Genomic DNA, 57671 nt, shown 5'->3' with positions numbered 1-57671 from the left:
TGTTGAGCGACATCACGGTCAAGCCATCGCAAAGTCTGGGGGATGCGGCTGAAACAACCCGTATTCTGTCCAATGAGCGCAATATCATTGGGCTTGCGGCGCGCTCCATTGCGCAAGCCACAGATCTGCGTCCGCAAGGATATGGAACGGCGACTGTCACAACGGTGTCGTCTGGCAATGATGATACCATTGCTGCCATGCTGACCTCGACCATGGCGGCCCCGGACCCTTATGGAAAATTGCGCGACGCACTGGATGCGCCCGCGGCCGATGCTTCGGGAAAGAGCGCCTCTGATAGCAAAAATCTGGCACAGGTTGATGCAATCCTGCCGCTTTTGGATAATTTGCACGACCAACTGTCCCGCTCGGCGACCTCATCGGCCGAGGTTGCCAAAGTGTTTGATGTTGATAGCCAGTTGACCAAATCCAATCAGGATCTGTTGCAAGAGGCGCGTCGCCTGCCTGCACCGCTGGATGGCTGGATGGCCGGGCTTGCCGCTGACATTGGCTCGCTTGCGGTCAAATCTGCCCGCAGCCGTATTTCCGATCTCTGGGCGGCGGAAGGCGCAAGCCTTTGCTCGACGGCCATTACGGGCCGCTATCCGTTTGATCGCAACGCCAAGCGCGATGTGACGATGGGTGATTTTGTCCGTCTGTTTGGGCCTAAGGGCCTGTTCCAGACATTCTTCAAGCAAAGGCTGGAGCCTTTTGTCGATCAAACCAGCTCGCCATGGGGTTGGAAAGGCACGTTTGGCGCGGCCGGAATCCCAAGTGGGGCCATTGCCCAGTTTGAGAATGCCGACAAAATCTATCGGTCCTTCTTCCCCAATGGCAGCGAGACACCTGAGGTGACCATCAATGTGAAACCTGTATCGCTCACCGATGCCTCCAACGCCGTGATGCTGGAAATCGAGGGCGAGCGCGTGGTCTATTTCCACGGACCCATTCAGGCGAAATCCATCACATGGCCATCGAAACAGCCCGCCAACATGTCGCGCATTGCGTTTCAGCCGGGCGGGTGGCAGCAGGCCAAAACCGAAAATGGCGATTGGTCGCCCTTCCGCCTGTTTGATGATGCCAAAATCGAAAGTGATCGGGACGGTTTGTTTCGGGTCAGATTCGACAATGCGGGGCAGAATGCCGAGTTTGATGTGCAGTTCGGCTCGGTGCTCAATCCCTTCCGGCTCAAGGCCATGTCGGACTTTGCCTGCCCGGCACAGTTTTGATGGGGGCCAGTTTTGAAACAAGTGAGGACAAGCCATGGCGTTGCGCTCGGCACCCAAACCTAAGCCATCTGGCCAGGATCGGATTGGCTTTTTCGGGAAATTGCCAAGTCATGGTGATTTCATCTCGGAAGGGTTGGAGCGTGACACCATCACGGTGCTGGACGCATGGATAAGGGGTGGCCTGCATGCCTGCGAACAGGAGTTTGGTGCCCATTGGCCCAAAATCTTTGCAGCATCACCGCCTTGGCGTTTCATTGTTGAAAAAGGTGTGTGGGGGGATGCAACCTACGCCGGTGTGATGCTGCCCAGCAAGGACCGAGTCGGGCGCAGCTTTCCGCTGTTGATTGTCGCGCAATTGCATGAGTTTGCCTATCATCCACGCACGCTTTATCTGGATCATACGTGGTTTATGGCAGCAGAAGGGCTGGCAGAAACCTCTCTGACCCGCGATTTTGATATTGGTCATTTTACCGCAAGTTTGAAGCGGATGCGCTTGCCCCGGCCAGAAGATGAAGAGGGCGGTCGCGTGGCCCAGACGGATCCCTCGGCACTCTGGTGGTATATTGATACCGAAACCGGACGCTCGCGTGGGGTGAGACTTCAGGGAACCTTGGCTCCACAGAGCTTTGTGCAGTTGTTTCGTGAAAGCAATCGCTCCAAACCGCAGGATAGCCCGGCACCCGTGAGCGAAAAAGTTGAGCGTGAGCCTGCGCGTTCTCATCAGGCTGAACATCAAGCGTCAATGCCTCGAAAGATTGCTTACGGCTACGCCACCCATGCAGGTACCCGGTTTTCGCTCAACGCGGATTCCCTGTTTTTGTGCGACAAGCCAGCCTTGTTTGCCATTGCCGATGGTGTTGGCGACCAGCCCATTGCTGCCGAGGCCGCAAAACTGGCGACCCATAGCTTAACCGATATTGGCGAGGCGGTGAGTGTTGAAGCGATGATTCAGGAGATTAAGGGCAAGCTTGGCCGTGCCAATAGCCTGCTGCTGGCCCGGCAAAATCGCGGTGATCATGGCCCCTTGCATGCCAGCATTATCACAGCTGCCCTTATGGATGGCCAAGCGCTGCTGCTATGGGCGGGCGATGCGCGGGGTTATCTGTTGCGCGATGGCATTATGCGCCCGCTGACCCGCGATCATGTCAGTGTCGGATTGCAAAAGCGCTTGCGCCGTGGTGTCGGCCTTGAACAGCAATTTTTACCCGAGGCTCTGATCGAGCCGCTCAATGCGGGTGATCGGCTGTTGCTGTGCAGCTATCCGCTGGTTCACGCCTTGAAAGAGCGGACGATTGCCGAAATCCTGCTGGAAAGTCCGGGCGTCGAAGGCGCAGAAAGTCTGGTGCAGGAAGCGCTGATTGCCAATGTGCGCGAAAACATCAGCGCCATCGTTATCGGCTATGGTCAAGATGATGGTGCGTGATGAAGGTGATGAGCTGACCGCGCGCTTTGCGGCACTGATGGCGTGTGTTCGCCACCAAAACGGTGACATGCGCCCATTGGGGCAACAGAAAATCTTGATTGATCAATTGCGCAACACCCTTGATCGCGCAGCCAGCGGCATGGAACCCATGCTGCAGAGCGCTGAGCCCGGCTTTATTGCGGGGACATTTGCGGTTGAAACCCGCCTATATCGCGGTGCGCATCACGATATACTCAAGCTGCGTCACCGCGATCTGGCAAGCCTGCATGTGCTGAAAACCTTGCGCCAGGATCAGCCAATTGCTCCCAGCCGCGCCGCTCTTTTGCGACGAGAAGCCGAGATTGGCCTTTGCTTTCGCGATCCGCATCTTGTTGAAACCACAGCTTTGCTGCGCCTTGCCGATGGCCGACCGGCAATTCTTCAGCCATGGGGCGGTGAGCCTTTGTCATCGCGGCTTACACAATCAACATCAGATCAGTCACGGGATGTGGCGTCAATAACCGCGATCATGGGGGGCTTGCTGCAGGCTCTTCACCGTCTGCATGAGCATGGCTATGTTCACTGCGACGTAAAGCCGTCCAATATATTTTTGTTGCCCGGTGCCGCCCCTCACCTCTCCCTTGGCGATTTCGGCATCGCGTTGAAGATCGGCGAAACCCACGCGGCACTGGATCTCAAGGCGGCTTATTCGGAAAACTATTGCGCGCCGGAGCAAGCACCCGATAGGCCCGCGCACCCCACTATGGATATCTACAGTGCAGGGCGGATTTTGCATCAATTGCTCACGGTGACCCACGATCAGCGCGTTGGTGAACTGGCGCATTTTGCAAAGGATCTTTGCGCCCGAAATCCAGAAGATCGCCCACAAAGTGCCGACATCGCTTTGGCTGAGTTGAAACGGAGTAAAGGCCTTTTGGGCTGACAGGCTGGAAAATCCCTTACACCGGAGTGGATTGAAGGGGAAAATTATGCCGCCGATGTAGAGCGCTACAGCATCCTTTGCGCGCCGTATAGGGTAAGTGGCGCAAAGGTTTTCCCTGTGGCTTACCCCCCTCTGTCCTGCCGGACATCTCCCCCTCAAGGGGGGAGATCGATATGTGGAATCCGTTTTTCCAAAAAGACAAAGTCAAACAAAGTATTCAGGCTCTGCTCCGTGCCGATCTCCCCCCTTGAGGGGGAGATGCCTGGCAAGGCAGAAGGGGTAAGCCACGCATGCAGATGTTTGCGGCGTGTACTCCGAACCCGACAAACTCAAGATTATTTCGAGCCGGGGGCTGGGGCGACGGAGCCGATAGAGGGTTTGTCATAGATGGTGAAAAGCTTGGCGGCATCAACCGTGCTTGCGGTTGTTGCGTAAATCACGTCGCCCTTTTGCATCTGGAACATTTGCATCAACATGATGCTGGCGGCATCTTTCATGTTGATATGATAGATGACCGGCTTGGTGGTGATGGATGGGGTGCCAGACGTGGTGGCCGGGGCCTGAACAATCTGGTTGCGGAAGATATACACATTGCGTGCATCGGCGCGGTCATCGGCCAAGCCGCCGGAACGACCCAGCGCCTGCGCCAGAGTGAGCTTGCCCGGTTCAAATTGAAACTCGCCGGTGCTCTTGAAGGCACCCAATGCCGTAAAGCTCACAGTGTCATCATCCACCATCACCTGATCGCCAGGCGCAAGGCGGATATTTTGCTTCTCGTCATTCATGATGCGGCTGAGCATGGCGCTGGCGCGCTGATTTCCGCGCACAACAGTGACCATCGCAGCCGGTGCTGCCGCAGACGCACCGCCTGCTTCCGAAATAATATCCAGAACGCGTTCGCGCCGGGCGGTAATCGGGAATTTGCCGGGGTTCTTCACCCCACCAGACACCACAACAGCACTTGTTGGCTTATCAACAACCGTGACAACGGCCTGAGGATTGACAGATGATCCTTTCAAGCCTGCCACGATGCGCGATTGCAGACCTTCGGGGGTGGAATCGGTCACCCGCTGCTTGCCCACAAAGGGCATCGTTACATTGCCGCTTTGATCAACCGTGAAACGGCCCAGATTCAAGGTTTTGCTCTGCGTTGAGGAAAACAGACCATCCTCGCCCGTATCAAGAACCGTGACATCAATGACATCACCAGGGCGCAGCCTTTGCTGATTGAACGATCCACCGCGAAGGCCTGCCAGCCCCTTGTCGGAGGAATTTGTCAACACCGTTGAATTGGCCGCCGTTGCTGCCGGTGCATTGGCAAGCTCAATAACAGGAATCCTGTCAGCGCTGTGTGGAAATGTTGCTGAACGGATGCTGCCTGCACTCGGACCATCGGATGGTTTTGCGCAACCGCTCAACAGCGCTATCATCAGCACTGGCACAATCTTCTTCATGCAAAATCCCCGAAAAAAGAATCGTATATATATATTTTGATATTGATAGCAGCGGACAGAATTCTGACAATTGTAAAAACGCAAAAACGCCCACAGAATGTGTTTGAATTGCGACATGTTGCGATATTACAACCCACGACGCTCAATTGTGGCTGTGGATTGCAAATGAGCCGACCCTGTTGAGCGGCAATGAGGCGATGCAAGGCCCAAAACTCATGGCACAAGACCCGCGTGTGCCATGGTTGGTCGGTAGATTTCAGCCTTTGGGCAAGCCATCGGGGCGTGAAAGGCGCCGTTGTGCCGCGATGCGAAACGGCGCATTGGGGGCACCATAGCCGGCATATTGGCCACGGCGCTCGACAATTTCAAAGAAAAGCCCCTCGCCATAGGTTCGGCTATAGATCTGGAAATACTCACCCTTGTCATCGCGATCATAGAGAATGCCGTTGTCGCGCAGCGTATCGGCAAAATCAGGATCGAGGCCAAATCGTGCTTCAAGGTCATCGTAATAATTGCGGGAAATCGGTAGAGCCTGAAAGCCCCGCTCTTTCAGGGCATTCGCGGTCGCAAAAATATCGTCGGTGGTGAAAGCCAGATGCTGAATGCCGGACCCAAAGCCTTCGGCTAGAAACTTACCCGCGAACGTCTTGCGGTTTTCGGCGCCATTCATGGTCAGTCGGAAACGGCCTTGCTCCACGCTTTCAATGGCCTGGCTGCGCACCAATCCGCCGGGGTCTACCACATCGACCATGGGTGTGCGGTTAACGTTGAAAATCGCGCTGTAGAACAACAGCCATGTTGGCATTTCATCATAGCGGGTGGTTTGCGCCAGATGGTCAAAGCGTTTGAGGCCGACACCGACAGGTGTTGGGTCTGATGATAAAGGTTCAAATTCGCTTTGCCACACCGACGCCAGCTCTGGCGTCTCATCCAGAAAATAGATGACGCCGCTGCCCACGCCTTCAATCGCCGGAATGAGCACTTCATCGGGGTATCGTGGCTCTGCAAAGGTTGCCGCCCCCAGCGCATGGGCACGCGCTATCGCCGCTTTTGCATCATCCACCTGGATACCAAAGGCATAGGCATTGGTGCCGTGGACAGAATAGGAGGAATTGGCAAAGCCCTCCTCTTCCGTGTTGATGATCAGGCGGATATCGCCTTGCTGATAGAGATCAACATTGCGCAATGTATGCCGGGCCGTATGCTCAAAGCCCAGCGTGTGCAAGAGGGCGGCAAGATCGGCCTGCTCATCCGGACTTGCGGTAAATTCGACAAAGCTGACATCTTTGGCTTTGATCCGCTCCGGCATGGTGGGGACGGGAATTTTAATATCCGGCTCCTGCCGCACCACCTGATCCATCAGGTAAATCAACGAGCGATGACCATCCTCGGCAATGGCGCGGGCCGAGCCGCCGCGAAACTGATCGTTGAAAATCTCAAGTGACAGCGGACCATTATAGCCGGTGGCGGCAACGGCGCGCATGAACTCGACCACCGGAAGCTCCCCCTCCCCCGGCATATTGCGAAAATGGCGGCTCCAGTAGAGCAGATCCATATCGATCAAGGGCGCGTCGGCCAGTTGCACAATGAAAATCTTGTCGCCGGGAATGGAGCGGATGGAATTGGGATCGATCTTGCGTGACAGGGTGTGAAAGGAATCCAGAATGAGGCCGATATTGGCATGATTGGCGCGGCGCACCACTTCCCAGGCATCGCGATGATCGTGCACATGCCGACCCCAGGCCAGCGCTTCATAGCCAACGCGCAAACCACGCTTGGCGGCGCGCTCGCCAAGTTCGGCAAAATCAGCGGCGGCGCGATCAATGCCGCCGAGTGCAATGGGCGAGATGCTCGAGCAGATCAGCATGAGATCGGTTCCAAGCTCGCCCATCAGGTCAAATTTGCGCTCGACCCGATCAAACACGCGGGCGCGATGCGGCTCCGGCATGCCTTCAAAATCGCGAAACGGCTGGAAAAGCGTAATGTCCAGCCCGTGATCGCGCACCATGCGCCCAACATCGGCAGGCGATGCATCATAGGCCAGAAAGTCGTTTTCAAAGATCTCAACGCCGGAAAACCCCGCCTTGGCAATGGCGCTGAGTTTTTCCGGAAATTCTCCGCTGATGGACACTGTGGCGATGGACGTGCGCATGGCTTAGGCCCTCTCTCACGGGTTGGATAATTCCTGACGCAGACGTGTTTGATCGACATCTTGGCCGGTGAAGATCCGAAAGGCATCAACACCCTGGTGGAAAAACAGCTCATAGCCGCTCAAAATGGCAAGGCCCGCTTTTGTGCAGCCTTGCAAAAACTGCGTGTTCACCGGCGTGTAGACCGCATCAAACGCCCATTTTTTGCCAAGCATCAACGGCTCCGGCACGCTTGAGCCGGGATAGCCTTCCATGCCAAGCGGTGTGCAATTGACCAGGCCGTCTGCGCCGCTTGTGGCCTCTTCAACGGTGGATGCCACATCCACACGCATGGTGGCGGCACCTGCCAACAGCGCTTTCGCCAAGCCTTCGGCCTTTGCTGTGTCACGATCAAACAGGCGAAGATGCGAGCAGCCGAGTTGTGCCAAACCAAAGCCAACCGCCTTGCCAACACCGCCCGCACCCACCATGGCAACAACACCGGGCTTGGTATCGGTGCCAAAGCTTTGCTGGAAAGCCCCAACAAAGCCGGTGAAATCGGTATTAGAGCCGCTGGGTGGGTTGGTTTTAAACACCACCGTGTTGCAGGCACCCACCGCTTTAATGGCAGCATCCGGCACCTGCAACAGCGGCACGACCCGTTCCTTGTAAGGGTAAGTAATGTTCAGACCCGTGAAACCCTGATCGCGGCACCACTGAAACGTGGTTTCAAAATCTTCGCCGCGCTGTGGCGGCACCACCCGCTCATAGCTGACGTCCAGACCGCAGAGGCGGCCTGCCAGCTCATGCAGGCGTGGCGATTGTGATGCGGCGATATTGTCGCCGATCAGGCCAAGTCTGATTGTCGTTCCAGACATGGATTACCCTTCTTTCTGCACAGCTTTTGCCGCGCTGTCTTTTTTGTCAAAGGCGGCCTTCCACCAGGGGGTCTGGGTGCCAACAATGAAGATGATCATCAACAACAGCACCAGCGAGAGTGGGCTGGTGACAATGCCGTGCACCAGTCCGGACACACTGCCCTGCTCGGAAATGATCGAGCGGCGCCAGTTATCATCCATCAAACGGCTCAGAATAACGCCGAGAATGACCGGGCCAACCTGATAGCCATAGAGCTTCATGAAATAGCCGAAAATACCAAAGCCCAGCATCCACCACACATCGGAGATGGAATTGTTGATCGAATAGGAGCCAACAACGCTCAAAAGCAGGATGAGCGGAAACAACAGCGCCTTCGGGCATTCAACAATTTTGGTGAACAGGCGAATGCCGGTCAGACCAAAGATCAGCATGAAGAAATTGGCCAAAGTCAGATTGCCAACGGTAAACCAGAACATGTCCGGCTTTTCGATCAGCAGCAGCGGGCCGGGATTGAGACCATGGATAAACAGCGCACCAATGATGATCGCCGTCACCGCATCGCCCGGAATACCCAACGTCAGCATGGGAATATAGGCACCACCCACAGCGGCATTGTTGGCGCTTTCCGGCGCAATCAGGCCTTCTTTTGCGCCTTCGCCAAACGGCACTTCCGGGTTTTTGGTCACGCGCTTGGCGTGGTCATAGGCCATCAGAGCGGCAATATCGCCACCGGTGCCCGGCAAGGCACCGATGATCACGCCAATCGCCGAGGTTTGCATGCTCAGTGGCAGGTATTTTTTCACATCACTCCACATGGGAATAATGCGGTCGATTTTCTGCTTCACAGCCTCGGTTTTCAAATGATGAAGCTGCAACAGCGCTTCCGAGACACCGAACATGCCAATCATCAGGGCGATGGGCGAAATGCCGTTCATCAGGGAGACGGAATCAAAGGTGAAGCGCTGCTCGGCGGTCATGGGGTCAAGGCCAACCGTGCCCAGCAACATGCCCAAAGCACCGGCAAAAATGCCCTTGGCGAGGCTTTCGCCCGAGAGCGCGCTGACCAGCAAAATGCCCATCATGGCAATCAGCATATAGTCGCGCGGCTGAAATTTAATGGCGAATTCGCTGATGGCCGGGGCGGCAATGGCCAAAACCACAATGCCAACAAAACCGCCGATAAAGGACATGACGGTGGAGAGGCCAATGGCGCTGCCCGCCTCGCCTTTTTTGGCCATGGGATAGCCATCAAGGGCTGTGGCAATGGCGGCAGGTGCGCCGGGAATGTTGAGCAAGATGGCGGTGCGCGACCCTCCATAAACGCCGCCCATGAAAATGCCGTTCATCAGCGCAAGCGCGTGGTTCACATCCCAGCTGAAGGTAAACGAAATCAGGATCGAGACGGCCATGGTGACCGACAGGCCGGGAATGGCACCAATGTAAATGCCGGCAAACGTGCCAATGGCGGTCAATGCCAGAAGTTCAGGCTGCACCCAGGTGCTGAAAAGATAGGTCAGTGCGTCCATGGCGATCAATGTCTCCCGGCCAGAAGGTCTTGAATAGCTGCGATAATTTCCCGCTCAGGAATAAGCCCTTCGGGCAGCACGACCTGAAAGATCAAGCGGAAGACAATGTAGACGCAGACGATCGACACAACCGAAAACAACAGGGCGCGTTTAAAGCGCCCGCCTTCCAGAAACCAGATCGAGACCAGCAGGAAAACAAAGGACGCGATCACAAACCCCAGCGTTTCCAACACCAGCGAATAGGCCACAATGATAACGCTGAACACCACGACCGTGCGCGGCATGATTTCTGTTTTCAAGCGCAACACCAGATGGGCGGGTGCCGCCCGCCGAAAAAGCTTGGCCAGCACATAGGCAATCGAGCCGACCATGATGGCCGTCATGGCCATGGGAAAAGCACCGGCCGAGCTTAACGATTCAAAACCGGAAATGGCATAGGCCTGCCAGAGCATGAAGGTGCTGGCTGCCAACAGCAAGATGGTAAACACCAGTTCGCCGGGGCGCCTTGTGGTTTGGGGTGTGGACATGTGAGAATGCTCCCTTACTGCATCATTCCTCACATCGGCGTGGATTGAAGATGATGCAGCAGATTAAAAGTGTCAGAGCGTCCTTTGTGCGCCATATGGGCGAACAGTGCTGTAGACCGAAGGCAAGGTGCCGCACAATGGGTGCGCCCGATCATGTCTGGTCTTCAACCTGGAGAAAGACGTTATCATTGATCGTGTGACGTGCAAATTGGCAAGCAAAGCCGGTTTGCACCGGCTTTGCTTCTCTGCGCATCAAGGCTTGGGAATACCAAACTCTTCTGGCGACTTTTTACCCATGCCATTGTCGTAAACAACCCAGGCTGTGGTCGATTGCCATTTCTTGAGGAAGCTGGTGGCTTCATCGCCGGAAATATTCATCGAAACATAGCCGCGGTCTTTCAACAGCTTTTGAAAATCGGCATGTTCTGCGCCCTTTTTGAAGGCGTCAACCAGCTTGGTCTTGATGGCGTCTGGCGTGTCTTTTTTCACAAAGACGCCAAAGAAAGGCCCCCAAGGCAGCATTTCGGCAAATTCAGGATAGTCGGCAACGATTGGCTTGGCATCGGGCAAAACCGCGTTGGCTTCCTTGTCGAAAATGCCGAGAATCTTGATGCGACCGGCTTTGACCTGCTCAACAGCAGCGCCGAGAACGGCGGGCATGAAGTCCACCGCACCACCTTGCATGGCCGTCAGCGCGGGGCCGTCACCGTCAAACGGCACGGACGTGACCTTGAAATTCTTGATCTTGCTGGACAGCATGGCACCAACAACCGATGGCAGACCGCCGGGGCCGGTAGAGCCCATCTTGACGGTGCCGGGATGAGCCTGCACATATTCAACCAATTCCTTGATTGTGTTGTAAGGTGCATCCTTGTTGGCCACCAGCACGGGAATACCACGGGCCAGAATGTCTACCGGATAGAAATCGTTGTAATCCAGCTTTGACAGGCCCATGACCTTGTAAAGCTCCGGGTTTTCAGCACCCATCAGCAGGGTATAGCCATCCGCAGGCTGGGTTGCGACGAACTGGGTGGCAATCACGCCAACGCCGCCGGTCTTGTTGGTCATGACAATGCTGCGGCCGAGGATTTTCTCGACATGCGGCGATACCGAGCGCATCACCAGATCGGTGCTGCCGCCTGCGCCCCACTGGATCACGCCTTGAAGATCTTGCTGCGGATAATCTGCGGCTTGCGCAAATGTGGATACCAGCGTGAGGGCCGCAGCCCCCAGGATTGTTTTGAACATAAGTTTCCTCCCCATTCATTCGACTGTCCATGCCCACGCATTCCGAAAGATCAATGGCGGGCAATCATTCACATCATTAAATTGTCCATAGCGTCCGTGATCAGCATCACAAGATGCTCATCAGGCTATGCTCCTATACCCGTGCGAAACCTCCTTCGCACCCATTTTTGCTGCAGTTTGCAGCTCGGTTTGAAGTTTTGCAGTTTTATGTCCATACCGCAAATACCAATTTATCAGTGGATCATAACATCATGTTATGTTTTACCTCAGCGCTTGGCCATCGCCGTCTCCATTTCCTTTTGCAGGATTTTGACAAAACGTTCCGCGTAGCTCGAAAGTGCGCCATCGGCGCGATAGGCAATATAGGTCTGAAACGAGGTCTCTTCTTCAATCGGGATAATGGCGATGGAATCCGGAGGCATATCGGCCACCGTGAAGGCATCCAGCACGGCAATGCCGAGATTGCGCTTCACGAGGGTACAGACTGTCGTGCCAAACCGCGCTTTGATGGCAATCTGATACTCCAGCTTTTCGCGGGCAAAAATGCTGGCCATGATGGCCCCATAGGGATCATTCGGATCAATACCGATCAAGGGATAGCGGATAATGTCGCGCGCCGAGATGGTTTTTCGCTCGGCAATGGGATGGTCGCGCGCTGCAATGCACACCAGATGGCCACGGGCCAGTGGCTGAAAGATGATGGAGGGGTGATCCAGCCGATAGCTCATGGCAACCACTTCGCCACGGCCCAACAGCAGATAATCAATCGCCTCTTCGATTTTGAGGATTTCAAAATTGATGTTCAGTTCAGGATAGATGCGCAACAGGCCATCAATGGCCTGCGGCACCATCACATTGGCAATGCTGGGCACTGAGCCCAAGGCAAGCTCCATCCCCCTGCCCCGCTCCAGATGGGCGATGGAATATTGCAGGTGATCGATCTTGCGATGCACTTCCTCGATTTGCAAAAACACATCGCGTGCTTCTGTGGTGGGCACATAGCGCCCGGCTTTGCGCACAAACAGCTTCAGCCCAATAGAGCTTTCAATGTGCTTGATGGTGCGGCTCACCCCCGGCTGGGCCACATTCATCAGGCGGGCAGCACCGGCAATGGTGCCCGCCACCATCACGGCGCGGATAACTTCAATCTGTCTCAGTGTGATCGACATATGGTGCGACAGCCCGTTCTACTGCGTAATTCCTGAAATCAGAATCGATTGAAGGAATGATGCAGTAATGCGCGCAAATCTGCGATTGAAAAGCCTATTTCACGCCATAATAGGCCAAAAGACGTCTGCCCTCGGGCGTGAGCCAATCAACGGCACCCGAGATGTAGCCGGCAATCTGGCCATCCGTGGTAATCAGATAGGTTGTCGGCATTTTATCGGCGCGCAAAGGTGCCTTGCTGTTGGGGGCTGAGCTTGCTGCCTTGCCATCCGGATCGAGGAAGACCGGCAGGGAGCTGATGGCGTTGGTTTTCAGCCAGTCATTCACCCGTTCTTGCGAGATCCGGTCGGTGGAAACGGCCGCAATCGTGATCTTGTCGCCCAATTCCTTGTGCAGTTTTTCCAGCAATGGCATTTCGGTGATGCAGGCGGCGCACCACGTTGCCCAGATATTCACCAGCATCACCCGTCCGGGCACTGGGGCCAGGATCTTCGGTTTGCCAGTGCGATCTGCAAGTATGACGGGAGCCAGCGGCAAGACGGGTTCCAGCAGGGTGTATTGCGAACGCACCGTCTCAAAAACCGGAGGATAATCCTGCGTGCTTGCCGCAAGCGCCCGATCAGACAAAAGGCCAAAGCCCGCAAGGCCACCCAGAAAATCTCGACGTAATAGTGTCATTGGTTCTCTTTATACTGAAAATTCATGTTTGAACGCGCGTGCGCAGAAACGCCATCCCTTTTTCTCACACAGGAGAGAGCTACAGCGAATTTTTGTGCGCCAAATATGGCGCACGGCGCTGTAACGCGGGACTTTCTTGATTTTTAACCCTGAATGAGGGTCCATCCCTGCTCTTGCAGCTCGACAACCCGGCTGATGCCGAAAGGAACAAGTCTGGCCCCATCCATCACCGGAATGGATTTGTTTTCGCGCTGTTCGGCCAGGGCGTGTGACGATCCACACATGCTGTAGGTCACATCGGCATAGGCCCCCCGCAAAGCAGTCAGCTCTTTCAAAAAGGGTGAAGTATCGGCCCGAAACAGTTTGATGCCGGAGCCGTTGGCAACCACTTCAATGGAAAGCGGTTCGTCTTTTTCAGAATAAGCGCGTGACAGATTGACGATATAGGCAATGGCGTGGCGCATGACCTTCTCCTCATCGCTATCAATCAAAAGCACCACATGATGCGATTTTTTGGTCGCAACTTCAGCGGCCACAGCCTGCGGAGCATAGGTCCACGCACCAAAGTTCAATACCGTCGCAAACAGGGCAAAGGCTGCAAAGACAGAGCGCCAACGGCGACGTGATGCAGGCTGAGGAAGAGGCAATTGAATGTCATTCATGGTGAAAAATTCCCGTCAATCAGATGTTGGATCAGGCTCTAAGTTTTTGTTTTCGCGTCGGATTTATCCGAAAACCGGTTCCCACTTTTCTCGGATAAGCTCTGGCGTCAGATAGGTACTGTGTCGACCGTTTGCCACCGGCTACTGGATTTGCCCGCTGTTGTTTTCCTCGGATGGCGCATCGTCGCGGTTTAAGGCGTCCTTGGCGCGGCCAAGCAATTTTGCAAGCTCGTCCTCATCAGCAGCCTTCAGCACTTCAACGCCAATGATGTCGCGCATAATGGCAAAGCCGAACAAGAGAGAGGTCGATAATGCAATTTTTACGGGTGATCCATGGGGCGAGGCTTTGACCAGCGGATCGATGACCAGTTCCATGGCAACCTCGCGCAAAACACGGGCGGCATCTTCGCTGGAAAAGGAATGAACCACGATGTCAATCGGTTGCCATTCCCCCTCCTCGCGTGGCTTGATGGCGTCGGCAAAAAATTCATCCAGCGCGCCCGGGCCTGTCTTGGTCAGGCCCCCCAGGGCGATGGATGCACGCACACATTCGGCAAACAGTTTTTCTTTCGATCCGAAGCTTCTATGCACCAAGGCGACATCAACGCCCGCATCGGTTGCAATTTCGCGCAAGCCCGTCCGATCATAGGACTGGTTGGAAAACCGCATGAGCGCGTGATGCAGGATGCGGTCACGCGTCGGCTCCTGCGGTTTTTCGGAAGTGTGTGGCAATACCATGATGATTGTCCCGCCTTGTTGGAGAGGCCCTTACCATAGGCCTGCTTGGGAGGCAATCAACACCTGTTGACTTTTGATGTCAACAGGTGTTGATTGTCGCTTGGACTTTTACAGACCACGGGCACCGACGGGTGTGACCGTGGAAAACGGCGTTCTTCATCAAACCGAAATATAACCTATGCCAAGCTTCTTGATCAGAATTCGCGACAGAGGGATGTGCTTCAATCCACCCTCGTTGCGTCAAATTGTTGCAAAAGATATCAACCACGACTCCAGCGGGACACCCATACGATGATGTGCTTTCTATCCCGATCAATGAGGCTGAAAACAGCCCAAGGACGAGGGTGCCAACGGCGGCCCCATGGGCCACCGGCCACCCGCGCCGTCGCCGCATTGATGGTCATTGGTCTTGCTTTGGCAGGATGCGGCGAGCCGAAGACGCAAGCGGCTTCCTCGGGCCAGCCGGTTCGGGTGGAGGCCGCCACTCTTGGCGAGTACCAACCCGTTGCCGATATATCCGGCGAAGTGGACGCCCGTATTCAAACCGATCTCGGCTTCCGCGTTGGCGGCAAGATCATTTCCCGCAATGTGGATGTCGGCAGCCATGTGCACAAGGGCGATGTGCTGATGCAGCTGGACAACAGCGAGCAGCTGTCGGATGTTGCCATTGCCGAAGCCTCGTTGCGGTCGGCGCAGGCCGATCTGAAACAGAAAAATCTGGCGTTTGACCGCTATCAGGCTTTGATCTCAGCCCATGCCATTGCGCAACAGGTGCTGGATCAGGCTCAACAGGATCTGGCCACTGCGCAAGGCTCGCTGCAATCTGCCGAGGCGCAATTGGCGACGGCGCGCGACGCATTGTCCTACACCAGCCTCAAGGCCGATTCTGATGGCATCATCACGGCGCGCAATGTGGAAATTGGTGCCGTGGTAACGGCCGCCCAAGCCGCCTTGACCATTGCCCATGATGGACCAAGAGACGCTGTTTTCGATGTCTATGAGGCTTTCTTCCTCGAAGGTGAGCCTTCGAAAGACGTGGTGGTGTCCTCCATCAGCAATCCGAACCGCAAGGTCACGGCGAGTATTCGCGAAACCGCGCCGGTGATTGATGCAAAGACCGGCACGATCCATGTCAAACTGAAACTGCCGGACGACACAGATTGGGCGCTTGGTACCCCCGTGATTGGTGCTTTTCGTGCTCCGGCAAAAACCGGGATCACGCTGCCATGGAGTGCGATCTCATCAGACAACGGCGCGCCTGCCGTGTGGGTGGTGGATCCAAACAGCAAAAAAGCAACATTGCGGCCGGTTAAAATTGCCCTGTACCGCCTGGGTGACTTTATTGTCAGCGATGGTTTGAAGACCGGCGATCTCGTGGTGACGGACGGCGTAAAGCTGGTGCGCCCGGATCAAGTTCTCGATTGGAAAGGGCGCTGATATGACGCTATTTCGCACAGGACTATCACGCGGCCTTGTGGCTGGCCTGATGGTGTTCTCGTCCCTTACTCCGGCATTTGCGGAAGGCGGCGCTGCAGCAGCAGAGGTCCGCCCGGTGTTGTGGGTGGAAGCCAAGGCGGAGCATGCCGGGCTTTTAAATTTTGCAGGGACCGTGGAACCACGGATCAAGACCGATCTGGCCTTTCGCACGCTGGGGCGCGTGACGGCGCGAAACGTGCAGGTTGGCGATGTCGTCAAGCAAGGTGCCGTGCTGATGGAAATTGATCCGCTGGCGCTGCAATTGGCGGTGCGCAGTGCGCAGGCTGATTTGAACTCGGCTCAGGCCCAGTTGGAAAATGCCCGCATAACCGAAAAGCGCAAAGAGACGCTGGCGGCCAGCAACAGTGTCAGCCAGGCCGATCTGGAACTGGCCCAGCAAGGGCTGATCTCGGCGCAGGCTTCGGTGGATAAATCCCAATCCAGTCTCGACAAAGCGCGCGAACAGCTTGGCTATGCCTTGCTGAAAGCCGATTTTGATGGAGCTATCACTTCAACACTTGGAAACGTTGGCCAGACGGTGGCATCCGGGCAGACCATGCTGACCCTTGCCCGTCTGGATCAGCGCGATGCGGTGGTGGATGTGCCGGAAGCACTGCTGCCTGCCGTTCGCGCCACGCCGGAAATTAATGTGGAGTTGCAGCTGGATCCGCATGTGACAGCACGCGGAATATTGCGCGAAGTGGCCCCTGAGGCGGATGCCACCACCCGCACCCACCGGCTTAAAATCGCAATCGATACGGCACCTGCCGCCTTCCGGCTTGGCTCTGTGGTCACGGTGCGCTTTTCCACCGATGACGGCCTTGAAGTGATTATGCTGCCCACTTCTGCCCTTTTGCACCGGGATGGCAAAGACTTCGTCTGGCGCATCGATCCCGACGGAAAACAGGTGCATTTGACTGCAGTCAAAACCGATCCGAAATTTGCCAATTCCTCGCACATGCGCATCCTCTCAGGTGTTTCGCGCGGGGATAAAATTGTCGCCGCTGGCGTGGACGAACTTCAGGATGGACAGAACATTCGGCTTGGACAGGAGCGCCGCACGTGAAGAAATTCAATCTCTCAGATTGGGCGCTCGAGCACCGCTCTCTCGTCCTCTATTTCATGATCGCCTTTTCGGTGGCGGGCCTGTTTGCCTATACCCAGTTGGGGCGCGAAGAAGACCCCTCTTTCACCATCAAAACCATGGTTATTCAAGCGCAGTGGCCCGGTGCCTCTGCCGAGGAGGTGACCCAGCAGGTTGCCGACCGCATCGAGAAAAAGCTGCAGGAACTGCCATCGCTTGATTATACGCGAAGCGTGACCCAGGCTGGCAAAACCACGGTCTTTGTCAATCTGCTGCCAACGACCAAGGCCAAGGATGTCACTCCGGCATGGCTGCGCGTGCGCAACATGATCCGCGATATCAGCAGTGATTTCCCCTCTGGTGTTCAAGGTCCGTTTTTCAACGATCAGTTCGGCGATGTGTACGGCAACATCTTTGCCTTCACCTCGGATGGTCTGACCCAGCGGGAATTGCGCGACATTGTCGAAAACGCCAGAACCAAAGTGTTGGGCATTCCTAATGTCGGCAAGGTCGATGTGATTGGTGCTCAGGATGAAGTGATCTATCTGGAGTTCTCGACCCAGAAACTGGCAGCCCTTGGGCTGGATCAATCCGCCGTGGTGTCTACCTTGCAGGCGCAAAATGCTGTGACGCAATCCGGTATCATGCAGGCCGGGCCTGAGGCCATTGCCTTGCGCGTTGGCGGCAATTTCAAATCTGAGCAAAGCCTGCGGGATGTGAACCTGCGGGTCAATGATCGCTTCTTCCGCTTGAGCGATGTTGCCGATATCCGCCGTGGCTATGTTGATCCGCCAACGGCCTTGTTTCGCTATAATGGCAAACCGGCCATTGGTCTTGAAATCGGCATGAAGCCGGGTGCCAATCTGCTGGTCTTTGGCAAGGCGCTTGAAGAGGAAATCAGCAAGATCTCGACCGAATTGCCGGTTGGCGTTTCAGTTGCCCATGTTGCTGATCAGCCGGTCGTGGTGGAAGAAGCCGTGTCTGGTTTCACCCGTGCACTGTTTGAAGCCATCGCCATTGTTCTTGTGATCAGCTTTGTCAGCCTTGGCTTTCGTGCCGGCCTTGTTGTGGCGATTTCCATTCCGCTGGTGTTGGCCATTACATTTATGGTGATGCAATATTCCGGCATTTCGCTGCAGCGTATTTCGCTGGGCGCGCTGATTATTGCACTGGGCCTGCTGGTGGATGATGCGATGATTGCTGTGGAAATGATGGTGGCGCGGCTGGAGGCAGGCGATACCCTGCGCAAGGCGGCAACCCACGTGTATACCTCCACTGCCTTTCCGATGCTGACCGGCACCATGGTCACTGTTGCCAGCTTCCTGCCCATTGCCTTTAACGACAGCAGCGCCGGTGAATTTACCTTCACGCTGTTTGTGGTGCTGGCCGTGTCGCTGGTGACATCCTGGGTGGTTGCCGTGGTGTTCACGCCGCTGATTGGCGTGGCACTTCTGCCCAAAACCATTGCCAAGCACCACGAGCATCAAGGCTGGGTTGCCCGGAGCTTCTCAAGCATGTTGGTGGCTTGCATGCGGTTTCGCTGGGTGACCATTGCCGTGACGATTGGTATTTTTGCTCTCTCCATTGCCGGGCTGTCGCTGGTTCAGCAGCAGTTCTTCCCCAGTTCCGACCGTCCCGAATTGATCGTCGACTGGAACCTGCCACAAAACAGCTCGATTGCTGAAACCAGCAAACAGATGTCAAAATTCGAGCAAGAGCAACTGGCCGGCAATGCCGATATTGATCATTGGTCGACCTATGTTGGGCAAGGTGCTCCGCGCTTCATTCTCTCCTATGATGTGCAAGACCCCTCCCCTTCTTTCGGCCAGACCGTGATCCTGTCGAAAGATCTCGAAGCCCGCGACCGCTTGCGGCCCAAGCTTCAGGCCTATCTGAAGGAGACTTTCCCCGGTACGGATGCCTATGTGAAATTGCTCGATATTGGCCCGCCCGTCGGCAAGCCGGTGCAATATCGCCTGTCCGGCCCGGATGCCACCATTGTACGCGATCAGGCTTTGAAGCTGGCCACCGTGATGGGGAGCGATCCATCGCTCACCAGCATTGTTCTGGATTGGAATGAGCCTGCACGCGTGGTCAAGCTGGATGTGTTGCAAGACAAGGCACGTGAACTGGGTGTGTCCACCCAGGACATTGCCAATCTTCTCAACAGTGTGGTGCAGGGCACAACGGTGACCCAGGTGCGCGATGGCATTTATCTGGTCAATGTCGTGGGCCGTGCCGACAATGCGGATCGCTCATCCATTGACAAGCTGCTGACCTTGCAGATCCCCAATGGATCGGGAAAATCCATTCCGCTGTCTTCCGTGGCGACATTCCACTACCAGCTCGAACAGCCAAGCATTTCAACGCGCAACCGCATTCCAACTATTACCGTCAAGGCGGGCGTGGTGGGCGACAAGCAGCCAGCCACTGTTGTCAACGAGCTGAAAGACAAGGTCGACACGTTCACCAAATCGTTGCCGCTCGGCTATGATGTCAAGGTGGGCGGTGCGGTTGAGCAAAGCGAGGAATCGCAAGCGCCGATCATCAAGGTCGTGCCTGTGATGCTGTTTGTGATGGCAACCCTGCTGATGATCCAGCTGCAGAGCTTCCATCGTTTGTTTCTGGTGTTCTCTGTTGCGCCTTTGGCATTGGTTGGGGTTGTGGCGGCACTGGTGCTCAGCCGCGCGCCCATGGGTTTTGTTGCCATTCTCGGCGTGCTGGCGCTGATTGGTATCTTGATCCGAAACTCGGTGATCCTGATCATCCAGATCGAGCAATTGCGCAGTGAAGGTGTTCCGGCTTACAAGGCGGTGATCGAGGCGACAGAGCACCGCATGCGGCCCATTATGCTGACGGCGGCGGCTGCTACGCTTGGGCTTATTCCCATTGCCCGTGAAGTGTTCTGGGGACCAATGGCCTATGCCATGATGGGTGGCATTGTGGTGGGCACCATTCTGACCCTGCTGTTTTTGCCAGCTCTTTATGTGGCCTGGTTCCGCATTCCGCGTGAGGCGCAATAGGCTTGTTAGAAAGGCCGCCGGGCAGCACTCGTCCGGCTTCACCAAACAACAAGGCCGCGCATCCCATGCGCGGCCTTGTTTGTATCTGGAGACTGTCAGGTTCATATGGAACCAGTCAGCTTCCTTGAGTGAGTTTACCTTTTGGAAAAAGCCGGGTTTTGCGTACCCCGTGCTTCCCCCCTTCCCCATAAAGACTTAACGCTTGCGAACGAATTCGGTGCGCAGCACCAATCCCTTGATGGCGTCGTGGCGGCAATCAATCTCTTCCGGGTTTTCGGTCAGGCGGATCGATTTAATGACCGTGCCCTGTTTCAGGGTTTGGCCGGCACCCTTCACTTTCAAATCCTTGATCAGGGTTACAGAATCGCCGTCGACCAGCAAATTGCCGGAGGCATCGCGCACTTCTGACGCCTTTGCCTTTGCGCTCGCAACCTCGGATGCAGGCAGCCATTCGCCGCTTGCTTCATCATATACGTAATCATCATTCTGGTCTGTCATGCCAGCCCCCATCGTTAATGCGTTTTCTCACCGGCTTGTGCGGTTTTGAAGCCGCGCAAGCCAATGCGACAAAGTTGAAATCTGCTGCATAATTGTCTCTCTCAATCGGGTGCGATTGAGGAAATTGTGCAGTAGCGCCCCTTAGAGTCTGTCAGGTTCAGATTGAACCAGACAGACTCATCGTTCTTTTGATTTCGTTTGTCTATTCGGGAAAACCGGATTCCACTTTTCCCTGACAAACTCTAAGCCCCGCCGTGATCAATGGCGCAAACGGGTCATCTGCGGCACAATTCTCGCTTTCAATCGAGCGAGATTGAAGGAATTATGCTGTCAGCACTGCAGCGCCTGCTATCTATATCACGCGCTGCCCGATAGCCAATAGACCTGTCGCCCTGCCCGTGTCCATGGCACAGACCTGCTTTAGCGGAATTTCTTTTGGGGATGAGCGTCCTTGAAACGAAAGCGCCGTGCGTCTCAAAGAACGCACGGCGCAGCATCCGTTGATATTGTTGTCAAAGGATGCGATCGATCGACTTATGCGGTGGGTTTGCCTTTGAACTCGGCATAGAGATCAGCCAGCCGTTGATGGACAAAGTCGTCAAACCCTGGCTCGGCTTTGCTATCAAAAACAAAGGTGCTGCGGGTTGCTGTTTTTTTGATGGTCACGGGCAGGGCACTGGTTTGAATGTCTGGTGTTGTGGCACGCGGCTTTTGCTTTTGCGTTGTGACCAAATCAAGGGCGCGCTGAAACCGGTCATTGCTGGACAGGGTTTGATAGTCGTCCGCGGACGACAGCGCGCCAATGAGTGCCTCAACATCGGCATTTTCCACATGGCTTGCAAGCTCCATCCAGCGACGGCGACCCACATCGGGGGCAGGGCCAATCAATTGCACCAGCGCCAGTGACATCTGACGCATGATGATCAGCATTTTCGACAGCGCCTGCTTATCGACATTGAGGGCAGCCATAATGGTGGCGCGGCTGAAGTCGCGCTCTTCCAGACGGCGGGCAAACAGGCAACGCTCAATATAGGAGAGATTGGCGCGGGCGTTGTTTTCCTGACCTTGGCTGACCACCAATTGCTCATCACTGAGTTCGCGCACCACGGCACGGATCTTGATGCCGAGTTGTTTGACGGCGGCCAGACGCCGATGGCCGTAGGCCACCTGATAGCGCCCCTTGGCTGTTGCGTGAGGGCGCACAAGGATAGGCACCTGCTGCCCATGCTCGGCAATCTGCGAGGCCAGCGCTGCCAGCTCAACGCCATCCATTTCCATGCGGTCGGAGATGAAAGATGCGTCGATCAAGGCCGGATCGATCTCGATCACCATTTTGCCTTCGGCAAGCTGGCGTTCAAGATCGCCAGCACGTTCCATTTTTTGGGTAATGCTGCCAAGCGTTTTGGTAATGCCGCCCACGGGTGAAGAGCTGCGCGTTTGCGGCACAAGGCCCGCAATGGGGCGCTCGTTCAGAGCAGGGGTTTCATGTCGGGGCATGGATGAGTCTGAAATGCCGATCAGGTTTTTACGGGCCATTTATTTATCTCCTCCCCCAGGTGTTGCGGATCAATGTATCGACCTCGCCATTGACCAGCGCGAGGGATTCCATGGCGCGGTCATAGGTGCCACGGGTAAACTGGGCGCGATCGACCTCGTAAAGTGTCTGTTTGGTCACGCCCGCATCGGCAACAGCGGTGGATTTGACCATGGCATTGTTGAGCATGCGGTTGCCAAAAATGGCCCGCATGAAGCCGGTCATCTGGCTCTGCGGTCCGTCATTGGGTTCAAACCGGGTGACCAGATAGCGCATCCAATCATAGCTTGTTCGGCCGCCGGCCTTTTCCACCACCGACATCAGCTCGCTGGTCATGGTCAAAAACTGCGACATCGACATCACGTCGAGCATTTGCGGATGCACGGTGATCAGCACCGAGGTGGCCGCACACAAGGCTGACATGGTCAAAAAGCCAAGCTGCGGTGGGCAATCCACCACCACCACATCGTAGAAACTTTCAATCTCGGTCAAGGCTTCGCCAATGCGAGCAAAGAACATCGATTCCGCCTTGCCAGCCATCATCGCTTTTGGTGTTTCATGCTCAAATTCCATCAGCTCGAGATTGCCGGGAATGAGATGAAGATTGGGCGTGTAGGTGGCGCGGACAATTTCAGCAATCGGGCGAGGGGCGTCATAGCGGATCGCCCCATACAGGGTTTCACCCTCACCCACATCAATTTCAGGCTGGTGACCAAACAGCGCCGAGAGCGACGCCTGCGGATCGAGATCGATGGCAAGGACGCGATAACCCTTGAGCGCGAGATATTGGGCTAGGTGGGCAGACGTTGTGGTTTTGCCGGAACCGCCCTTGAAGTTCATGACAGAGATGACTTGCAGCTTTTCGCCGTCGCGGCGGTGCGGCACGTATTTTGGCGCGCCGTTGCGCTCGTCCAGCACCCGACGGATATGGTCCATATCCTGTGCGGTGTAGAGCCTGCGGCCATTGGCCAAGGGCTCTGGCCCGTGGCCATCGGCTGCCACTTGGCGCAAATAACCCTCGCCAATGCCGATAAAGGCCGCAGCTTCCGCCGGTGAAAAGGCGCGTAGCGACTTTCTCGCTTGCGGTGGGAAAATTTTCGCCTGATGCTGCTGGAGCTGATAGGACAGCTCCTGCGCATCCGTGGAGAGCACGGTTGGCAGATGCTCTTGTGGATCGTGGATGATTGGGCTCGGCTGCATTTGAAAACCTCGGGGTAACTGCGCATTTTTTGGAAAAAACGCCCTAACTGCGCAATTACACTATGCGCAGATTCGTTACCAATTTACAAACATTTAACTATGAATTTTGCGGGCCTATGAAACGTGAGCCTTGGCGATATCAAGCTGTCGTCCGCGGACGACGCCTGTTATTTATAAAAACAGCGGATTTTTTCCGCAGTGATTCTTGACTATGATTCGCGAAAATGCGATTCGTTGGGTGCTTAAGGTTATGAGAAGGGCTTCCACAACGGAAACGTTTGGAGGCCCTTTTTTTTTATGAAAACCGCCGCCAATTTCCGGGAAATTGGCGGCGGTGCAGTCTTCTTGCGGATATGGCTTAGTGTGTGAGGCTTACGCTGTAGCCCGGCTTATAATCGATCGGCAGAAACAGGCGGTGATATTCGCGAAAGGTTTCATCGGGATCGAGATTGGCAAACAGGTCTGGATGAAGCCACTTGGCGATCTGCTGGATGGCGATAAATTCATACGGGCTATTGTAGAACTGGTGCCAAATGCCATGAAAGCTGCGGGTTTTGAGCGCCTTGGTGCCACTGTAGGCTTTTCGTGTGGTGAACCATTCCAGCTTTTTTTCCGCCTCTTTCATATCGGCTCCCGGCCCGAGGGGAATCCAGTGGCCGCCCGGCACGTAAGCCTGCCAATTGGCGCTGGTGACAATCACCTGATCTGGATCCGTGGCAATCACCTGTTCAGGGTTCAACTGGCCAAAGGTTCCGGGCAGAAAATCACCGCCGATATTGTGTCCACCGGCGATTTCAACATAGCGGCCAAAATTTTCATTGCCAAAGGTGAGGCAGCAATCATCGGTATAACCACCAATGCGTTCAACAAACACGTTGGGGCGGGCGGGTTTTTTCTGGGCAATAACATCCGTCACCTGCGCCAGTGCTTTTTTGCGAAAGGCGATAATCTCGTCAGCGCGGCTTTCCCGGCCCATGATTTCGCCCAGCAGGCGGATGGTTGGCTCGGTGTTTTTCAAGGGCTGGTGGCGAAAATCGATATACAGAACCGGAATGCCAAGGGAGGCGAGCTTTTCAATATAGGCGGTCTCGGCCGTGGCGCGTTGGGTTTCTAAGTTGAGCAGCACCACATCGGGCTTTTGCACAATGGCGGATTCAAGATCGATCAGGCCGCTTTCCTTGCCGCCAAAGGTAGGCAGATCGGCAAGTTTTGGAAATTTTGCCAGATATTGCGCATAGGTGGCAGGATCGGCTTCGATCAGATCATTTTTCCATCCAGCCAGAAAGGAGAGCGGATCTTTGGATTCCAACGATGCCACCAGATACAGTTGGCGTCCTTCGCCCAGCAACATGCGATGGACGGGAACATTCAGTGAGACCTGCCGTCCCGAAATGTCGGTGACAGTGATGCGATGCTGCGCGGGCGCAGAAGTCTGCGGCGGCACCTGATCCGTGGCGTAGGAGGGTGATACAGGCGCGACAAGACACGACAGCAGGGTTGCCAAGAGCAGGGGGGCAAAGAGTGTGATGGCTGGTTTGATCACCGTTTTATCCTATGCGGTTGGGGAGAAGGCTTGTTTTGAACTTGATCGACAAGCCAACGAAGAAAGACAGAAGATAGCAGGCAGCCACCACGGAAAACGCGGCATCAACACCCAAAAGCTGCATGCAGGCGACACCGGAGGCAATGCCGAGGATAGAGGCGATTTGCTGAAAGCTCTGGGCGCGACCCAGAATTTCGCCTTGCCGGTGGAGCGCTGTGGCTTGCGATAGACGCGCCGTCAGCACCGGCGTTGTGCCGCCCAAAAGCACGCCCCAGACGAAATAGAGGGCCGCAAAGACGGGCACGGACGTGCTAAACCCGGCAAGCAGGGTCACAGCCGCACAGGCCAGCGCAATGGCGCTGCTGGCCCCCAGCACAAAGCCGAGGCTGCGCATTTTGAAAAACCGCGCCCAAAGCGGGGCACCTATCACAAAGCCGCAGGCCATCAGCCCATAGCTCAGGCCAATAATCCAGTGATCCGCGCCGAAAACGCGCACCATATACAGCGAAAAGGGAACCTGCAGCACCATACGGCTGGCCAGCAAGGCGCAGATCAGCACCAGCAGGCCCAACACCGGGGCTGGTTTCTCCTGAAGGGGAGGGGAGGCGATTTTGGCGGGCGCTGGCGGCACGTCCCTCTCGGTCAAGGTTGCCTTGCTTTTGGCACTCTTCACGGTTGGGATCGGAAGGGTGATCCAGGCCGCAAGGGCGCAGAGCGCGCAGATGGCACCTGCCGTGATGTTGACGGCGGAAAAGGGCATGGCATCCAGAATAAGCCCGCCGGCAAAGGCACCGCCCAGCGAGCCGAGATTGGTGGCCACTTGTAGCCAGGCAAACAGGCTTGCCCGGTCACGCCCGCTGTTGACCTGCACAGCATAGGCTTGCGCAGGCGCAATATAGCCAGCACAGGCACCTTGCAAAAATCGCAACACCAGAATGATCCAGACATCCTGGGCAAAGGCGATCAGCAATTGCGTCACAGCCAGCCCGATCAACGCCCGCACCATCATCAGGCGATTGCCATAGCGATCACCCATCCGGCCCCAGAAAGCGCTGGTCAGGGAGATGCCCAGCATCGGGCAGATGTAGACCCCGATGCTGGCCAGCCCGAACACCGCATCTGACGGGCTGAGCGCCTTGATTTGCAAGGCCCAAAAGGGGCCGCTCATTTCCATGGCACCCATGGAAATGAACTGCAGCCCAAACAGCAGAAGAAAAACAGGCGTGTAGGCCCGAAGCAGAGCTGCGGCTTTGAGCATCACCGGCCCACCAACGGATTGGGAAGCAGATGTTCAACCCGATAATCCTTGTAGCGCTGAAGATGCATGGTCAAAACCGAGCGGGTTGGCCATGGTTTTTCCAGCAAAGCCTGCCGTTCTTCCTGCCAGAACGCATCCGAGGTGACGCGAGGGCGCACTGTGTCGAAGGCCTGTTCCGTGACCTCTTTGATGACCATCCAAAGGTCGTCGTTGTCGATGCCATAGTGCTGCGTCAGGCACAGAGCAATTTCATGCAAATGGCAAATGAAGCAGGCGTCGATGAGGAAGGACCGCACCAGGGATATGTCGCCGTCAAAGGTGGTGGGCAAAATGCCGGCACGCTGAAAGGGCTTGAGATGGTAGCCGCGTGCTTCCAGCAACGGCGCATAGCTGCGGCCATCGCCAAAGTCGCGGATGATCAGCTTGTCGGGTGCCCCGGAGGGATCAAACAAAATGGTGGCATTTTGCTGGTGAGCCTCAAAGGCAATGCCGTAAAGCAAGTACATGGCAAGGGCAGGGCGCACCACGATCTCGGTATAGCGCTTGAAGAAACTGCGAACATTTTCAATGAGTTCACGGTCTTTATGTTGCTGGCAATACCGTGCAATCAGCTCGCACAGGATGGGTTTTCCATTGCTGGGGCTTGCGCTCAAAAGGGCGGCGACCGTGATGGCGTATTTGCCATCCGCACGGCGCAAAGGCTCGGCATTGCGATAGACCACCGACAAAAACCGGCCGCGATGCTCATCGTCGGTCGCGGGGTCATGTAAAATGGCGCCCAATTCCTCGGTGAAGATTTCCAGCTGTGCGCCAATCTCCTTCTCGTTTTGCAAAATTGTGCTGATCAAGGTGGAAAGACGCGGCCCCATATGAATGGATTTTGCTTGCAAGGTGCGTTGCTCGCTGGTCAGCCAGATGGCAACCGGCAGTTTGATAAACGGCCTTAAAATCTCATCATCCGGCAGCATGGTGCGAAATGACATGGATGGTGATGTGACAATCTGAGGCCCATCGAGCAGCAAAATGCCATCCGCAATTTCCGGCGCAAATTCCTGGGTGACAAAATGCTCAAGATGCCAGCCGTGAATGGGTAAAGGAAGCCAGTCGTCTGGAGCTTTTCCCATTTCTATCAAATGGTTAGACCATGATTCATACAATTCCGGAAAGGCCGCTTCGAACCAGGAATTGTAATCGCTCACATGCGGCATTTTTTCCACATAGGCCCAATCCTTGCGAAGCGCAGCAATGCGAAGCGGTACTTTCGCGCCAAATTCCGGCGAAAGAGCCACAACGTCATCGGGCTGCAAATTGGGCTTGGCCTTCCAGGTTGGATAAAAGGGATGGCCCTCCAGCGCGCCCCATTGATCCAGCAGCATGGCCGCCTGATGGGCGGGCAGATGGCTGTAAAGATAATCGATGAAATCTTTCGCACCCGCCTTTGCGATTTTGCTGGAAAGGTCCTGCGTCCAGACGTGCCGATGCTTGCGGGCCAGAATGTCGTTGTTAATACTGTCGTTGATGTCGCGGCTTAAAACCTCCAGCCCATCGGGGGCAGGGGTGATGGCAAGCGCGCCCGCCACTTCGGCAAGCAAGGCATCGGGGTGATCAATCGGCACAATTGCGCCCTTGGCATCGAGAACCTCGATCTCGCCACGGTTTTGCAATGTGCCTGCCGGGGCGGCATGCAGATGTTTGAAATGCAAAACCCGGCGTGTGTGCCACAGCGGCAGCCACGCCTGCTGACCATCGCGTGACCACAGCAAGGCTTCGGGTGCCAGCAGACGTTCGGCAAACAGGCAGCGCACCAGGCGATTGATGGCATTGGCAATGGCCGCTTTGTGCAAAGCTGGGTGTATGGTGCGGGTATCGGTGTCAAATTCGGGCGAAAGCGAATGGGTCATCAGGCAGCCTCCAGCCAATCATGAGGAACGGGGCTTAATGCGTCGGGCAATGCACCGTGATAGCGGCGCGCCCATGCATAGGTCTTGGAAATGGCGGGCGTGGGCACGCCCAGCCGCTCACTGAGCTTGACAAGCAAGGCCTGCCCGCAGGCAACATCCTCGTGAAACGCCCGGCTGTCGCGATCAATCAGCCAGCCTGTCCCCTTGGGATTGGAAATCAGGGGCAATTGAATGCCCGCATAGGCACGATTGGTTCTGAGCAGCGAAAACATGGTTTGAGGATCAGCAATCTGATCGCCATAGGCCTCAATCAACTCCTCCCGTAAGGGTTTGACGGAGCTGAGATCAATGCCGGTGCGCGCTTCAATGGCCTGACATAAGGCCTGATTTTCGGCGTCAAATTGTTCCAGAAGTTGCGCGCCTTCCTCGGGGCAATCACTCCACCAGCAAAGCGGCTCGGCAAACGGTGTGTGTTCCCACGCAGCCCCCGGTCCCAGCAGGCCATAGAGCATGGCCGGATGCATCAATGCATTGCCGGGTGTCAGGGTGATTTCCAGATAATCGCGCAAAAGCGTGACGGGCGCATTGTAAAGCGCAATCAGCATCGCTCGCAGGGCTTTTGCGCTGTCGCTGGTTTCGCGCCGGTGAAGACCAACAAACAAATGGGCCTTTGCGCCGCCCATGCGAACGCTGTGTCCGGCCACCAGTTCAAAGGCAATATGCGGCACATCTTTCAAACCCCAGATGATCACATTGTCCTTTGCACCCAAATGCTCCGCCGCCAGCCAGTCAAAGCCGCAAAAGCCCGGAATCGCTCCCAGATACACCGGTTTGGTGGTGGATATGCTGTCTTTGATGCGCTTCAGCAGATGGCTGCGGACATGGGCTGGCTGGGTGATGACGATGAGATCGGCATCGCCTAAGGCTGTGTTCGCATCGCTGCCGACGTAATCGGGGCGGCCCGTCAAGGCCTGTCCATCGGGCAAAAAGGCCTGCCATGGGGTTGAGGTTTTGGCCCATTGCTGGGCCAAAAGATGGTTTTCGGTGAAAACCGAGAGATGAACCTCTGGGTTTTGCTTGAACAGCACGGCGTTCAGGTGCCCGGTGCGGCCCGCGCCGCAGATGGCGACCTTCATGCCGCACCTGCCATGCCAAAGAACCAACCATCCAGCTGGGCGGCAATGGCCGGGTTCAAAAGCCCGCGTTTTGCCATCCACTCGTCATCAAACACCGAGCCGAGATATTTCTCGCCGCCATCGGCAACGGCGGTGACAATGGTGCCGCTCAATTTGCCGGATGCAATGAACTCCAGCGCCTTGTAAATGGTGCCGCCGGTTGATCCGCCCACCAGAATGCCTTTTCGTTTGGCAATATAGCGTGCCGTTTCAAAGGCTTGAGTGTCGGTCACCTGCACGCCTTCGTCAATGCAGCTGTAATCCAGCACTTTGCCAACTTCATCGCCAGCCGGTGTGCCGGTGCCTGACTGATAGTAAGGATGGCCGGGCTTGCCAAACACGATCGAGCCTGCTGGCTCGACGGCAATGGTCTTGATGGCGGGATTGATGCGCTTGAGGCGCTGCGAAATGCCGGTCATGGAACCGCCCGTGCCGACGCAGCCGATAAAGGCATCCAGTCCATCAGGCAATTGTTCGACCAGCTCATCCACAAAGCCAGCATAACCATCCGGGTTGGCCGGATTGTCGGACTGGTTCATAAAAAGCGCGCCGGGCAGCTGTGCACCAAGCTGGGCTGCCAGCCTTTGGCGCTCCACCACGGCCACTTCATCCTCGCGAAAATTGCCTTCCACATAGCGGATTTCGGCCCCCAAGGCCCGCATTGTGCGAATTTTATCCGGGGCGGCATGGTGATCGACAACCGCGATAAAGCGCAGGCCAAATTCCAGCGCCGCCAAGGCCAATCCGGTGCCGGTGTTGCCGGAAGAGGATTCAACAATCGTTCCGCCCTTGGGCAGGCGGCCATCCTCAAGGGCTGCCACCACCATGCTGCGGGCCATGCGGTCCTTCATCGAGCCGCCGGGGTTGTTCTTCTCCATTTTCAGCAACAGTCTTGCATTGCTGGTTGCGAGATCAAGCTGAATAAGTGGTGTCTGGCCAATCAATTGTGTTACAGATGTATAGAGCATTGTGTCTCCTCACATTGATCCGGAATAAGTTCGGACAGTCCATCTGCGGTCCTCCTGACACATAAGCGGGTTGGCATGGGATGGCGGTGAAACTGGTTTTCCATCAGATCCATCTGATAGCCGCCGGTGTTGACATAGGCGAGAAAATCACCGGCTTGCGGCGCTGATGGAAAATCAAGCCATCTGTTTGAAATCACATCATCATCAAGGCAGCTATGGCCTGCGAGATAGGCCCGCAACGGTGCCGCTGCCAACGCTTTTGGCTGGTTGGACAGCAAGATCGGGTCCACCAGAAATTCAGAGGCAAACCAGGTTTCGCAGGCGCTGAAACTGCTGCCCTCGACGAAAATAACCGCCGAGCGCGCATCCAGCGCCTTCACGCGGGTGATCCTCAGCACCGTCACGGCGCATTGATCGGCAAGGGCGCGGCCTGGCTCCATGGCAAGCGTGAGGTTTTCGCCCGCAAAATAGCTGGCGACGTCACGGCCATCGCGCATGGTGGCGCTGAGCAGACGGCGCAGCCATTCCACAGCATCGATAGGCCCACCATAGGGGTAAAAGGACTGCGGCAGACGATGGGTGCGATAATCCTCCGCTGTCTGTGCCTCCTGAAAGGCAACATAAGCGGCGTGATCGACATATCGCGCTGGCAAGCCACCGCCAATGTCGATGAGCCGTGGCGACAATCCCAAGCCACGGGCGATGGCAATCAGATCCGCTGCTTCCTGAAGGGCCTCAACCCGTGTTTCAACGCTATAGCCACCGAGATGGAAATGCACGCCTTCAAACCGCAGCGCTGGCATGTCGACCAGCCGCTTGAGGCAGTGGATGGCATCATCCAGCCCCATGCCAAACCGGCTTTGTCCCTGATTGCCGGGCCGGAGGCGCAACAGTACAGGATGCGGCCCGCCTTCAGTTGGCAATTGACGGAGCAGATCATCAAATTCCTCAACGGAATCGATGGAAATCAAAGCGTTGCAGGCCAGAAGAGCCTGATGAAATGCCGGTGTTTTGGCAGGGCCAGTTGCCACAATATCACGACCCTCTGCCCCAAGGTGCAGGGCATCCTGAAGCTCATAAAGGCTGGACACATCCAGCCCGCCGCTCGCGCCCAAGGCGGCACCCATCAGGCCCAGGGATTTATTGACCTTCACGCCGTAGTAAATTTTTGAAGCGACGTTTTGCGCGTTCAGCACAGTGCGCAAGGAGCGAAGATTGTCTTTCAGCGCCTCGGGCCACAGCAGATGAAGCGGAGAGCCGAAGCGTTCAAAACCCTCGCGCAAAATGGGCTGCTGATTTTCAAGGAAATCGGCAATGTCCTTGCGCATCAGGGGTGAGAGCGGGTGCGATTGCTTGGAGGCCAACATCATGCACCCACCGCTCTGTTGTGATGGCGCATCTCTCTTTGGGTTTCAGGAGGCGCGATCAAGGTGGAAAGCGGCACGTTGCAGCCGGGATAGGTGTCTGGAAAAATGTGGCGGGTGGTCTTGATCGGAAATTTTCGGCCGGAACGGGCCATGGCGAAAATATGCTCCGGGGTAATGTGGTCTTCCGCCCGCCAACTGGTGACCGAAACCGTCTGATAATCCAGCAGCACCACAGGCACGACGGAAAGTTGCAATCTCTTTGCCACCTCAAGCCGATGGTGGCCATCCATCACCAGCATATGGTTGCGTTCAACCGCAATCGGCCGGGTCCAGATCTTTGCCTGGACAATGCGTTTGTACAGATTTTCGACCGCGAGGTCGTCAACGTCTTCTGTGGCAACAAGGCATTCCGTTGGGGCAAATTTATAGGACATGAAAGACAGCCTTTCGATCTAAATCACGGGCAAAATCACGGCTTCATAAAGATGACTATATTTATCATATTTTATGATGGAGGCAGTTTTTGGAAATGTCAATTTGGTATTTTAAAAAAAGAATGTTTATAAACAATAAGATAATTCGATTTTGCTAATTTATTTGGCTTTGTAAATTAAATGTTGACTCATTCAATCATGTTCAATACCGAGGGCGCAACGAGGGTTTTTGCGCGTGGCTTACCGTTCGGGTCAGCTCTGTTGAGGGGATTGTTGAGATGATGGGTTTTAAAGCGGGCGTTGCCTTGGGTGCAATTGTAGCAGCGCTGGGAACGGGCGCGCAGGCCGAAGAGAACACGGTTCTCAAGCCCATTGTTGTCGAGGGGCAGGCCGGTAAGGCGAATGCGACCATTGGTACGCAAAATGCCCCTTATGCGGGCGGCATGGTCACGCGTGGTGCGCGGTTGGGCAGTCTGGGCAACCGCAGCTTTATGGATACGCCTTTCAATACCAGCGGCTACACGGCCAAAACCATTGAGGATAAGGGTGCCTCGACCGTGGGCGACGTGATGGAAGAGGACGCATCTGTGCGCAACACCCATCCCGCGGGTGGCATTGTCGATTCCTTTTACATCCGCGGTTTTCCCATTGGGGATGGCAATTTTGGTGAAGTTGCCTATGATGGCGTGTTTGGCGTGGCGCCCAATTATCGGGTCTTTACCGATTACGCTGAATCCGTTGAGGTTCTCAAAGGGCCAACGTCATTTCTCTACGGTATTTCGCCCAATGGCGGCGTTGGCGGCACAATCAATATTGTGCCCAAGCGCGCCCTTGATCAGGATTTGACCCGCGTTACCACCACTTATGAGTCCGATTTGCAGGGCGGCACCCATGTGGATATCAGCCGTCGCTATGGCAGCGAGCGCCAGTTTGGTGTGCGCTTAAACGGCAGCGTGCAGGGCGGCAACGGCAATATTGATGATCTGACCCATCTCTCATCGGTCGGTGCCGTGGCGCTGGATTATCAGGGCGAGAATTTGCGCGCCACGCTGGATGTGATCAATCAATATGAGCATTATGATGCGCCGCAGCGTCCGTTTTTCCCAACGGCGGGCATTGCTCTGCCGCGCGCGCCCGACAACCGGCTGAATGTGCAGGAGCCTTGGGAATGGTCGCGAACACGCGAGTTTTCGACCCTTGGACGGGTTGAATATGACCTGAGCGACAATTTGACGGTGTTTGGTGCTGCAGGTGGCGGACAATCCAATGTCGAGCGCCTGTTTGGCACGCCCACCATTACCAGCTCAAGCGGCAATGTCAGCATTCTGCCCCAGCATTACGTGTTTGACGTGGAGCGGCGCACGGCCGAAATCGGCGCACGCGGAACATTTGACACCGGCATTATTGAGCATTCCGTGACCTTGCAGGCAAATGTGATGCGCCAGACCCTGTCGCGCGGCTTTAATTCCGGCACCACGCAGCGCACCAATCTTTACAATCCGGTTGATCGTATTGAGCAGTTTGTGGCCAAGCCTTCGAATGTGCCAAAAGCCACCGAGAGCAAATTCTATGGGCTGTCCCTGTCCGATACCATGTCGATGTGGGATGAGCGGGCACAGCTCACCCTTGGTGCGCGCTTCCAGCATATTGATTCTGAAAACTACAGTGCCACAAATGGTTCTGTGACATCGTCTTCGGATGCCAGCGCCACAACGCCTATGGTCGGCGTGGTGGTCAAGCCGTGGGAGAATGTTTCGCTCTATGCCAATTATGCTGAAGGCCTCAGCATTGGCGAGACAGCACCGACCAATGCCATCAACGCAGGCGAAACGCTGAGCCCATACAAGTCCAAACAGTATGAAGTGGGCACCAAGGTTGATCTCGGCCAGGTGGCGCTGACGGCCAGCTTGTTCCAGATCGAAAAGCCTTTTGGCGTGCTGGAAACGCGCGGCAGCAATCTGGTGTTTGTGCGCGGCGGCGAGCAGCGCAATCGCGGCCTTGAGCTGAGTGCCTTTGGCGAGTTGACCGACACCGTTCGGCTGCTGACAGGCATTACCTTCATGCAGGGTGAATTGACCAAGACCAACAACGCATCAACCCAGGGCAATGACCCGATTGGCGTGCCAAAAGTGCTGGTCAATATGGGGGCTGAATGGGACACGCCCTTCCTGGCCGGCCTGACCCTGACCGGCAACGTGATCCACACCGGCAAACAATATGCCGATACGGCCAATATCCAGAAGCTGCCCGCCTGGACACGGCTTGACCTTGGCGCACGCTATAAGACCACCATCAAGGAACGGCCTGTGACCTTCCGCGCTGAAGTCGAAAATGTCTTCAACAAAAACTATTGGTCGGGCGTCGCAAGCTTTGGCACGCTGTCACAAGGCGCGCCTTTGACCGTCAAACTGTCGATGTCGACTGATTTCTAGCTTTATCGGTCTGATAATGCCGTGCAGAGCCTTATGGCCTGCACGGCTTTTCATTTTATTTGGGCGAAACCGGCACAAGCGAAATCTGATCGTCTACCTGCTCGGCCCGGCTTAAAAAATGGCGAAGGGCCTTGAAGAAGGCGTGCAAAAACAGCGTGATGGATGTGTCATTCTTTGAGGGTTCGGCGTAAAGATCGGCCAGCCAGCGCAACAGCGCAATCCGCTTTTCTCCCAAAATCGGCACTGCCCGCGCCCCGCCATGCCACAGGCAATACCAGTCCGAGACGATCTCGATGACGGAAAGGGATGCGAGGTCTTGTCCATCCTCAAGCCCCATATCATCGAGTTTGGCGGGGCGTGTGCGCGGGTCAAGACAGAGTTGTTGCACGGACATGGGGGCAAGACAGCTCACCACGTCGCGGGGCCATTCGCGCACAAAAAAGCGTTGTTCGACAAGGGCCGTGAGATGCAGGCGCAAGAACGCACCGTAGGTTTTTGCAAAAAGGGCGGCATCTGGCGCGTATCCCGCCGCTACAGTTTCTTGCTGATAGGCCGCGATAATGTCCGGATCGACCGGCAGTGCTGAAAGATCAACCGTGTCAATGGCAACCGTATTGCTGTGCACGTTCAGATGCTTGAAGGCGGGCGGAAAGGCGACCAGCGAGGGCACCGCCACGTTGGTCAACTGACCATGAGGATTGGCAAAGCGGGTGACGCCTTCAACATGCAGATGCCCGCTGAAATGAAGGGGAATGCCAGCAGTTATCAGGGCTTCAGCCACCGCATCCGAGGGTTTGCGCTTGGCCATATTGCTTTTGGGAAACAGGGTTTTGCCGGTATCTAACGGGTCATCAAACGGATCAATGACTGGGTAGTGGGAAAAGGCGAGAAGCGTTTTGCCGAGCTGTCTGGCACGCTTTGCGACATCGGCAATCCATTCGAACATAAAGGGCTTGAGGCGCAACATGGCATTCCAGCCAGCGGCGGTGCTGTCGATAAAGGCCTGCTCTGAGCCCGCATCAAAAGTGCCGTTTCTAGGCTCAAACACATTGGCATCCAGCATCAACAACCAAAGGTCTTGTTGTGGCTCGATCAGATAGGAAGCATCCATCAGGCGATAGTGGTTTTGCCCGTCGGGTGAGAATACCGAATACATCCGCTGTGCGGGATCATCGCTCACGCCAAAGGGCGTTTCCCAATGCAGATCGCCCGCGCGGCGAAAATAGCCGAAGGCGGCCATGGGGTTCAGCCCAAGCGGATAGCCCTCGCAATACATTTGTGCGTTCAAGACATTGTCTGGTGCATCTTCTGCCGGATTGCTGGTTACCAGACGGCTGGTTCCATCGGCCTGCAAAAACCGCTTGGCCTGATGGCGACCGTTGGGGCCGAAAATATCATGATTGCCGAGCAGGGCGTAAAAGCGGGTGCCAAAGCGATTTTCATGATCGGCAAGCAGTTTTGCGACGCTCAATGTGGTTTGTCTCTGGCCATCATCGGTATAATCACCCAGCAGCACCACATGGCCGATGTTGCGGGCCGCGACCTCATCCAGCGCAGCGTTGAGCGCCAATACGCTCTCATTGAACACACGGGTTGAGGTGCGGGTGTCATCCCAGGTGCGCAATGTGAGGCTGCGATGGCCTGAGGCCAAGCCTTTGATGCCATAATCGCCCTCGATATCGTGAAAATGCGCGTCAGCAATGACGGCGATGGAGAAATCAGTGTTGTTTGTCATGGTGATACTATCATCAGGCTGATTTCATTGTGTCAATCGGCAGGCTTCTGGCTTTGGGGCTTTGGCATTGCATCGGCCTATTTGCTTGCTGTTCTATTGCTTTGGGGTGATGTATGACGACAGGATGACAGTGTAACCGGCCGATGGAATTGAGACTGTGGCGCGACGACTTGTACGGCATCAAACGGTTCGGCCGTTGGCGGATAGCGCCGCGCAAGGCCTTAGCCCCGAAGATATCGCAGACCACAATGGCCGCACCATCTCGGCGCTTTTGCTGCGTGAAGGGCCAATGACCCGTCAGGAGCTTGCTGCACGGTTAAAGCTGACAGAACCCGCCATCACCGGCATTCTGCAACGGCTGCTTGGGGCCGGGCTGGTGCGCCAAGGAAAGCGCCAGACAAAGACGCGCTATCAAGCCGCCGAGTTTTCGCTGGTGCCGTCTGGTGCTTATGGATTGGGCATAGAGCGGACCCCCCAGGGCGGTGCCATTGCGCTGTGTGATCTCGCAGGTGCTATGGTGCTGTGTGAAGCGTTTGAGCGGGATGAGGCATTTTTTGATGCCATTTTGCGCATCCGTCAGGCGAAAGCCGGATTTCCAGCCCCGCTTGGCGTTGGGGTGATTATCTCTTCCGGTGCCGATGATGAATTCTCGGCGCTGTTTGACGATCTGCCCTGTTTTTCGCTGTCAAAGCCTGAGGCCGTGTTGGCTGGCGAAAAGCTGTTTGGCGTTGGCGAGCCGGAAGGCGGACTGGTTGTGATTTTGATTGAAGATCGGGTACAGGCCGGGTTTATGATCAATGGCCGATTTTATCGCGGCAGCCATGGCAGGGCAGGGGCCATTGGTGCCATGCGGCCCGGCCTTGGCGAAGGCACACTGGACATGGCCGCAAGTGCAGCCTCCTTTCGCGCTTTTTTGGCTGAGGGTGGGGCGGATGATATCGAGGGCTGGATAAAACAGGCCGCGCGCCGCCTGCTGGATGGCGTTGTGACCATTGCGGGTTTCTTCTCGCCGGGGGTCGTGCTGCTGGGTGGAGATCTGCCTGACGATGTTATCAAACGGCTGATCGATGAAATTGCCAAAGCCCGCCTTGAAAAAGAACGCTATTTTGTTCCAACCGGCTGGATACCCCCCGTGGGGGCCTTGAGCTTTCCAAGCCGTGATCCGGTTTATGGTGCTGCCGTTGCACCCTTTATCGAGCTTCTATTGCCCAAGCCGTATTGAGGCAGAATGGGTTACTTTTGACGTCAGGCAAACACCGGCGAGGGCCGCATGGCCGCCGTGATGGGCGCATGGTTGCGATGGGCGGGATCGGCAGACGGCAGGCATAGCCGGTCTGCCAGTGCCATGGCCGCAGCCCCCAATGCTGCCGCATCTTCCGAGGCGGCGGCGCGGTGCAGGCTGGGGGCCAGCGCGCCACGGCGGGTGATTTCCTCATGCACATAAAGCAGCAATTCATCCACCAGCCGCACGGGCAGCCGCCCGCCGAGAATGACACCATCGGGATCGACCACCATGCCAATGTCCATCACCGCTTCGGCGAGGTTGACGGCCATTTTTTTCAGCCATCCACTCAGCACGGCTCTGTCGCTTCCTTCCAGCGTCAAAAGATCGGCTGGATGGGCAATGGCAATGCCGCGCTCGGCCAGATAATTGATCAGCACCGAGAGCGACAACATATCGCCAATCGGCCGGGTTTCGCCTTCCAGAGGCCCTTCTGTGACGGCCATGGACAACCAGCCGATTTCGCCGCCCAAGCCATTTGCGCCCTTGTGGCGAATGCCATCAATGATCAGGCTGCCGCCCAGACAGGCCGAGATGAGAATATAGAAAAAGCTGCGCATTTCCGTGCCCAACCCGTATTCGATTTCGCCCAGGGCAGCGGCATTGGCATCGTTATCGATATAGATCGGATGATGGGTGATTTTTGACAGAGCGGCGCGCACATCAAAGCCGCTCCATTGGCGATAGCTTTCAGGAAAGCCAATCACCTGCACTTCGCCCAACCAATCGGGAATGGCAAGCCCGATGCCGCTCAGCCGCGATTCTGTGATCACCTTGCGGCGCAAGAACGATGACACCGTATCTTCCATCAGCTTCACAAACGCATCGGGCAGCAAAAATCGCAATTCGTGGTGAATGCGCCCGCGCACATTGCCCACCGCATCCACGGCCACAATGGTCAGGTGGTCGCGGTCAATATTGGCCCCGATGGCAAAGGCACCTTCGGGATCAATCTCCAGCTCAATGGCGGGCTGGCCGCGCAAGCCCTGACGCCGACGCGCTTCCATCACCAGCCCTTCATTCAGCAATTTATCGACAATGCGGGTCACGGCCTGTTTGGTCAGGCGCGAGCGCTTGGCAATTTCGGTGCGCGAAATGGGGCCGCCACGGTGAATGGCATTCAGGATCATCGCCCGGTTCAGGGCGGCTGCCTGCTCGCCATTGGCTCCTGAATAACGCCCAGAATAACCCATTTCAATCATCACTCTCCTCGCGGCCCTGTTGCCGCCGCGAGGAAACCATGCACCATAGGCGTGCGTGAGGAAAGCATTTTTAAGTCGATTTCGACAGACGCCAGCTCTTGACCTCAAAGGGCTTCAGGCTTGCAGCATCCGCCTCCATTGGCTCTTCCAGAATGCTGAGGGCACCACTGACCGCCCAACCATTGGTCGGCGTAAGCTGGAAACCGCCCCGGCGACCGGCTGGCTCATAGACCCGCACAATCAGACCATCACCATCCTCGGCAGGCTTGATGGCGGAGAGCGTAACATCAAGCCCTGAAGCCTTGAGCGGGCAATATTCGCCAACAGCCTTGGCTGTGACAGGCACTGCAATCAGCGGCTGGTTGAGATCATCGGCCTCTTCGCGCACCTGACCTTCATACCACGGGCCTTCGTGCGGCATCAGCGCGTAGGTGAAGCTCTGATAGCCTTCATCGGCCATGGGATCAGGATAGATCGGTGAGCGCAACAGGGACAGGCCCAGAACATTGCCTCTGGCCGAATGGCCATATTTGGCGTCATTCAGCAGCGCCACCCCAAAGCCCGGCTCGGACAGATCGATAAACCGATGGGCTGGGGCCTCAAACATCGCTTCATCCCAGGAGGTGTTGGAATGGGTCGGACGCTCCACCACGCCGTAAGCCACTTCACACGTAGCACGGTTGGCGCTGACAGCCACACCATTCTCCGTGCGCAGCATGACGCGGCGCTCGTGCCAGTCAATCTCGGTGAAAATATCAAGACGGCGGGCGTTGGCGGCAAGACTCAAGGTCTGCACAATGGTGGAATCGCGGAAGCTGCGTTTGATGCAAATGGATGCAACATGGGCGGTGTTTTCAACCAGCTCAATCGAGTCAAACCCGCTCAATTCCTCGGCTTTTTGGCCGTAATCCTCTTCCACATCCCAGGCATCCCAATTGCGGGGCTTATCGGCGGTATAGGCAAACAGCCGGTTGGCACCACCCTCAACCGCCTCGCGGCCAGACGGCTTGTGGATGATGGAGGCAATCGAGCCGTCATCGGCTAATGTCACCTTGAGAATGTCATTTTCCAACATCCTGTCGGTGGCTTTCAGGCCCGCTTTTGGGGCAAGGGCGCTTGCCGGCAATACGCTCACACCCAAGGCTGGCACCATGCCGTCAGCCGCAATGCTGTCATCCTTCACGGTCAGACGGATGGGACGCGGGCTGAGGGTTGGGTTGATTACCAGCACAGCACCATCATCACCGTCAGGCAATTGCGCCAGAATGGCATCAATGGCCGCTTTCTGTGCCGTTGCACCGTCTTCAAGCACCTGTTCCAGCTCGGTTTTCGCATCCACATACACTTCCGCAATCGAAGAGCCAGGCAAAATGTCGTGGAATTCATTTTTCAACACCACCCGCCATTCCGGCTCTAGCGAGCGTGGCTGCGCGGCCCCCAGAAGATGGCCAAGAGATGCCAGCGTTTCAGCGGTGATCAGGCTGCGCTCGGCCTTGCGGTGCAGTTTTTTAATGGCACTTTGCGTGGTCAGCGTGGCGCGGTGCAGTTCGAGATAAATCTCGCCTTTCCACACCGAGACCGGCATGGTTTTAGCCATTGTATGCGCATCTTCAAAGAAGTCATGCACGCGCATCCAGCGGGCTTCGGGGATGGCCGGGAACACCCGAAGCTGTTCTTCGCGCACCACCATTTCCGGGCTTGGGCCGCCGCCGCCATCGCCATAGCCAACGCAGAGCAGGGTGGTGTCGTGGCGGTCTTTCTGGCGATAGTTTTTCCATGTGGGCGTGATGCAATCGGGCCGCACAAAGCCGTTATAGCCTTCCATCGGATTGTCAAACGAATGCGCCAGCACCCGGCTGCCATCCAGCCCTTCCCACCAGAACAGATCATTGGGAATATGGTTGCTCTCGGACCAATTGACCTTGATGGTGAAGAAGCTTTTCATGCCGCCCTGCTTGAGAAGCTGCGGCAGGGCACCGGCAAAACCAAAGCAATCGGGCAGCCAGCACACGCTGTGGCGCGTGCCAAACCGCTTTTCAAAATAGCGCTGGCCGTAGAGAACTTGCCGCGTCAGGCTTTCACCCGTCGGCATATTCGTGTCTGGTTCAATCCACATGCCGCCCAGTGTTTCCCACTGGCCGTCTTTGGCGCGATCCACGATCTTGCCCAGAAGTTCAGGATCATCCTCTTCCAACTGCCAATAATAATGGGCGGTGGATTGGTTGAAGCGGAAATCCTTGGAGGTTTCCATGATCGACAGCGCCGTATGAAACGTGCGGCGCATTTTGCGGCGGGTCTCGTCATAAGGCCACAGCCAGCACAGATCGATATGGGCGTGGCCGGTCAGCGCCACTTTGCCCTGTGGGGGGAAACGTTCACGCAATTCGCTAAGGCGAGCAATGAGCGCATCATAGGCCTGATCCAGCTTGGCGCGCTGGACGTCGGTCAAGCCTTCGGGATTGGCCTTCAGTTCTGGCAATTGCCAGATCTTTTGCTGCATCACCGCAGGTGCCGTGCGCGCTACATAATCCGCCGTCGCCGATGGCCAATCAATAGCATAAAAGGCCTGCTCTGCCGCATCCAGCAGATAGGGTACAACATCATGGCCTTCCAGCACCCGGAGCGCTTCAGCAATCTGGCGCATCAACAGCCACATGCGATCGACGGAACGGTCAATCCAGAACAATTCCGAGCGCTCCAGCTTGGGTGCGCGCACCGGCTCACCAAATGGCAGGCGCGGAACCGATTGCGCTTGCAGCGAGAAGCTCTGTGACGGGGCTAAAAACTCGCGGTGATAGGGGTCAAGCCCATAACGCTTGGTGCTGCCATCCGCAGCCGTGATGCTCAAAAGGCTTTCGCCGCCGAGGTTGAGATAAAGATAGGTGTCTGCCAGCGGCCAGCCTTCGGGCACAGTGACGTCAGCGGTAAAACCAATCGGCGGGTTCTTGTGCGGCCAGGCCTCACCCACGGCAATGGGTTGGCCGTCGAAGCTCCAGCCTTCCACGGCCACGGTTTTGCGGGCGCGCCAGAACTGAAATTCGGCATTGCGGACTTCAATCCGCTCAAGACGTTGAGTGTAGGTCAGGCTCATGATGGATTCCTAAAGTCTTTCAACACGGTTGGCTCAGCCCTTCACGGCTCCGGCGGTCATCGCGCCGAGAATAAGGCGCTGGAGCGAGAGAAAGGCGACAATGGCAGGCACAACCGAAACAAGGCAGGCCGCCGCGAGAAGTTGGATGGAGGAGTCATTTTGGGTGCCAGCATATTGAAAAATGCCGACACCAATCGGGGTGAGCGATTCCTTGGTGATCAGCAGGAACGGCACCAGAAATTGCGACCAGCCGCTGATCACGGCAATGATGAAGGCCGAGGCTATACCGGGGGTCGATAACGGTAAGATGACACGAATGAACACACCAAAGCGGGTGCAGCCGTCCATCATTGCCGCTTCGTCCAGCGTTTTGGGAATGCCGTCGATGGCCCCTTTCAAGATCCAGGTGGACACCGGAACGGCCAGCGCCACATAGACCATGGTGGTGCCAAAATGGCTGTCCAGCAGGCCAATTGCCGCCATATAGCGATAGAGCGGCACCATGATCACCAGCGGCGAAATCATCTGCACCGAGAGCAGCGCCATCATCCAAAAGCCCTTGCCTTTAAACTGAAAACGCGAAAATGCGTAAGCGGCGGGCAGGGCGACGATCAAACAGCCCGTCGCCGACAGGCTGGAGAGCTTCAGGGCGTTCCAAAGGTATGAGATGAACTTGTCGGACGACAGGATCATCGCGAAATTATCCAAGGTTGGCGCTTTGGGAATGAAACGGCTGACGCCGAGAAACACTTCCTTGCGGGTGCGAAGCGCCAAAGACAAAAGCCACAGCAGGGGCCACGCAAAAAAGGCGAAGGTGACGAGCATGAAAAGATAGCTCAATGCGTCACCAAGACGTTCACTCGTGCGCGCCTTCATGTGTCGTCTCCTTTTGGCAAAAAGGCGGCATAGATCAAGGCAAGCCCCAGCGAGATGATCAGCATGAGGATGGACAGCGCCGCACCCGCCGCCAGATCATAATTGCGAAACACCACATTGAACGTATAGAGCGACAGCACTTCGGTGGCGCGTCCCGGCCCGCCGCCGGTCAGCGAAATGATGGCATCAAAGGTGTTGAGCGTCTGGATGGTGATCAAAATCAGATTGACCAGAATGGCCGATTTCAACTGCGGCAGGGTGATGTAGCGAAGCCGCTGATCTGCCCGCGCCCCATCGACGGCTGACGCCTCATACAGCACCGGATCAATGGCCTTGATGGCGGCATACATCACCACCATGGAAAAGGCGGTGCCGCGCCACACGTTGGATAAAACCACCGACCACATCACCAGATGCGGATCGGACAGCCATTGCACAGGGCCTGCACCAATCAATCTTAGCAGGCTATTTAGCCCGCCAAACGGGGCTTCGTTAAACAGCATTTTCCAAATGATGCCACCCGCAATGCCCGGCACCACCCAGGCAATAAGGGCTGTGGTGCGCAAAAGCGTGGCCCCAAACAGCCTGCGTTTTTCCGCCCGCACCACCACCAGCGCAATCACCAGTCCAAACAGCTGTTGCGCCAGAACGGAACCCGCCGTGAAGGTCAGCGTCACCCACAGAATTTGCGGAATTTCTGCGCGGGTCAGCGTGTTGATCAGGGTTGAGACCGTGTAGCCGCCCTCATCACCCAGCAAGGTAGCGTGGGTGAAGGCCAGCCGCAGCACATCCAGCACCGGATAGAGATAGAAAACGCCCAGCACCAGAATGAGCGGCATAAGCCAGGGGGCGACCTTTGGTCGGTGGCGGCTTCGGGCCATGCCCGGCGTTTTGCCAGCCTGCACGCTGATGGTTGTCATGGATTACACCTTCTGAGGTCAATAAAAGTGCTGCGGAGCCATGGCTCCGCAGCCTCAAACGGCATTCACTGGCGTTTGTAAGCGGCAAGTGAGGCCTTGAAGGCTTCATCCACGGCGGCATCCGTGTCTTGCGTGCCCGTCAACACCTTGCCCATCATGATTTGAATCTGATTGGAAATTTCAGGATAGATCGGTGCACCGGGCCGGGCCTGGCCCACTTTCAAAGCTTCAGAAAAGGCTTTGTTGATGTCAGAGGAGAAGATCTTGTACTTGTCATAGAGATCGGCGCGGGTGGGCAATTGCCCCTGAACCTCATTGGCTGGCCCCATATACACCTCGCGGGCCAGATCGGCGCACATTTTCACCTTGGCAGGATCGGATGCAAAAGAGGCAACTGTCCAGCCGCCGGTGCCGGTCGAGCGCTGATCCTTGGTGGGGCCGGGCAGGGGCGAGAAGGTCCATTTCGCCAGCTCTTCCGGCTCCAATGCCGATTGCAGCTGCGCATATTGCCAATTGCCACCAACAAACAGCGCCGTTGTGCCCGCTGCCGCTGCGGCATTGAAATCGTCATAATTGCCAATGGTGGCAACCCGCTTGGGGGCCGCACCGGATTTCACCAGATCGCGATAGTAATTGACCGCCTTGACGAATTTTTCGCGCTCTGCCCCTTCGCCAAAGATGGGCTTGCCGGCATCATCCACCAGCTTGCCGCCTTGCGCCCAGAAATTGGCCAGCCAATCAAAGGTGGTGCCTTCATAGCGCGAGCCGTTGAAGAGAATGCCCTCCATGCCTTGCTTGACCGATTGCAAAGCGGCAGCCTTGGTTTCATCCCAGGTCTGCGGCGCATCGGGAATGATCTCTTTGTTGCGATAAAGCACACGCAGATCGGTGGACCACCACCAGGCATAAATTTGTCCGTCCGTTCCGGTGATGCCTTCACGGACATAGGGGAAGAGTTGGGCAATTTCTTCCTTGGTGAAATAGGGCGAGAAGGATTTCAGCACGCCAGCCTTTTTGAACAGCGGCAACACAAAGGAATCGACGGCGGCGCAATCGGGCGCATTGCCGGATTTGGCCTGCTCGACCAATCTGGCCTGTTCCTGGCCAATATCGCCCGACATCATCTGCAATTCAATGCGCCAGCCGGGATGCTTGGCAATAAACTGGTTAAACAGCTTGCCATAGCCTTCCGCCACCACGGGATCATTGTTGCGCGGGCCATCGGTGGTCATGCGAAATGTCATTTTATTGGCGGCGTCAGCCGGTCCAACCGTGTCGCCGGTGATCATGTCACTGGCATTCGCAACGGTGGGGGCAATCATCAGTGCCGCCAGCGCCAAAGCATGCGTGTTGTTTTTCATCTCTTCCTCCCAAGATCGCAAGGCCCTGCATGCCATGCGTGAAACCCTCAATTGCGGGCGCTCAACCACAGGGCAACACCCGCTCCGTGCGGTTATCGGGTGTCTGCTCTCTCCTCCGGCAGACATCTTCCCATCGCGCAATAAATAGATTAAATCACTTTTGTTTTGCGTCAAGCATTTTGTCTGGGAGGAAATCATGGCTGTGGTGCGCATTGAGAATTTACGCAAATCCTATGGGGCTTTACAGGTGATCCATGGTGTGGATCTCGCTGTCGGTGATGGCGAGTTTCTGGCGCTGGTGGGACCATCTGGCTGTGGAAAATCCACATTTCTGCGCATGCTGGCGGGCCTTGAGGAGGTGTCGGGTGGCGATATTTTTATCGATGACGTGTGCGTCAACGATTTGAGCCCGCGTGAGCGCGACATTGCCATGGTCTTTCAAAATTATGCGCTCTATCCGCATATGACGGTTGCCGAGAACATGGGCTTTGCCTTGAAATTGGCAGGCCATTCGGCGGACGACATCAAGGCCCGTGTTGCGCAAGCCTCTGACGTTCTGGGGCTGGAACCCTATCTGGCCCGCAAGCCCGCCGCTCTTTCCGGTGGGCAGCGCCAGCGGGTGGCCATGGGCCGCGCCATTGTGCGCGATCCCAAGGTTTTTTTGTTTGATGAGCCGCTTTCCAATCTTGATGCAAAATTGCGGGTGCAAATGCGTTCTGAAATTCGCGATTTGCAAAAAAGACTGAACGCAACCACCATTTACGTCACCCATGATCAGGTGGAAGCCATGACCATGGCCGACAAGATTGCGGTTTTCAACAAGGGTGTTCTGGAACAGCTCGGCACGCCGCTGGAACTTTATCATCGGCCGGCCAATCTGTTTGTGGCCGCCTTCATTGGCTCACCGCAAATGAATCTTGTGTCGGGCGAGGCGGCCTCTCACTACAACGCGACCACCATTGGTGTGCGGCCTGAACATTTTGTGCTGTCAGAGGATGACGATGCCTGGCGCGGCACTGTCACCGTTGCCGAATGCCTTGGCAGTGATACATTCATCACCATGGATTGCGGCATCTACGGAAAATTGCAAGTCCGCACCAGTGGCAGCTATGAGCCGAAGATTGGTGACACCGTTCGCGTCAAGCCCATGGAGGGGTGCCTCCATCGCTTTGATGAGACTGGCCACGCCCTGAGGTAGGGCGATAAGGCTTGGCGTTTACATCTTTCGCGGTGTCAGACGCCACAGGCGGCCATCGCTGTCATCTTCGATCAGCCACACCGCACCGTCAGGCGCGACAGCCACATCGCGGATGCGCGCCTCCATGTCCCAGCGGTCCGCCTCGCGGGCATTTCCTTTGGCGTCAAAGCTCACCCGCACCAGGGCGGTTGCGGCAAGGCCGCCAATCAGCGCCGAGTCGCTCCACTTTGGAAACATGTCACCCTGATAGAAAACAAGCCCTGCAGGCGCAATCACCGGCGTCCAATAAAGGGCAGGCGCGATAAACTCTGGCCGGGTGGAATGGCGCGGGATGGGTTTGCCGCTGTAATTGTCGCCATTTGAGACCAGCGGCCAGCCGTAATTGCCGTCAGCCTTGATCAGATTAAGCTCATCGCCACCACGCGGTCCCATCTCATGCAGCCACAATTTGCCATCGGGCGCAAAGGCTAAACCATAGGGGTTGCGATGGCCGGTTGTGAAGGTTTCGCCGCGCACACCACCCTTATCCGCGTGGGGATTATCCGCCGGGATTGAGCCATCGAGATTAAGCCGAAGCAGTTTTCCGCGCGCCTGATCGGGGTCTTGCGCTGTCTCAGGGCGCATACGGTCGCCCACGGTGAGATAGAGCTGCTTTCCATTGGGATCAAAGGCAATGATACCGCCAGACTGTCCGCCGCCACCGGCGGGCGTTTGCCGCCAGATGATCTGCTTGTTTTCCAGTGCTGCCTTATCTTTTGATGTCACAAGTTTTGCGCGCGACAAAACAAGGCTGCTGCCCGATGCGCCCGGCTCGGAATAGGTGAAATAGATGTCGCGGCTGGTTGCAAAGCCGGGCGATACCGCAATGTCCAGCAGCCCGTTTTGGCCTTCTGCGGCAACGGCTGGCACGTTTGACACGGGCGTTTTATGGCCGTTGGGGTCCACAAGGAAGATCTTTCCCGGCTTTTCGGTGATCAGCATCTGCGCATCCGGCAAGACGGCAATTGCCCATGGCGTGTTGAAGCGCGCAACCTCTTTGGCAATAAAGGGCTTGGTGGGAGATACCGGGCTGTCACCGGCATTGATGCTCTGCGCGTTTGCAGAGCCGATCAACGCTAGACAAAAGAGTGTTGTCGATATCCGCCTCATGTTTCCTCCTCCACCGCAGCCTTCTAAGCTATCTGGTTCTCGGAGTGGCTGATTTCAATATGCATAATGGACGTGGTCGGCCATCCATCTGTTTCACGACAAAAAAAGCCCCTGCATGCTGGATCACCAGCATGCAGGGGCTGCTCAAGGCGGCGGCACTCGAGCAAACACCAAGGGCGATTAAACCAGATCGAAGCGATCGGCGTTCATTACCTTTGTCCAGGCTTTGATGAAGTCGTGAACGAACTTCTCTTTATTATCGTCCTGCGCATAGACTTCGGCGTAGGAGCGCAGGATCGAGTTTGATCCAAACACCAGATCCATGCGGGTTGCTGTCCACTTGGCTGCACCGGTTTTACGATCGCGGATTTCGTAAATATTCTTGCTGATCTGCTTCCATGTATTGGCCATGTCCGTCAGGTTCACAAAGAAGTCGGTGGTGAGGGCACCTTCCTGGGAGGTGAAAACACCATGCTTTGTGCCACCATAATTGGTGCCCAGCATGCGCATGCCGCCGACGAGAGCGGTCATTTCAGCCGCTGTCAGACCCATCAACTGGGTGCGATCCAGCATCAGTTCTTCAACGCTGACAGCGTAGTCTTTCTTGACCCAATTGCGATAGCCATCATGCAGCGGCTCCAGCACCGAGAAGGAGTCCGCATCGGTCTGGGCATCTGTTGCATCACCACGACCGGGGGCGAAAGGCACCTTCACGTCAAAGCCCGCAGCCTTGGCAGCCTGTTCAACGCCCACGGTACCGGCCAGCACGATCACATCGGCAATGCTTGCACCGCTTTGCGCGGCAAGGGGTTCCAGCACGGACAGAACCTTTGCCAGACGCTGTGGCTCATTGCCCTCCCAATCCTTTTGCGGAGCCAGACGAATGCGGGCACCATTGGCACCGCCGCGCATATCAGAGCCGCGGAATGTGCGGGCGCTGTCCCAGGCGGTTGACACCATCTCGCTGATCGACAGGCCAGAGGCTGCGATCTTGGCCTTGAGGGCGTCCACATCGTAATCTGTCTTGCCAGCAGGAATTGGGTCCTGCCAGATCAGATCTTCCGAAGGAACATCCGGGCCGAAATAGCGCGGCTTTGGCCCCATGTCGCGGTGGGTCAGCTTGAACCAGGCGCGGGCAAACACATCCGAGAAATAGGCCGGATCTTTATAAAAGCGCTCGGAAATGGCGCGGTAGGCCGGGTCCATCTTCATGGCCATATCGGCATCGGTCATGATGGGGTTGTAGCGGATCGAAGGATCTTCCACATCAACCGGCTTGTCTTCTTCCTTGATGTTGATCGGCTCCCACTGGTGCGCACCAGCCGGGCTCTTTTTCAACTCCCACTCATAGGTGAACAGCAGATAGAAATAGCCGTTGTCCCACTGGGTTGGATGGGTTGTCCAAGCACCTTCAATGCCGCTGGTGACCGTGTAGCGACCCTTGCCGGTCTGGTTCGGGTTGGCCCAGCCAAGACCCTGCATGTCGACATCGGCAGCCTCTGGCTCTGGGCCAAGCAGGCTTGCATTGCCATTGCCATGGGCCTTGCCAACGGTATGGCCGCCAGCGGTCAAGGCCACGGTTTCTTCGTCGTTCATGGCCATGCGGGCAAAGGTTTCGCGCACCTGAGCCGCTGTTTTCAACGGATCGGGGGTGCCGTTCACGCCTTCAGGATTGACGTAGATCAGACCCATTTGCACGGCGGCGAGCGGATTTTCCATGGTGGCTGGATTGCTCACATCATCATAGCGCTCGTCACTTGGGGCAAGCCATTGCTTTTCGGCACCCCAGTAAACGTCCTTTTCCGGTGCCCAGATGTCTTCGCGGCCAAAGGAGAAGCCGAAGGTTTTCAAACCCATGGATTCATAGGCAATCGTGCCTGCAAGAATCATCAGGTCGGCCCAGGAGATCTTGTTGCCGTACTTCTTCTTGATCGGCCACAACAGGCGGCGGGCCTTATCAAGGCTGACGTTGTCTGGCCAGGAGTTGAGCGGGGCAAAGCGCTGGTTGCCGGTGCCGCCGCCGCCACGACCATCGGCCAGGCGGTAGGAACCAGCCGAGTGCCATGCCATACGGATCATCAAGCCACCATAGTGACCCCAGTCGGCAGGCCACCATTCCTGACTGTCTTTCATCAAGGCATGCATGTCGGCTTTCAAGGCATCAACATCAAGCGTCTTGAGGGCTTCGCGGTAGTTGAAGTCTTTGCCAAAGGGATTGGTCTTGGTATCATGTTGATGCAAAATATCGAGATTGAGAGCGTTCGGCCACCAATCCGTATTCGACGCGGAGGTCGCGGTATTGCCGCCGTGCATAACCGGACATTTTCCGGCCGATTTCATGTCGTTCGCACTCATTTTAGTCTCCAATAGACGTGTTCATTTATGATCCGGACCCTGAAAGGGACTTCCATCGGCCAGCCGCGACAACGCGCGCCAAAGGCCCGTCGAAACCAACTTTCGGACAAACAATAGCTAACAAGGCAATTCCATAAATTCCAATTGTATATTCTGAAGACTGCGATAAGCTGAGATTATGATAGGACTGTCTATGAAACATCTGCGCTATTTTGATGCGCTTGCCCGCCATGGCCATTTTGGCCGTGCGGCCGAAAACTGTGCCATTTCCCAGCCAGCATTGTCTGTGCAGATCAAAGAGCTGGAAGAAATGATCGGCGCATCTCTGGTGGAGCGCGGTGGGCGACAAATCCGCCTCACCAGCTTGGGCGAAGAATTTGCCGAGCGGGTGGGGGCCATTTTGCGCTCCGTTGATGAGCTGAAAGATCTCGGACGATCCGAACAAGGCCCTCTTGCTGGCCGTTTGCGCATCGGTGTTATTCCGACCGTGGCACCGTATTTGCTGCCCGATATTATCAAGCTGCTGGCGCAACGCTATCCCGGACTGGAGCCGAGGCCGCGAGAGGCGATTACGCAAAAATTGATTGAAGACCTGATGCAAGCCCGCTTGGATGTGGCCATTGTGGCTTTGCCGGTTTCGCAGCCATCGCTGGAAGAGGTGGGGCTGTTTGATGAAGAATTTGTGCTGGTACGCCCGTTGGAAGATCGGCAAAAGCCGGTGCCGTCTGCCGATATGTTGAAAAAAATGCGGCTGTTGTTGTTGGAAGAGGGCCATTGCTTTCGCGAGCAGGCCCTGTCTTTTTGCGACATAACCGCATCCGCCCCACGGGATTTGATGGAAGGCAGCTCGCTTTCCACCCTCGTGCAAATGGTCGGTGCCGGTATTGGCGTCACCCTCATTCCGGATATGGCGGTTTCGATTGAAACCCGCTCGTCTGATGTGTCGATGTCGCGGCTGGCGCAGCCTCGCCCGTTTCGTACCATCGGCATGGTCTGGCGCAAAACAAACCCACTGGCAGCGCAGTTTGCGCAAATTGCCGATATCGTGCGCGAAGTGGGCTTGAACAAGCAATACAACACCCGCGATATGATTTGCTGAGGCACGGCAAAAACGCCGATGGCAGCTTTGCGTCATTCAGAATAGAATTTTAGTTTACATAGTCCATAAAACTGATAGACTAATGGGCAATCCTCTAAATCGGAAGGCATCTAGAGGATTATGCATTAGGGTCGGTCAGGTTCAGATTGAACGTGCGGGCTCTCGTTTCCTTTGTTCGAGCTTGTCATTTCGGAAAAACCACTCATCGCTTTTCCCAGACAGGCTCTCATGATCTGAAATGCTTCAGATGGAGGGAATAATGGACGAGTTCGAGAGTGAAGAAGGACGCGAATGTCTTTATGGTCTGTGGACCGAATCCATATTCAATATCAATTGCCAGAAGGAAAGAGTGCCCGATGTTGTCCATGAAAGGCAAATATGGGTTGAAAGCGCTTTATCATCTTGCAGGCCTGCCCGAAGGTGTCGTGGTTCAATCGATGGAAATTGCCGAAGCGCAGGGAATGTCGAAAAAATTTCTCGATGCCATTCTTGCAGATCTGCGCAACAGCGGGTTTGTCTTTGCCCGAAAGGGGCGGGGCGGCGGCTATTGCCTGACCCGCAAGCCGGAAGAGATCATGGTGGGCCACGCGTTGCGCGTTCTCGACGGGCCTTTGGCACCCATAGGCTGCGCGAGCCGCACCGCCTATCACCGCTGCAAGGATTGTGCCGACGAAGCAACCTGCCCGGTCCGATTGACAATGCTGGAAGTGCGCGAGGCCATTGCGGCGGTGCTCGACAACAAATCCCTCTCCGACCTGAGACATATGGTGGACAACGAAGCCGATGGATTGGGGCGTATGCTGGGGGTTTCTTAAACTCTCTTGAACGCCTTTCGATGTGTTGCCGGAGGCCGTCATGACAAAGCATATCGTTATCATCGGCGGTGGTGCCAGTGGCATTGTGATGGCCGCCCATCTCTTTCAAAATCGCAATGAAGTAGACAAATTCCGGATCACGATTGTTGAGGCCGGACCCCATCTGGCGCGTGGGCTCGCCTATTCAACATCGAACCCCTCTCACCTGCTGAACGTGCGTGCAGCGCAGATCAGCGCTTTCGCCGATGTGCCAGATGATTTTGTGCGCTGGCTGGACATCCATCATCCGGGAGCCACAGCGGGTGACGGATTTGTCCCTCGCATGTTGTATGGGGACTATCTCGAAAAACTGCTGCACACCCTGACCACATCGGCGCAAGCCGCACCGGTGCAGATTATCGCGCAGGAATGTTGTGGCCTGCGCCCACTTGAAGCCGGTGCTGAGGTGCTGTTGGCCGATGGCTCCGTTTTGCCCGCGCATTTCGTGGTGATTGCCGCGGGTTTCGGCACGCGGCAGGCTTCGGATGGACCGCTGCTCGACCCTTGGGCGCAGGAGGTGCCAGATGATCGCGAAGCGCGGGTGGTCATTCTCGGCACGGGGTTGACCATGGTCGATAAAGTGCTGTCTTTGCTCGATGCTGGCCATCAAGGGCCAATCCTTGCCATCTCGCGCAAAGGACTGCTGCCAAGACCGCATGGGCCGCACCATCCGCTTTCGCTGTCCACAGCCGATATTCCGCTGGGCGCAAGCATTCATTATCTTATGCGCTGGCTTACACAGCTTGTTGCGGCCCATCAAGCGGTGGGGGGCAATTGGCGCGATGTGATGGATGGTCTGCGGCCCCATATTCAGACCGTGTGGAAACATCTGCCCAAGGATTCACGCGCCCGGTTTCTCCGGCATGCCGCATCATTGTGGGATATTCATCGTCACCGCATGCCCCAGACGCAGGCGGCACGATTGCAAGCCGCCCTGCACGAGAAAAAGTTAGAGATCAAGAAGGGACGGTTTGTGGATGCGCTGGCCTATAATGACAGAACAATCCTGACCTTTTACAACATCGCGTCCAATAGCTGCTGCGAATTGGAAGCCGATGCGGTCTATGATTGTCGGGGCATCCGCAGAAGAGCGGTGCATGGCTTGCCCCCCTTGCTCGGCTCATTGCTCAAACAAGGGCAAGCGCGGCAGGATTGTTTGGGTTTAGGCTTGGAGTTTGACGGAAATTTCAGCCTCATCGATGCCCATGGCAAAAGCTCAAACCGGATTTTCGGCATGGGGCCGGTCACACTGGGCACGTTTTGGGAGACAATCGCAATTCCGGATATTCGCCTGCAAGCGCAACACATCGCCCGACAACTCCAGGCGCAGCGGATTGAGGCGCGTGAGGCTTAGGAACGGTTAAATGAATGAATGTCGATTTTCCCTACAGCGCCATCAGCCAAAAAGGGAGCATGGCGCTGTAGGAGCAAAAACCGTTGCCTTAAAATACTGACCATCGTGATGGCAGGAAGCGGACAATGTCGCCCTGATTGGACGCAACCGTGAGCGGCAGTTCAATTTCGATCCGCCCGTCCGTTCCTGATCCCATATCCAGCTCGGCAATGCGTGCACCGGCGAGCCGTCGGCTGGACACAATCCGCCCCTCCAGCGCCGGTCCTTCGCTGCGCAGCGCAATATCGCGCGGACGAAAGAACAGGCGGGCGCTGTTGCGGGCAATCGATGTTTCGATTCCCAAAGGTTTGCCGTTAAACAGCACCTGGCCTTGATCAATGCTTACAGGCAGCGACGCATTGTCACCGACAAAAGAAAAGACAAAGGCCGATTGCGGGTTGTCATAGATATCATCTGCAGAGCCAACTTGCTCAATCTTGCCCTGACTCATCACCACGACGCGATCGGCCAGTTCCAGCGCTTCTTCCTGATCATGGGTGACAAAAAGCGTGGTGTGGCCGGTCCGATCATGAAACTCGCGCAGCCATTTGCGCAATTCCTTGCGCACCTTGGCATCAAGCGCGCCAAAGGGCTCATCCAGCAAAAGAACACGCGGCTCAATGGCCATGGCACGGGCCAAGGCCACACGCTGGCGCTGCCCGCCGGACAATTGAGCCGGATAGCGCCCTTCCATGCCGGACAGCTGCACCATCTCGATCAGTTCTTCAACGCGGCGGCGAATTTCGGCTTTTGGCGGGCGGTTTTTGGCAGGGCGCACATTCAGGCCAAAGGCAATATTGTCAGCCACGCTCATATGGCGAAACAAAGCATAGTGCTGGAAAACAAAACCAACATTGCGCTCAGCCACGCTCTTCCACGACGCGTCCTCATCACCAAACAGAATCCGCCCTTGGGTGGGAAACTCCAGCCCGGCCACCAAACGCAGCAGGGTGGTTTTGCCTGAGCCGGAAGGGCCGAGCAGCGCAATCAGCTCGCCGGAGCCGATGTTGAGAGACACGTCGTGAAGGGCTGGGAAATCGCCGAATTCCTTGCGGATGTGGTCTATGCGGATATCCATGAACAGTCCTGCCTTTCCGGCTTATTTGTGAGCAGCGCCATTGCCAAAACGCAGTTCCAGCAATGTTCTGAGAAGAAGGGTGACGAGGGCAAGGGCTGCCAGCAGCGAGGCAACGGCAAATGCTCCGCCCGTGTTATAGTCATTATAAAGCGCCTCAATGTGCAGCGGCATCGTGTCGGTCTTGCCGCGCACATGGCCAGACACCACGGAAACGGCACCAAACTCGCCCATCGCTCGGGCGTTACACAAAAGCACGCCGTAGAGCAGCGCCCATTTGATATTCGGCAAGGTGACGCGAAAGAAGGTCTGCAAGCCTGTGGCACCCAGCGTAATGGCGGCTTCCTCGTCTGCCGTGCCTTGCGCTTCCATCAAAGGAATAAGCTCGCGCGCGATGAACGGAAATGTCACGAAAACCGTGGCCAGGAAAATGCCGGGGAAGGCAAACACAACAGGAAAGCCCATGGCTTTCAACTGCGGCCCCAGCCAACTATCGGCCCCGAACAGCAAGACATAGACCAGACCGGCAATCACAGGCGAGACGGAAAACGGCAGATCGATCAGCGTGATCAGAATGGTTTTTCCCTTGAAATCAAATTTGGCAATCGCCCAAGCGGCGGCGATGCCAAACACCAGATTAAAGGGGACAGCCAGAGCCGCCACCGCAAGCGTCAACTTGATCGCTGAGAGCGTATCTCGATCGGTCAGTGTTGCGGCAAAAGAATTCCAGCCTGCCTGAAAAACGCGAATGAGCACGGCACCCAGCGGCACGATCAGAAAAAGTGCCAGAAAAACAAATGCCAGGCTGATCAGCAGCCAGCGAATGGCAGTGGGCTCGGTTGTCGGATCACGTTGTGCCAGATTGCTTTGGGCCAAATTACGTTGAGATTGATCAGCCATTGCCAAACCTCTTCTGGCTCCAGTTTTGAATGCCATTGATAATGAACAGCATCACAAAAGAGATGGTGAGCATGATCGCGGCAATCACGGTGGCAGCCGTATAATTGAACTCTTCCAGCTTGATCACGATCAGAAGCGGCGCGATTTCTGATTTGAATGGCAAATTGCCCGCAATGAAGATCACCGAGCCGTATTCACCAACGCCGCGCGCCAGTGCCAGCGCAAATCCGGTGAGAATGGCGGGAACGAGAGGCGGAAGAACAACATAAAACAATGTCTGGAACCGTCTGGCCCCCAACGTCGCTGCGGCTTCTTCCGTTTCGCGCGCAATTTCCTCCATCACGGGCTGAACCGTGCGCACCACAAAGGGAAAGCCAACCGCGATCAACGCAACAACAATGCCAAGAGGCGTATAGGCCACCTTGATGCCAAGTGGGGCCAGCCATTGGCCAATCAGCCCGTTGGGTGCGTAAATTGTTGTGAGCGCGATGCCCGCAACCGCTGTCGGCAGGGCGAACGGCAGATCAATCAGCGCGTCCAGCAGCCGTCTGCCGGGGAACTGATAACGCACCAGAACCCAGGCCGTGAGCGTACCAAACACTGCATTCGCCGTGGCGGCGATCATCGCTGTGACAAAGCTTACCTTTAATGCCGACAGAATACGAGGATCGGAGGCAATCGCCAGAATTCCTGTTGGTCCAAGCGAACCCGCCCTTAGCACCAGTGCTGCGAGCGGGATGAGAACAATGAGTGTCAGCATCGACAGAGACAGTCCGAGCGTCATCCCGAAACCGGGAATGACGCTCGGATGTTTCCAATGCCAACCCTTGAAGAGGGAAAGGGTGGTCATGATCTGTTACCGCGCTGGCTTGTAAATCGTATCAAAAATACCGCCGTCGCTGAAAAATTCAGGCTGAGCTTTCTTCCATCCGCCGAAATCCTCAATTGTTACCAGATCCAGCTTGGAAAACCGCTTCAAGTCCTCGGGATTCACTTTTGACGGATCGGACGGGCGATAATAATTCTTGGCCGCCAATTGCTGGCCTTCTGGCGAATAGAGATATTCGAGATAGGCTGTCGCAACCTTGGTGGTGCCGTGGGCGTCGGCATTGCCCTTGACCAATGCCACCGGTGGCTCGGCTTTGATGGAGATGGAGGGTGCTATGATGTCGAACTTATCCGGGCCAAGTTCGTCCAACGACAGGTAGGCCTCATTTTCCCATGCGATCAGAACGTCGCCGATACCGCGCTCTGCAAAAGTCTGTGTCGCACCACGCGCGCCGGTATCAAGAACGGGGACATGCTGGAAGAGCTTGGTGATATAGTCGCGGATCTTCGCATCATCGCCACCATAGGCCTTTTTCGCCCATGCCCAAGCGGCGAGGAAATTCCAGCGCGCTCCGCCCGAGGTCTTGGGGTTCGGCGTGATCACCTGAATATCGTCCTTGATCAGATCGCCCCAATCCTTGATGCCCTTGGGATTGCCCTTTCGCACCAGAAACACGATGGTGGATGTATAAGGAGCGCTGTTATTGGGCAGCAGGCTCTTCCAATTGGCAGGGATTTTCCCGGTCTTTTCGGCAATCACGTCAATATCGGCCTCAAGTGCCAAAGTCACAACATCTGCTTCCAATCCGTCAATGACTGCGCGCGCTTGTTTGCCGGAGCCACCATGGGATTGGTTGATGGTGACATCTTCCCCGGTCTTGCCCTTCCAGTATTTTTCAAACACGACATCATATTGCTTGTAGAGTTCGCGCGTCGGATCATAGGAGACGTTGAGAAGCTCCTGGCCAGCGAAAGCAGGTGCTGTCGGCAAGATAGCCGTCGCGAGAGAAATTCCGAGCAGTCCAAGTGTAATGCTTCTGCGTCTCATAAATGGCTCCCGTGGTTAACTACTATCAGTCTATAAAATTAATAGACCATGTCAATTAACTGGACTTAAAAAGCAAAACTGGTTTCCTTTCCGCCCTCCAAGACGTGCGGATATCGCGTCAAGCGCATCCATTTTAGAATGATATGAGTGCGCTATGTGCAGAGCGTAAAAAATTGTCAGAGGCATTTGCGAGCTTGCATTTCCAATTCACGCAATGAAAACAACAAATATCGTGTACGATCAAACCATTGGCAGAAAAGTGGGATTTTCGCTAAAAATCCGTTTGACATATTTGGGCTGTGGGCCTAGAAACCGCCTCACCGAACGAGGCGGCGCTTCTTTGGAAGTGTTGGTTTCGCTCTTAGAGATCATCTAGATAGCTTTTATAGTTTGAATGACCGAGCTTTCGGGTTTGGTTGGGGTGGTTTTTTGACGGTTGATACCGTCAGTTATTTGACAATTATATATGAGANGAAGTGTTGGTTTCGCTCTTAGAGATCATCTAGATAGCTTTTATAGTTTGAATGACCGAGCTTTCGGGTTTGGTTGGGGTGGTTTTTTGACGGTTGATACCGTCAGTTATTTGACAATTATATATGAGAAGAAAGAGAAACGTGGACGGCGGTTTTGCGTTGGAGAGTTTAGCAATAAACGCTCTGATAGAAGACAAATGACGGTCACGTTTTGATATGAGAACACCAGGTTGTGTTGTGTTTGGATTGCAGTGATGCGGTTTGGATGCGTAAAGACATAATCGAGTGAGTTCTCGTCGATTCAGAACATACAGTGATTAGTTAAGATTGAATTCTCAACTTGAGAGTTTGATCCTGGCT

44 protein-coding genes (1 of these 44 running past the window's edge) are annotated in these 57671 nt (G+C 55.9%); 12 read left to right on the top strand and 32 right to left on the bottom strand.

The window, feature by feature from the left end:
• The 3 genes in view from tssM to BJF95_RS22210 are tightly spaced (at most 34 nt apart) and all read left to right on the top strand, a layout consistent with a single transcriptional unit that may run on beyond the window.
• Window positions 1-1226, top strand: partial view of a type VI secretion system membrane subunit TssM gene (gene tssM, locus BJF95_RS22220; protein WP_075641715.1) — the final stretch only. 2260 nt of this gene lie to the left of the window's left edge; only the last 1226 of its 3486 coding nucleotides appear in the window; its start codon lies off the left edge, out of view; the stop codon is at window positions 1224-1226.
• Window positions 1227-1260: 34 nt separating this feature from the next.
• Window positions 1261-2649, top strand: coding sequence for a type VI secretion system-associated protein TagF (tagF, locus tag BJF95_RS22215; protein WP_075641696.1), 1389 nt, complete (start codon window positions 1261-1263; stop codon window positions 2647-2649).
• A complete protein-coding gene (locus tag BJF95_RS22210; protein WP_175577310.1) occupies window positions 2639-3571 on the top strand; it encodes a serine/threonine protein kinase in 933 nt (310 codons plus the stop codon). Before tagF ends, BJF95_RS22210 begins: the two co-directional genes overlap by 11 nt.
• A gap of 335 nt (window positions 3572-3906) precedes the next feature.
• Here the strand turns inward: BJF95_RS22210 and BJF95_RS22205 are convergent, their stop codons facing one another.
• The 10 genes from BJF95_RS22205 to BJF95_RS22160 all read right to left on the bottom strand — a co-directional run bounded on the left by BJF95_RS22205 (window position 3907) and on the right by BJF95_RS22160 (window position 14579).
• A complete protein-coding gene (locus BJF95_RS22205; protein ID WP_075641694.1) occupies window positions 3907-5025 on the bottom strand; it encodes a polysaccharide biosynthesis/export family protein in 1119 nt (372 codons plus the stop codon).
• A gap of 256 nt (window positions 5026-5281) precedes the next feature.
• Window positions 5282-7177, bottom strand: coding sequence for a bifunctional sugar phosphate isomerase/epimerase/4-hydroxyphenylpyruvate dioxygenase family protein (locus tag BJF95_RS22200; protein ID WP_075641693.1), 1896 nt, complete (start codon window positions 7175-7177; stop codon window positions 5282-5284).
• 15 nt (window positions 7178-7192) lie between these two features.
• Window positions 7193-8032, bottom strand: coding sequence for a shikimate dehydrogenase family protein (locus tag BJF95_RS22195; protein ID WP_075641692.1), 840 nt, complete (start codon window positions 8030-8032; stop codon window positions 7193-7195).
• 3 nt (window positions 8033-8035) lie between these two features.
• The gene (locus tag BJF95_RS22190; RefSeq protein ID WP_075641691.1) at window positions 8036-9559 is read right to left on the bottom strand and encodes a tripartite tricarboxylate transporter permease; all 1524 of its coding nucleotides are present in this window, start codon (window positions 9557-9559) and stop codon (window positions 8036-8038) included.
• Window positions 9560-9564: 5 nt separating this feature from the next.
• A complete protein-coding gene (locus tag BJF95_RS22185; protein ID WP_075641690.1) occupies window positions 9565-10086 on the bottom strand; it encodes a tripartite tricarboxylate transporter TctB family protein in 522 nt (173 codons plus the stop codon).
• A gap of 252 nt (window positions 10087-10338) precedes the next feature.
• The gene (locus BJF95_RS22180) at window positions 10339-11334 is read right to left on the bottom strand and encodes a Bug family tripartite tricarboxylate transporter substrate binding protein (RefSeq protein ID WP_075641689.1); all 996 of its coding nucleotides are present in this window, start codon (window positions 11332-11334) and stop codon (window positions 10339-10341) included.
• A gap of 266 nt (window positions 11335-11600) precedes the next feature.
• Window positions 11601-12503, bottom strand: coding sequence for a LysR family transcriptional regulator (locus BJF95_RS22175; RefSeq protein WP_075641688.1), 903 nt, complete (start codon window positions 12501-12503; stop codon window positions 11601-11603).
• Window positions 12504-12597: 94 nt separating this feature from the next.
• Window positions 12598-13179, bottom strand: a complete 582-nt coding sequence (locus BJF95_RS22170; RefSeq protein ID WP_075641687.1) for a TlpA family protein disulfide reductase — start codon at window positions 13177-13179, stop codon at window positions 12598-12600.
• A 143-nt stretch (window positions 13180-13322) separates the two neighbouring features.
• Entirely contained in the window at window positions 13323-13841 is a 519-nt protein-coding gene (locus tag BJF95_RS22165; RefSeq protein WP_075641686.1) for a DsrE family protein, read from the bottom strand.
• 141 nt (window positions 13842-13982) lie between these two features.
• Complete coding sequence (locus tag BJF95_RS22160) at window positions 13983-14579, bottom strand: TetR/AcrR family transcriptional regulator (protein ID WP_075641685.1); 597 nt, start codon at window positions 14577-14579, stop codon at window positions 13983-13985.
• Window positions 14580-14975: 396 nt separating this feature from the next.
• Between BJF95_RS22160 and BJF95_RS22155 the strand changes: the two genes are divergently transcribed.
• The 3 genes from BJF95_RS22155 to BJF95_RS22145 are packed head-to-tail and all read left to right on the top strand — an operon-like array spanning window position 14976 to window position 20162.
• Window positions 14976-16016: an efflux RND transporter periplasmic adaptor subunit gene (locus BJF95_RS22155; RefSeq protein WP_075641684.1), complete on the top strand. Its 1041-nt coding sequence runs from the start codon at window positions 14976-14978 to the stop codon at window positions 16014-16016.
• A gap of 1 nt (window position 16017) precedes the next feature.
• A complete protein-coding gene (locus BJF95_RS22150) occupies window positions 16018-17121 on the top strand; it encodes an efflux RND transporter periplasmic adaptor subunit (RefSeq protein ID WP_075641683.1) in 1104 nt (367 codons plus the stop codon).
• A complete protein-coding gene (locus BJF95_RS22145) occupies window positions 17118-20162 on the top strand; it encodes an efflux RND transporter permease subunit (RefSeq protein ID WP_075641682.1) in 3045 nt (1014 codons plus the stop codon). Before BJF95_RS22150 ends, BJF95_RS22145 begins: the two co-directional genes overlap by 4 nt.
• A gap of 195 nt (window positions 20163-20357) precedes the next feature.
• Here BJF95_RS22145 and BJF95_RS22140 read toward each other — a convergent pair whose 3' ends face one another.
• The 10 genes from BJF95_RS22140 to BJF95_RS22095 all read right to left on the bottom strand — a co-directional run bounded on the left by BJF95_RS22140 (window position 20358) and on the right by BJF95_RS22095 (window position 32040).
• Entirely contained in the window at window positions 20358-20660 is a 303-nt protein-coding gene (locus BJF95_RS22140; RefSeq protein ID WP_075641714.1) for an alkylphosphonate utilization protein, read from the bottom strand.
• A 534-nt stretch (window positions 20661-21194) separates the two neighbouring features.
• The gene (gene repB, locus BJF95_RS22135) at window positions 21195-22196 is read right to left on the bottom strand and encodes a plasmid partitioning protein RepB (protein ID WP_075641681.1); all 1002 of its coding nucleotides are present in this window, start codon (window positions 22194-22196) and stop codon (window positions 21195-21197) included.
• Window positions 22197-22200: 4 nt separating this feature from the next.
• Window positions 22201-23394 carry a plasmid partitioning protein RepA gene (gene repA / locus BJF95_RS22130; RefSeq protein ID WP_075641680.1) on the bottom strand — a complete coding sequence of 398 codons (1194 nt, stop codon included), beginning with the start codon at window positions 23392-23394 and terminating at the stop codon, window positions 22201-22203.
• Window positions 23395-23752: 358 nt separating this feature from the next.
• The gene (locus BJF95_RS22125; RefSeq protein WP_075641679.1) at window positions 23753-24937 is read right to left on the bottom strand and encodes an ABC transporter substrate-binding protein; all 1185 of its coding nucleotides are present in this window, start codon (window positions 24935-24937) and stop codon (window positions 23753-23755) included.
• Between the two features lie 4 nt (window positions 24938-24941).
• Window positions 24942-26195, bottom strand: coding sequence for an MFS transporter (locus BJF95_RS22120; protein WP_075641678.1), 1254 nt, complete (start codon window positions 26193-26195; stop codon window positions 24942-24944).
• On the bottom strand, window positions 26195-28096 hold the full coding sequence (locus tag BJF95_RS22115; RefSeq protein ID WP_075641677.1) for an IucA/IucC family protein: 1902 nt from the start codon (window positions 28094-28096) through the stop codon (window positions 26195-26197). The genes BJF95_RS22120 and BJF95_RS22115 overlap by 1 nt, the downstream gene beginning before the upstream one ends.
• Complete coding sequence (locus tag BJF95_RS22110; protein WP_075641676.1) at window positions 28096-29232, bottom strand: NAD/NADP octopine/nopaline dehydrogenase family protein; 1137 nt, start codon at window positions 29230-29232, stop codon at window positions 28096-28098. Before BJF95_RS22110 ends, BJF95_RS22115 begins: the two co-directional genes overlap by 1 nt.
• Window positions 29229-30239, bottom strand: a complete 1011-nt coding sequence (locus BJF95_RS22105) for a cysteine synthase family protein (RefSeq protein ID WP_075641675.1) — start codon at window positions 30237-30239, stop codon at window positions 29229-29231. Before BJF95_RS22105 ends, BJF95_RS22110 begins: the two co-directional genes overlap by 4 nt.
• Window positions 30221-31609, bottom strand: coding sequence for a Y4yA family PLP-dependent enzyme (locus tag BJF95_RS22100; protein WP_075641674.1), 1389 nt, complete (start codon window positions 31607-31609; stop codon window positions 30221-30223). Before BJF95_RS22100 ends, BJF95_RS22105 begins: the two co-directional genes overlap by 19 nt.
• A complete protein-coding gene (locus tag BJF95_RS22095; RefSeq protein WP_075641673.1) occupies window positions 31606-32040 on the bottom strand; it encodes a ParB N-terminal domain-containing protein in 435 nt (144 codons plus the stop codon). The genes BJF95_RS22100 and BJF95_RS22095 overlap by 4 nt, the downstream gene beginning before the upstream one ends.
• Window positions 32041-32321: 281 nt before the next feature.
• On the opposite strand from BJF95_RS22095, the gene BJF95_RS22090 reads away from it, so the two are divergent.
• Window positions 32322-34472: a TonB-dependent receptor gene (locus tag BJF95_RS22090; RefSeq protein WP_075641713.1), complete on the top strand. Its 2151-nt coding sequence runs from the start codon at window positions 32322-32324 to the stop codon at window positions 34470-34472.
• A gap of 55 nt (window positions 34473-34527) precedes the next feature.
• On the opposite strand, the gene BJF95_RS22085 is transcribed toward BJF95_RS22090, so the two are convergent.
• Entirely contained in the window at window positions 34528-36207 is a 1680-nt protein-coding gene (locus BJF95_RS22085) for a metallophosphoesterase family protein (protein WP_075641672.1), read from the bottom strand.
• 157 nt (window positions 36208-36364) lie between these two features.
• Here BJF95_RS22085 and BJF95_RS22080 point away from each other — a divergent pair, with 157 nt between their 5' ends.
• Complete coding sequence (locus BJF95_RS22080; RefSeq protein WP_075641671.1) at window positions 36365-37429, top strand: ROK family transcriptional regulator; 1065 nt, start codon at window positions 36365-36367, stop codon at window positions 37427-37429.
• Window positions 37430-37452: 23 nt separating this feature from the next.
• On the opposite strand, the gene BJF95_RS22075 is transcribed toward BJF95_RS22080, so the two are convergent.
• The 5 genes from BJF95_RS22075 to BJF95_RS22055 form a co-directional block, all read right to left on the bottom strand.
• A complete protein-coding gene (locus BJF95_RS22075; RefSeq protein WP_245297401.1) occupies window positions 37453-38682 on the bottom strand; it encodes an ROK family transcriptional regulator in 1230 nt (409 codons plus the stop codon).
• A gap of 79 nt (window positions 38683-38761) precedes the next feature.
• A complete protein-coding gene (locus tag BJF95_RS22070; RefSeq protein WP_075641669.1) occupies window positions 38762-41782 on the bottom strand; it encodes an alpha-mannosidase in 3021 nt (1006 codons plus the stop codon).
• A gap of 33 nt (window positions 41783-41815) precedes the next feature.
• On the bottom strand, window positions 41816-42658 hold the full coding sequence (locus BJF95_RS22065; protein WP_075641668.1) for a carbohydrate ABC transporter permease: 843 nt from the start codon (window positions 42656-42658) through the stop codon (window positions 41816-41818).
• A complete protein-coding gene (locus BJF95_RS22060) occupies window positions 42655-43539 on the bottom strand; it encodes a carbohydrate ABC transporter permease (protein WP_425348724.1) in 885 nt (294 codons plus the stop codon). Before BJF95_RS22060 ends, BJF95_RS22065 begins: the two co-directional genes overlap by 4 nt.
• A gap of 104 nt (window positions 43540-43643) precedes the next feature.
• Window positions 43644-44939 (bottom strand): extracellular solute-binding protein, encoded by a 1296-nt coding sequence (locus tag BJF95_RS22055; RefSeq protein WP_075641666.1) that lies wholly within the window; start codon window positions 44937-44939, stop codon window positions 43644-43646.
• Window positions 44940-45135: 196 nt separating this feature from the next.
• Here BJF95_RS22055 and BJF95_RS22050 point away from each other — a divergent pair, with 196 nt between their 5' ends.
• Entirely contained in the window at window positions 45136-46137 is a 1002-nt protein-coding gene (locus BJF95_RS22050; protein WP_075641665.1) for an ABC transporter ATP-binding protein, read from the top strand.
• An 18-nt stretch (window positions 46138-46155) separates the two neighbouring features.
• Here BJF95_RS22050 and BJF95_RS22045 read toward each other — a convergent pair whose 3' ends face one another.
• Window positions 46156-47286 carry a PQQ-dependent sugar dehydrogenase gene (locus BJF95_RS22045; protein WP_075641664.1) on the bottom strand — a complete coding sequence of 377 codons (1131 nt, stop codon included), beginning with the start codon at window positions 47284-47286 and terminating at the stop codon, window positions 46156-46158.
• 180 nt (window positions 47287-47466) lie between these two features.
• A complete protein-coding gene (katG, locus tag BJF95_RS22040) occupies window positions 47467-49641 on the bottom strand; it encodes a catalase/peroxidase HPI (protein WP_075641663.1) in 2175 nt (724 codons plus the stop codon).
• 178 nt (window positions 49642-49819) lie between these two features.
• Here katG and BJF95_RS22035 point away from each other — a divergent pair, with 178 nt between their 5' ends.
• The 3 genes from BJF95_RS22035 to BJF95_RS22025 all read left to right on the top strand — a co-directional run bounded on the left by BJF95_RS22035 (window position 49820) and on the right by BJF95_RS22025 (window position 52948).
• Window positions 49820-50740, top strand: coding sequence for a hydrogen peroxide-inducible genes activator (locus BJF95_RS22035; RefSeq protein WP_075641662.1), 921 nt, complete (start codon window positions 49820-49822; stop codon window positions 50738-50740).
• A gap of 356 nt (window positions 50741-51096) precedes the next feature.
• Entirely contained in the window at window positions 51097-51555 is a 459-nt protein-coding gene (locus BJF95_RS22030; RefSeq protein ID WP_075641661.1) for an RrF2 family transcriptional regulator, read from the top strand.
• 40 nt (window positions 51556-51595) lie between these two features.
• Complete coding sequence (locus BJF95_RS22025; protein ID WP_075641660.1) at window positions 51596-52948, top strand: FAD/NAD(P)-binding protein; 1353 nt, start codon at window positions 51596-51598, stop codon at window positions 52946-52948.
• 88 nt (window positions 52949-53036) lie between these two features.
• On the opposite strand, the gene BJF95_RS22020 is transcribed toward BJF95_RS22025, so the two are convergent.
• The 4 genes from BJF95_RS22020 to BJF95_RS22005 are packed head-to-tail and all read right to left on the bottom strand — an operon-like array spanning window position 53037 to window position 56838.
• Window positions 53037-54065, bottom strand: a complete 1029-nt coding sequence (locus BJF95_RS22020) for a sulfate/molybdate ABC transporter ATP-binding protein (protein WP_075641659.1) — start codon at window positions 54063-54065, stop codon at window positions 53037-53039.
• 21 nt (window positions 54066-54086) lie between these two features.
• A complete protein-coding gene (cysW, locus tag BJF95_RS22015) occupies window positions 54087-54962 on the bottom strand; it encodes a sulfate ABC transporter permease subunit CysW (RefSeq protein ID WP_075641658.1) in 876 nt (291 codons plus the stop codon).
• Complete coding sequence (cysT, locus tag BJF95_RS22010; RefSeq protein ID WP_075641657.1) at window positions 54955-55812, bottom strand: sulfate ABC transporter permease subunit CysT; 858 nt, start codon at window positions 55810-55812, stop codon at window positions 54955-54957. The genes cysW and cysT overlap by 8 nt, the downstream gene beginning before the upstream one ends.
• A gap of 6 nt (window positions 55813-55818) precedes the next feature.
• Entirely contained in the window at window positions 55819-56838 is a 1020-nt protein-coding gene (locus tag BJF95_RS22005) for a sulfate ABC transporter substrate-binding protein (protein ID WP_075641656.1), read from the bottom strand.
• Window positions 56839-57671: the final 833 nt, after the last annotated feature.

The organism is Rhizobium oryziradicis, from assembly GCF_001939045.1.
GTDB classification, from domain to species: Bacteria; Pseudomonadota; Alphaproteobacteria; order Rhizobiales; family Rhizobiaceae; genus Allorhizobium; species Allorhizobium oryziradicis.
Note: the sequence above shows the minus strand (reverse complement) of the source record. Positions and strands in the feature narration are given on the sequence as shown.

Excerpts from the sequence above, each read along its gene's own strand:
- BJF95_RS22175 (WP_075641688.1), bottom strand. The coding sequence starts at position 12,503 with ATGTCGATCACACTGAGACAGATTGAAGTTATCCGCGCCGTGATGGTG.
- BJF95_RS22165 (WP_075641686.1), bottom strand. The coding sequence starts at position 13,841 with ATGAATGACATTCAATTGCCTCTTCCTCAGCCTGCATCACGTCGCCGT.
- BJF95_RS22045 (WP_075641664.1), bottom strand. The coding sequence starts at position 47,286 with ATGAGGCGGATATCGACAACACTCTTTTGTCTAGCGTTGATCGGCTCT.
- BJF95_RS22085 (WP_075641672.1), bottom strand. The coding sequence starts at position 36,207 with ATGACAAACAACACTGATTTCTCCATCGCCGTCATTGCTGACGCGCAT.
- BJF95_RS22185 (WP_075641690.1), bottom strand. The coding sequence starts at position 10,086 with ATGTCCACACCCCAAACCACAAGGCGCCCCGGCGAACTGGTGTTTACC.
- BJF95_RS22090 (WP_075641713.1), top strand. The coding sequence starts at position 32,322 with ATGGGTTTTAAAGCGGGCGTTGCCTTGGGTGCAATTGTAGCAGCGCTG.
- BJF95_RS22120 (WP_075641678.1), bottom strand. The coding sequence starts at position 26,195 with ATGCTCAAAGCCGCAGCTCTGCTTCGGGCCTACACGCCTGTTTTTCTT.
- BJF95_RS22140 (WP_075641714.1), bottom strand. The coding sequence starts at position 20,660 with ATGACAGACCAGAATGATGATTACGTATATGATGAAGCAAGCGGCGAA.
- BJF95_RS22160 (WP_075641685.1), bottom strand. The coding sequence starts at position 14,579 with ATGGTATTGCCACACACTTCCGAAAAACCGCAGGAGCCGACGCGTGAC.
- cysT (WP_075641657.1), bottom strand. The coding sequence starts at position 55,812 with ATGACCACCCTTTCCCTCTTCAAGGGTTGGCATTGGAAACATCCGAGC.
- BJF95_RS22070 (WP_075641669.1), bottom strand. The coding sequence starts at position 41,782 with ATGAGCCTGACCTACACTCAACGTCTTGAGCGGATTGAAGTCCGCAAT.
- BJF95_RS22105 (WP_075641675.1), bottom strand. The coding sequence starts at position 30,239 with ATGCTCTATACATCTGTAACACAATTGATTGGCCAGACACCACTTATT.
- BJF95_RS22095 (WP_075641673.1), bottom strand. The coding sequence starts at position 32,040 with ATGTCCTATAAATTTGCCCCAACGGAATGCCTTGTTGCCACAGAAGAC.
- repB (WP_075641681.1), bottom strand. The coding sequence starts at position 22,196 with ATGGCCCGTAAAAACCTGATCGGCATTTCAGACTCATCCATGCCCCGA.
- BJF95_RS22205 (WP_075641694.1), bottom strand. The coding sequence starts at position 5,025 with ATGAAGAAGATTGTGCCAGTGCTGATGATAGCGCTGTTGAGCGGTTGC.
- BJF95_RS22055 (WP_075641666.1), bottom strand. The coding sequence starts at position 44,939 with ATGAAAAACAACACGCATGCTTTGGCGCTGGCGGCACTGATGATTGCC.
- BJF95_RS22020 (WP_075641659.1), bottom strand. The coding sequence starts at position 54,065 with ATGGATATCCGCATAGACCACATCCGCAAGGAATTCGGCGATTTCCCA.
- BJF95_RS22190 (WP_075641691.1), bottom strand. The coding sequence starts at position 9,559 with ATGGACGCACTGACCTATCTTTTCAGCACCTGGGTGCAGCCTGAACTT.
- BJF95_RS22035 (WP_075641662.1), top strand. The coding sequence starts at position 49,820 with ATGATAGGACTGTCTATGAAACATCTGCGCTATTTTGATGCGCTTGCC.
- BJF95_RS22025 (WP_075641660.1), top strand. The coding sequence starts at position 51,596 with ATGACAAAGCATATCGTTATCATCGGCGGTGGTGCCAGTGGCATTGTG.
- BJF95_RS22180 (WP_075641689.1), bottom strand. The coding sequence starts at position 11,334 with ATGTTCAAAACAATCCTGGGGGCTGCGGCCCTCACGCTGGTATCCACA.
- cysW (WP_075641658.1), bottom strand. The coding sequence starts at position 54,962 with ATGGCTGATCAATCTCAACGTAATTTGGCCCAAAGCAATCTGGCACAA.
- BJF95_RS22170 (WP_075641687.1), bottom strand. The coding sequence starts at position 13,179 with ATGACACTATTACGTCGAGATTTTCTGGGTGGCCTTGCGGGCTTTGGC.
- repA (WP_075641680.1), bottom strand. The coding sequence starts at position 23,394 with ATGCAGCCGAGCCCAATCATCCACGATCCACAAGAGCATCTGCCAACC.
- BJF95_RS22100 (WP_075641674.1), bottom strand. The coding sequence starts at position 31,609 with ATGATGTTGGCCTCCAAGCAATCGCACCCGCTCTCACCCCTGATGCGC.
- tagF (WP_075641696.1), top strand. The coding sequence starts at position 1,261 with ATGGCGTTGCGCTCGGCACCCAAACCTAAGCCATCTGGCCAGGATCGG.
- katG (WP_075641663.1), bottom strand. The coding sequence starts at position 49,641 with ATGAGTGCGAACGACATGAAATCGGCCGGAAAATGTCCGGTTATGCAC.
- BJF95_RS22050 (WP_075641665.1), top strand. The coding sequence starts at position 45,136 with ATGGCTGTGGTGCGCATTGAGAATTTACGCAAATCCTATGGGGCTTTA.
- BJF95_RS22150 (WP_075641683.1), top strand. The coding sequence starts at position 16,018 with ATGACGCTATTTCGCACAGGACTATCACGCGGCCTTGTGGCTGGCCTG.
- BJF95_RS22065 (WP_075641668.1), bottom strand. The coding sequence starts at position 42,658 with ATGAAGGCGCGCACGAGTGAACGTCTTGGTGACGCATTGAGCTATCTT.
- BJF95_RS22005 (WP_075641656.1), bottom strand. The coding sequence starts at position 56,838 with ATGAGACGCAGAAGCATTACACTTGGACTGCTCGGAATTTCTCTCGCG.
- BJF95_RS22200 (WP_075641693.1), bottom strand. The coding sequence starts at position 7,177 with ATGCGCACGTCCATCGCCACAGTGTCCATCAGCGGAGAATTTCCGGAA.
- BJF95_RS22195 (WP_075641692.1), bottom strand. The coding sequence starts at position 8,032 with ATGTCTGGAACGACAATCAGACTTGGCCTGATCGGCGACAATATCGCC.
- BJF95_RS22075 (WP_245297401.1), bottom strand. The coding sequence starts at position 38,682 with ATGGGTTATTCTGGGCGTTATTCAGGAGCCAATGGCGAGCAGGCAGCC.
- BJF95_RS22030 (WP_075641661.1), top strand. The coding sequence starts at position 51,097 with ATGTTGTCCATGAAAGGCAAATATGGGTTGAAAGCGCTTTATCATCTT.
- BJF95_RS22115 (WP_075641677.1), bottom strand. The coding sequence starts at position 28,096 with ATGACCCATTCGCTTTCGCCCGAATTTGACACCGATACCCGCACCATA.
- BJF95_RS22110 (WP_075641676.1), bottom strand. The coding sequence starts at position 29,232 with ATGAAGGTCGCCATCTGCGGCGCGGGCCGCACCGGGCACCTGAACGCC.
- BJF95_RS22155 (WP_075641684.1), top strand. The coding sequence starts at position 14,976 with ATGGTCATTGGTCTTGCTTTGGCAGGATGCGGCGAGCCGAAGACGCAA.
- BJF95_RS22210 (WP_175577310.1), top strand. The coding sequence starts at position 2,639 with ATGGTGCGTGATGAAGGTGATGAGCTGACCGCGCGCTTTGCGGCACTG.
- BJF95_RS22060 (WP_425348724.1), bottom strand. The coding sequence starts at position 43,539 with ATGGCCCGAAGCCGCCACCGACCAAAGGTCGCCCCCTGGCTTATGCCG.